Origin of the sequence: Halobacillus sp. A1 (genome assembly GCF_024189295.1) — a bacterium.
Taxonomy (GTDB): domain Bacteria; phylum Bacillota; class Bacilli; order Bacillales; family Halobacillaceae; genus Halobacillus_A.
This window is the reverse complement of the sequence record NZ_JAIZEN010000001.1, coordinates 575,968-620,970: the sequence shown is the minus strand read 5'-3', so window position 1 is coordinate 620,970 and position 45,003 is coordinate 575,968. Positions and strand designations below refer to the sequence as shown.

37 protein-coding genes, 1 pseudogene and 1 riboswitch (1 of these 39 only partly in view) are annotated in these 45,003 nt (G+C 39.4%); of the genes and pseudogenes, 19 read left to right on the top strand and 19 right to left on the bottom strand.

Going from position 1 to position 45,003, the window contains the following annotated elements; translation table 11 throughout:
* On the top strand, positions 1-266 hold a 266-nt coding region (locus LF817_RS02920; RefSeq protein ID WP_253934257.1), incomplete at its 5' end, for a hypothetical protein.
* 237 nt (positions 267-503) lie between these two features.
* Here the strand turns inward: LF817_RS02920 and LF817_RS02915 are convergent.
* The 3 genes from LF817_RS02915 to LF817_RS02905 form a co-directional block, all read right to left on the bottom strand.
* A complete protein-coding gene (locus tag LF817_RS02915) occupies positions 504-1,457 on the bottom strand; it encodes an LPXTG cell wall anchor domain-containing protein (RefSeq protein WP_253934256.1) in 954 nt (317 codons plus the stop codon).
* 199 nt (positions 1,458-1,656) lie between these two features.
* The gene (locus tag LF817_RS02910) at positions 1,657-2,040 is read right to left on the bottom strand and encodes a DUF4870 domain-containing protein (protein WP_371924986.1); all 384 of its coding nucleotides are present in this window, start codon (positions 2,038-2,040) and stop codon (positions 1,657-1,659) included.
* Positions 2,041-2,297: 257 nt separating this feature from the next.
* On the bottom strand, positions 2,298-5,357 hold the full coding sequence (locus LF817_RS02905) for an efflux RND transporter permease subunit (protein WP_253934255.1): 3,060 nt from the start codon (positions 5,355-5,357) through the stop codon (positions 2,298-2,300).
* A gap of 285 nt (positions 5,358-5,642) precedes the next feature.
* A riboswitch (PreQ1 riboswitch) is annotated at positions 5,643-5,687 on the top strand.
* A gap of 84 nt (positions 5,688-5,771) precedes the next feature.
* On the opposite strand from LF817_RS02905, the gene queC reads away from it, so the two are divergent.
* From queC to queE, 3 genes are read left to right on the top strand one after another with little or no spacing between them, the layout of a single operon-like run.
* Entirely contained in the window at positions 5,772-6,437 is a 666-nt protein-coding gene (gene queC / locus LF817_RS02900; protein ID WP_253934254.1) for a 7-cyano-7-deazaguanine synthase QueC, read from the top strand.
* Complete coding sequence (gene queD / locus LF817_RS02895; RefSeq protein ID WP_253934253.1) at positions 6,437-6,904, top strand: 6-carboxytetrahydropterin synthase QueD; 468 nt, start codon at positions 6,437-6,439, stop codon at positions 6,902-6,904. The genes queC and queD overlap by 1 nt, the downstream gene beginning before the upstream one ends.
* Entirely contained in the window at positions 6,897-7,625 is a 729-nt protein-coding gene (gene queE / locus LF817_RS02890) for a 7-carboxy-7-deazaguanine synthase QueE (RefSeq protein ID WP_253934252.1), read from the top strand. The genes queD and queE overlap by 8 nt, the downstream gene beginning before the upstream one ends.
* Before the next feature lie 26 nt (positions 7,626-7,651).
* Here the strand turns inward: queE and LF817_RS02885 are convergent, their stop codons facing one another.
* Positions 7,652-7,819 carry a YqaE/Pmp3 family membrane protein gene (locus LF817_RS02885; protein ID WP_253934251.1) on the bottom strand — a complete coding sequence of 56 codons (168 nt, stop codon included), beginning with the start codon at positions 7,817-7,819 and terminating at the stop codon, positions 7,652-7,654.
* A gap of 24 nt (positions 7,820-7,843) precedes the next feature.
* Positions 7,844-8,536, bottom strand: coding sequence for a phosphatase PAP2 family protein (locus LF817_RS20345; RefSeq protein ID WP_253934250.1), 693 nt, complete (start codon positions 8,534-8,536; stop codon positions 7,844-7,846).
* Positions 8,537-8,890: 354 nt separating this feature from the next.
* On the opposite strand from LF817_RS20345, the gene LF817_RS02875 reads away from it, so the two are divergent.
* The 9 genes from LF817_RS02875 (at position 8,891) to LF817_RS02835 (ending at position 18,562) form a co-directional block, all read left to right on the top strand.
* Positions 8,891-9,715, top strand: a complete 825-nt coding sequence (locus LF817_RS02875) for a M55 family metallopeptidase (protein WP_253934249.1) — start codon at positions 8,891-8,893, stop codon at positions 9,713-9,715.
* An 11-nt stretch (positions 9,716-9,726) separates the two neighbouring features.
* The gene (locus LF817_RS02870; protein WP_253934248.1) at positions 9,727-10,659 is read left to right on the top strand and encodes an ABC transporter permease; all 933 of its coding nucleotides are present in this window, start codon (positions 9,727-9,729) and stop codon (positions 10,657-10,659) included.
* 2 nt (positions 10,660-10,661) lie between these two features.
* Positions 10,662-11,615, top strand: a complete 954-nt coding sequence (locus tag LF817_RS02865; RefSeq protein ID WP_253934247.1) for an ABC transporter permease — start codon at positions 10,662-10,664, stop codon at positions 11,613-11,615.
* Positions 11,616-11,619: 4 nt separating this feature from the next.
* Entirely contained in the window at positions 11,620-12,618 is a 999-nt protein-coding gene (locus tag LF817_RS02860) for an ABC transporter ATP-binding protein (protein ID WP_253934246.1), read from the top strand.
* Between the two features lie 36 nt (positions 12,619-12,654).
* On the top strand, positions 12,655-14,286 hold the full coding sequence (locus LF817_RS02855; RefSeq protein WP_253934245.1) for a peptide ABC transporter substrate-binding protein: 1,632 nt from the start codon (positions 12,655-12,657) through the stop codon (positions 14,284-14,286).
* Between the two features lie 255 nt (positions 14,287-14,541).
* The gene (locus LF817_RS02850; RefSeq protein ID WP_253934244.1) at positions 14,542-15,462 is read left to right on the top strand and encodes a S66 peptidase family protein; all 921 of its coding nucleotides are present in this window, start codon (positions 14,542-14,544) and stop codon (positions 15,460-15,462) included.
* A gap of 21 nt (positions 15,463-15,483) precedes the next feature.
* On the top strand, positions 15,484-16,578 hold the full coding sequence (locus LF817_RS02845; RefSeq protein ID WP_253934243.1) for a dipeptide epimerase: 1,095 nt from the start codon (positions 15,484-15,486) through the stop codon (positions 16,576-16,578).
* Positions 16,579-16,601: 23 nt separating this feature from the next.
* A complete protein-coding gene (locus LF817_RS02840; protein ID WP_253934242.1) occupies positions 16,602-17,543 on the top strand; it encodes a C40 family peptidase in 942 nt (313 codons plus the stop codon).
* Between the two features lie 2 nt (positions 17,544-17,545).
* Complete coding sequence (locus tag LF817_RS02835) at positions 17,546-18,562, top strand: ABC transporter ATP-binding protein (protein ID WP_253934241.1); 1,017 nt, start codon at positions 17,546-17,548, stop codon at positions 18,560-18,562.
* A gap of 72 nt (positions 18,563-18,634) precedes the next feature.
* On the opposite strand, the gene LF817_RS02830 is transcribed toward LF817_RS02835, so the two are convergent.
* Entirely contained in the window at positions 18,635-19,255 is a 621-nt protein-coding gene (locus tag LF817_RS02830) for a YpjP family protein (protein WP_253934240.1), read from the bottom strand.
* Between the two features lie 109 nt (positions 19,256-19,364).
* Positions 19,365-20,126, bottom strand: a complete 762-nt coding sequence (locus LF817_RS02825) for an ion transporter (RefSeq protein WP_253934239.1) — start codon at positions 20,124-20,126, stop codon at positions 19,365-19,367.
* Between the two features lie 1,061 nt (positions 20,127-21,187).
* Here LF817_RS02825 and LF817_RS02820 point away from each other — a divergent pair.
* Positions 21,188-21,346, top strand: a pseudogene (locus tag LF817_RS02820) (peroxiredoxin); the annotation flags it as partial.
* 53 nt (positions 21,347-21,399) lie between these two features.
* Here the strand turns inward: LF817_RS02820 and LF817_RS02815 are convergent.
* From LF817_RS02815 to LF817_RS02795, 5 genes are all read right to left on the bottom strand, one after another.
* Positions 21,400-22,656, bottom strand: coding sequence for a YeeE/YedE family protein (locus tag LF817_RS02815; RefSeq protein ID WP_253934238.1), 1,257 nt, complete (start codon positions 22,654-22,656; stop codon positions 21,400-21,402).
* A 1,871-nt stretch (positions 22,657-24,527) separates the two neighbouring features.
* Positions 24,528-25,622 carry an alpha/beta hydrolase family protein gene (locus LF817_RS02810; protein WP_253934237.1) on the bottom strand — a complete coding sequence of 365 codons (1,095 nt, stop codon included), beginning with the start codon at positions 25,620-25,622 and terminating at the stop codon, positions 24,528-24,530.
* 280 nt (positions 25,623-25,902) lie between these two features.
* Positions 25,903-27,327, bottom strand: coding sequence for an L-arabinose isomerase (araA, locus tag LF817_RS02805; RefSeq protein WP_253934236.1), 1,425 nt, complete (start codon positions 27,325-27,327; stop codon positions 25,903-25,905).
* A 30-nt stretch (positions 27,328-27,357) separates the two neighbouring features.
* Positions 27,358-28,053 carry an L-ribulose-5-phosphate 4-epimerase gene (locus LF817_RS02800; RefSeq protein ID WP_253934235.1) on the bottom strand — a complete coding sequence of 232 codons (696 nt, stop codon included), beginning with the start codon at positions 28,051-28,053 and terminating at the stop codon, positions 27,358-27,360.
* A 1-nt stretch (position 28,054) separates the two neighbouring features.
* Positions 28,055-29,677 carry a xylulokinase gene (locus LF817_RS02795; protein ID WP_253934234.1) on the bottom strand — a complete coding sequence of 541 codons (1,623 nt, stop codon included), beginning with the start codon at positions 29,675-29,677 and terminating at the stop codon, positions 28,055-28,057.
* 311 nt (positions 29,678-29,988) lie between these two features.
* Here LF817_RS02795 and LF817_RS02790 point away from each other — a divergent pair, with 311 nt between their 5' ends.
* Complete coding sequence (locus LF817_RS02790; RefSeq protein ID WP_253934233.1) at positions 29,989-31,074, top strand: GntR family transcriptional regulator; 1,086 nt, start codon at positions 29,989-29,991, stop codon at positions 31,072-31,074.
* 473 nt (positions 31,075-31,547) lie between these two features.
* Here the strand turns inward: LF817_RS02790 and LF817_RS02785 are convergent, their stop codons facing one another.
* The 7 genes from LF817_RS02785 to LF817_RS02755 all read right to left on the bottom strand — a co-directional run bounded on the left by LF817_RS02785 (position 31,548) and on the right by LF817_RS02755 (position 39,354).
* The gene (locus LF817_RS02785) at positions 31,548-32,735 is read right to left on the bottom strand and encodes a Gfo/Idh/MocA family protein (protein ID WP_253934232.1); all 1,188 of its coding nucleotides are present in this window, start codon (positions 32,733-32,735) and stop codon (positions 31,548-31,550) included.
* Complete coding sequence (locus LF817_RS02780) at positions 32,689-33,834, bottom strand: Gfo/Idh/MocA family protein (protein WP_253934231.1); 1,146 nt, start codon at positions 33,832-33,834, stop codon at positions 32,689-32,691. Before LF817_RS02780 ends, LF817_RS02785 begins: the two co-directional genes overlap by 47 nt.
* 83 nt (positions 33,835-33,917) lie before the next feature.
* Positions 33,918-34,739 (bottom strand): sugar phosphate isomerase/epimerase family protein, encoded by an 822-nt coding sequence (locus tag LF817_RS02775; protein WP_253934230.1) that lies wholly within the window; start codon positions 34,737-34,739, stop codon positions 33,918-33,920.
* On the bottom strand, positions 34,736-35,920 hold the full coding sequence (locus LF817_RS02770) for a dihydrodipicolinate synthase family protein (RefSeq protein ID WP_253934229.1): 1,185 nt from the start codon (positions 35,918-35,920) through the stop codon (positions 34,736-34,738). The genes LF817_RS02775 and LF817_RS02770 overlap by 4 nt, the downstream gene beginning before the upstream one ends.
* 14 nt (positions 35,921-35,934) lie before the next feature.
* Entirely contained in the window at positions 35,935-37,086 is a 1,152-nt protein-coding gene (locus tag LF817_RS02765) for a Gfo/Idh/MocA family protein (protein WP_253934228.1), read from the bottom strand.
* 132 nt (positions 37,087-37,218) lie between these two features.
* A complete protein-coding gene (locus LF817_RS02760) occupies positions 37,219-38,034 on the bottom strand; it encodes an AraC family transcriptional regulator (RefSeq protein ID WP_253934227.1) in 816 nt (271 codons plus the stop codon).
* Positions 38,035-38,103: 69 nt separating this feature from the next.
* Entirely contained in the window at positions 38,104-39,354 is a 1,251-nt protein-coding gene (locus LF817_RS02755) for a glycerate kinase (RefSeq protein ID WP_253934226.1), read from the bottom strand.
* 382 nt (positions 39,355-39,736) lie between these two features.
* On the opposite strand from LF817_RS02755, the gene LF817_RS02750 reads away from it, so the two are divergent.
* From LF817_RS02750 to LF817_RS02735, 4 genes are all read left to right on the top strand, one after another.
* Positions 39,737-40,978 carry an ABC transporter substrate-binding protein gene (locus LF817_RS02750; RefSeq protein ID WP_253934225.1) on the top strand — a complete coding sequence of 414 codons (1,242 nt, stop codon included), beginning with the start codon at positions 39,737-39,739 and terminating at the stop codon, positions 40,976-40,978.
* Between the two features lie 63 nt (positions 40,979-41,041).
* Positions 41,042-43,522 carry a hypothetical protein gene (locus LF817_RS02745; protein WP_253934224.1) on the top strand — a complete coding sequence of 827 codons (2,481 nt, stop codon included), beginning with the start codon at positions 41,042-41,044 and terminating at the stop codon, positions 43,520-43,522.
* Positions 43,523-43,549: 27 nt separating this feature from the next.
* Positions 43,550-44,416 (top strand): carbohydrate ABC transporter permease, encoded by an 867-nt coding sequence (locus LF817_RS02740; RefSeq protein WP_253934223.1) that lies wholly within the window; start codon positions 43,550-43,552, stop codon positions 44,414-44,416.
* Positions 44,416-45,003 carry the 5' portion of a carbohydrate ABC transporter permease gene (locus LF817_RS02735; protein WP_253934222.1) on the top strand. Its footprint extends 243 nt past the window's final position, so only the first 588 of its 831 coding nucleotides appear in the window; the start codon lies at positions 44,416-44,418; its stop codon lies beyond the right edge, outside the window. Before LF817_RS02740 ends, LF817_RS02735 begins: the two co-directional genes overlap by 1 nt.

The following is a 45,003-nucleotide window of genomic DNA, read 5'->3' as shown; positions in this document are numbered from 1 at the left end:
CCGCTTATGATTCAAAGGGAAGTCCTCCTTTTGATGTTTGTATTTGGTTGTACAAATGCATCTTACGGGAGGGCTTCTTTTTATTCAAGAGGTACAAAATTAATCCCACAGGAATCTCCTGTGGGATGAGAGTGAATGGTGAGATCCCGGAAGGCGCCAGCCTGAGGAAGCTCACCGCACTCCCACGGAAAGCGAATCCATTCCTAAAACCACCTTGCACTTATCATGATGACGGAACAGCAGATACCCCACAGGAAAGCGAGTAGCTTCCCAACCACACCAGACTCTCATTACAGCCACGAACCCTGGTTATCTCGAAACTGAGTCTTAAAGTATCCTGCCAGTTTGTTTAAGAACGCTGCACTACTTAGTCTATAAAAATCAACATAGCAAATAGCAGACCAAATCATAGGTGATTGGTCTGCTATTTAATAAGTTATTTCACAAGCTCTCCACAGAAACGAAGCTGCTTAACTTTACATGAGATTCTTTTATTGAACAAATTATTGGTGCTGTGGACGACGTCTGAAGACTAGAAATCCGCCGAGCCCAGCTAAAGACAGTCCCGCCAAAATAATCATCGGCTGGTTGGTGGCTGTATCAGGAAGCTCTCCGCCTTCTTCTGACATTTCTTCTTCAGGTATTTCTTCTCCCATCATATTATCTTCTAAAGGAGTAGCTCCATTCAAAACGTCCTCAGGTACAGTAATGGTGTCCACGCCATTAAAGTTGTCAATTGTCATATCAATAGACTGAGTAGTGCTTGAGCTTTCTCCTTCCATTTCCATGTCCATATCCATGTCCATCATAAGATGTGTCATGTAGTGGGTCTCTTTGTCTATGGTCATTTCATAGCTGACTTCATTGATAGTGATTTGGTTCATCATCTCTTCCATCATGGAACCTTGTTCACCAGACATGTTAGAATCCATCATTCCCATGGATGCCTCCATTAGATCTTCTCCGTCGCCATCGAAGGTTAATAGATAGCTATCCTCTTTATCTTCTACACTCATATCCTCAGCCAATTCTTCTGCTTGAGCTACTTGATCCCCAGCCATGGCCATTCCTACCATTTCATCCATACTTTCTGAAAGTTCCTCCGGCATTTTGATCCACCCTTGCTCCGGATCTTCCTGGAAGAAACCATCCTCTGTCCAATAGGATTCCAACGTTACATCTTCCTCACCCATTCCTGAAGTAGTGGAAGTTTGATGCATCGCAAACGGATCCAGGGTGATATCCTGATCTGCTTCTGTCATAAACATAACTTCTTCTCCCGCCACCGTCATCGTTTGCTCCATTTTTGTCACGCTGGAGTAACTATCAAGCTCCAACATGGCTTCATTCGATTTTTTCAGAACTTCTGCAGGACTCGGATCTTCTGCAGAAACCTGAAGCGGTGCAGCGGCTGCGAACAAAACGGCTAAAGAGAAGGGGACTACTTTTTTGAACATCCAAACACTCCTTGACATTTTTTTGCAAGGTACAAGTAAATGACTCTACGTATTTTATGTATATCAGAGCTGATAGATTGACGTAAATGACTGCTTCTTGCCTTGCTCTTTTACTACTATCCTACTTTTTACAATATAAAACATTTTTCTTATGTTTTTATATAATTTTCCATAAAAAAAGTGCGGATGGCACCCGCACTCATACCTTATCTGACATTTTTCTTAATTGATCTTCCGCCATTTTCCCTGCTATAGGTAATTGATAACGTTCTCCTTGATAAGCTTTCACCATCAAAATAATCCATAAAACAATAGAAAGAGGAGCAAGGATCATGCTGATTAAAATACCAATAATTGGAATGAAGTTAACTATTAGACTTATAACAAAAACGGCCCCAAAGGTAATCGTGGACTGCATGGCGTGAAACCGAATCTTTTCGTTTTCCTTTTCGATGACCAAAAAAATAATTCCTGTGATGAACCCCAAAATATAAGCAAGAAGACCACCAACGTTCTCGTCTAAACCAGTGGACGATTTCTTCATTCCAGGACTTGGAGGCATTGTTTTTCTAGGTCCTTCCACCACAGTGCCCATTCCTCCTTCATTTAATTTTCAAACTATTCTGTAAATTAATTATACAAATTAAGACCTCATCCGTCAATCCTTCCTATTCTCTTTTATACTAGATATGTCAGCCTCTTACTGGAGCATTTAGAGGTTCTATTCCAGCGTTAGAGTCCTGTCAGAAACTCACTCTTCCACTCATACTGCTGCTCTCACTTTCTGAAACGATAATTTAAAGGAAGTATAAGTCCCAACTGAGACTTATACTTCTCTAATTAACTAGCAGACTCCGCTTCCTCTATTTGCCCATCATCTTTTTTCCGCCTCTTTTTTGATTTCAAAAAACGTAAATTCACATTAGAAAATAATCGGTAAACAGCAGGAATAAGCCATAACGTAATGATTGTAGCAAACAGTAAACCTGAAATAATTACAGTAGCCATAGGTGCTTGATAATTCCCTGAAGATCCGGTAGCTAGGGCTAATGGAAGCATTCCTCCTATAGTTGTTAAACTCGTCATGAAGATCGGACGAATACGGTTTTTCCCGGCCTCTACAAGTGCTTCTTCCACTCCTGCTCCCTGGTTTCTAAGCTGATTCGTCCGGTCAATGTAAAGGATGGCATTGTTAAGCACAATTCCTATAAGCATAATGACACCCATTCCTGACATGACGCTCAGTTCTCGCTGAGTAATGAAAAGCCCTAAGATGACGCCTACTATTGTCATAGGGATGACTGACATTACAATTAAAGGATGGGCTAAGTGATTAAACTGTACAGCCATCACCAAGTAAACGAGAAATATGGCAATGCCAAGGATGATCACCATTTCCTGTATGAGCTCTTGCTGCTGCTCAAGGTCCCCAGCTACGGAAACCGTATATCCTGCTGGAGATTCAAACTCATCAATTACGCTTTGAACTTCACGGTTTACTGTTCCTAAGTCTTTTTCTTCGATATCAGCTGTAACTGAAACAAATCGTTCTCCGTCCGTGTGAGAAATCTCATTTGGAGATTCCACTGCTTCAAAATCAATAAATTCAGAAAGCTGTTCTTTACCATCTACAGTCATTATTTCAAGATCGAGCACTTCTGATTTTGACGCTGTACTTTCCTCCCATTTAACAAGCAAAGGCACCTCTTCTTCATTGATATTCATTTCTCCGACAGGCATTTCCATAAATGCCTGGTCTATGGTTTGCCTTACTTGACTCTCAGTTAGTCCGGCATCTTTCATATTATCTTCTTTTAAAATGATTTGTCGTTCAATAGATGTACGTTCATTTGAGCTTGAAACTCCTACAATACCATCAATATTTTCAAGATCGTTCATAAATTTCTCAGAAGTCGTTTGAAGTATATCGAAATCTTCTCCCTCTATGTTCACTTGAACCGGAGAACCTCCCCCACCGCCTGACATTACACTGTCTACTGAGCGAATGGGTTGTTCGTTCTCCAATTCCCTTAAAGATTTTAATATATCTTCATTAATTTCTTCCTGTTCACGGGTCACTTCTTCGTCTTTTGTCATGTTGATCATCGTGTAAAACATTCCACCCATATCAATGACATAATTAGACTCTACATCCTGGATATCAGAAAGAGTATTATTCATTTCCTGGGCAATATCCTGCCTGTCATCATTTGTCAAACCTGTATCCAAATCCACCATTAGTTCAGAGTATCGATTGAACACGTCGGGCATAATAGTCATTGGCACTTTCGTTACGAGTAATAAAGAACTCGCGAACATCAAAGCAAACATGAAGAGCACCGCAAAGCTATGTCGTTTCTTCTTCACCGTCCAGGAAATTAACCTTCCATACTTTCTGAGAATAGGTCCATCTACAGAGGAAGCTTTTGTTGTGCGCACCTTTAAAAATTTCTCTGAGAGGCTTGGGATAACAGTAAAAGATATGATGACAGAACTTATCAAAGTAATCGCGACTACTACGGACAGCATGATCATGAACTGTCCTGTCTCTCCACCTAGCAGTCCAATAGGAAGAAACACCACGATGGTCGTTAACATGGAGGCAATGACTGCGGAAGCGACCTCCTTTGTGCCTTCTATAACTGCTGTTATATTAGCCAAACCAGATTCTTTCTTACGATAAATGGATTCTAATATAACGATAGCTGAATCCACCATCATACCAATACCAAGTCCTAAACCGATGAGCGTCAATATATTAAAGCTGTAATCAAGCAGCCACATCGATGTAAATGTAAGCAAGATCGAAGTAGGGATAGCCAAGCCGATAATTAAAGTTGCTCTAACATTTCGTAAAAAAAGAAGCAGAATGATAATGGCCAGAGCGCCACCTATCAGAATATTCATTGTCACTCCATCCAATGATTCTTCTACGTAGTCAGCTTGAGCCACCATTTCATTCAATTCAAATCCTTTGACAAGTCCTTCAGATCTTATATTCTCTACTTCTGCCCGGACGGCTTCAGCCATCTCAATCTGTGTAGCTTCCGACACTCGGCCTATTTCTACAAATAAGAAATCACTGGACCCGTTTTTCCATACCATTGAAGAATTATCTTTAGGTTGTAAAGAAACGTCAGCCAGTTCATTTAAGCTTATCAATTCTTCTTCTGTTTGTATTTCAATATTTTCTACGTCTTCTACATTTTCAAGCTGAGCTGGCCAACGAAGAGATGAGGGTTCGTTCTCCCCGCTCAGTTCACCAATTGTCGATTCTGTATTAGCACTTTCTATCGAACGGACGACCTGAGTAATGTCCAGTCCATGATCTGTCAGCTCCTCACGATCGAATTCTACTACCACTTCATTCTCAAGCTGGCCTGACACGGAAACGTCTCGAACTTCCGGCAGACTCTCTAACCTTGGCTCAAGAACGTCTTCAGCAAATGAACTCATTTCATCTGCCTCGCCTCCAGATACATCCATATAAAACTCGTAACCTTGAGAAGTCGAGTACTGACCTGATTCTACAGTATCAATAATCCGATTCTCTGAAGCTGTCGCATTCACTAGAGATTCAACTTCTTTATAAGCTGGATCTCCTTCCCCCTCATCAAAAGTCAATTGAAATGAGCTTCTCCCCATCGTTGTTGTGGAACTGATATCTTCTACTCCTTCAAGCCCCTCCATTTGCTGTTCTAGCGGAGTTGTAATTGACCTTTCCACTTCTATAGCCGCGGTATCGCCTGCGTAAATTTCTATGTAGGCTCCGTCCATTGTAACTTCAGGCATTAACTCCTGATCCAGCTTCAACAATGCATAACTTCCTAGTAAAATGATCAAAACCACCATTAAACCCACGAGAATTTTCCTACTCAAAATAAATCTCAAAGCATTCATCCATAACCCTCCCTAATTCAAAAAGTTTGTTTAATCAGCTATTTTTTTCGTTAACGCGATTACTATAACCATTAAGATGAACAACAATCTGGAAAAATAATACTTAAACACACTTTTATCTTACCTCCTTTTCTTGAAAATGTAAGTGCTCCCTGGACCTAACTTTTCTAAGACCACAGACTTATATATGTGAGTAAAGAACATTTTAGAAACCGGATTTTTTCAGATATTCATAAATAGTATGTTATAATATATTTTGTTCAATTTTATAAAGTCTGCCATTCAGCAGGAGAGGTTCTAGCTACACCCTCTATAAAAAACTAAGAATGGGACTGCACCTTTATAAGGTACGGTTTATTATGTTTTTTGGGTTACTGGGATTCTCTTTTTCAACTTTGAAAGGGGAATTTTTTTATGGAAAAAAATAAAGCAGTTGTCGTTTTCAGCGGAGGTCAGGACAGTACCACATGTCTCTTCTGGGCTCTTGAACATTATGATGAGGTCGAGGCTGTCACTTTTGATTATAATCAGCGTCACAATCAGGAAATACTAGTTGCAAAAGAAATTGCAGACGAATTGAAAGTTAAGCACCATGTGCTTGATATGTCACTTCTCAGTCAATTAGCACCTAACGCTTTGACACGAGAAGATATCGAAGTGAAAGAGGGAGAAGATGGCGGACTTCCTTCTACTTTCGTACCAGGAAGAAACCTTCTATTTTTATCTTTTGCCACAATTCTCGCAAAACAAGTAGGTGCTAAACACGTCATTACAGGCGTATGCGAAACCGATTTCAGCGGCTATCCAGACTGCCGTGATATTTTTATAAAATCGATGAATGTAACTTTGAATTTATCTATGGATGATCAATTTGTCGTTCATACACCGTTAATGTGGCTTGACAAAGCACAAACTTGGGAATTAGCTGATCAGTTAAACGCTTTTGAATATGTACGTGAAAAGACGCTTACATGCTATAACGGGGTGCGCGGAGATGGCTGCGGTGAATGCCCAGCTTGTACACTCCGTCGAAACGGCCTGGAAGCGTATATTGAGCAAAAAGCCGGGGTGAATTCATGATGTTCGGCTTTACAATCGTAGAAAACCTTCAAAAAATAAATGAAGACATCCAAAAACACGAACTGAAGTACCATAATAAACGTGTACTGATCAGCAAAGAGTTTACGTTCGATGCCGCCCACCACCTCCATTGTTATGAGGGGAAATGTAAAAATCTGCACGGTCATACCTATAAAGTGATTTTCGGAATCAGCGGTTATACCGATGAAATCGGACTTGTCATTGATTTTGGAGACGTAAAGCGCATTTGGAAAGATCAAATAGAGATTCACCTCGATCATCGTTATCTTAATGATACTTTGCCGCATATGAATACAACGGCAGAAAATATGGTCGTATGGATTTATGAAAAAATGCAGGAAGCTTTACTAGAAGAGCGTGATGATTATCGCGTGGAATTCGTTAAGCTTTACGAAACACCTACGAGTTATGCCGAAGTAAGACGGGAGTGGATGGAAAATGAATAAATTTCCTGTTCTCGAAATATTCGGGCCTACTATTCAAGGAGAAGGAATGGTAGTTGGTAGAAAAACGATGTTTGTCAGAACTGCCGGCTGCGACTACAGCTGCTCCTGGTGTGATTCCGCTTTTACATGGGACGGGAGCGCTAAAGAAGAAGTCCGCAGAATGACTGCTGAAGAAATCATGAATGAACTTAGTGAAGCAGGCGGTCAAAAATTTGACCACGTGACAATTTCTGGCGGGAATCCTGCTTTGTTAAAGCCCCTTCATGAATTGATTGATCTTCTTCATGAGCAGAACATTGAAATAGCACTTGAAACTCAAGGAAGCCGTTGGCAGGAGTGGTTTACAGATATCGATGATTTAACGATTTCACCTAAGCCGCCCAGTTCAAAAATGCGGACAAACTGGGAAATTCTAGACGATATTATAATAAAGCAGAAAAAAAATGGTCGTCTTGCCCATACGAGTCTCAAAGTCGTCATATTTAATGATGAAGACCTTCAATATGCGGAATACGTCCATTCGCGATATCCTGAAGTTCCTTTTTTCTTGCAGGTTGGGAATGATGATTTAGAAGAAGTGGAGCCTGAACGTCTGGCTTCTGACCTCCTTTCTAAGTATGAATGGCTGATCGATAAGGTTATGGAATCGACTGCCCTCAACCACGTAAGAGTTCTCCCACAAGTCCATGCCCTTTTGTGGGGAAATAAAAGAGGAGTATAGACAAAAAAAGCTCATTAGGCTGTGGCCTAATGAGCTTTCTGTTTGTCATAGTGGTCTTTTACAACCACTGCTGCATGTATAGCTCCTGGTACGAAAAAGATCATAGTAAGCAGTAAATTAAGCAGCGCTTTCGTGAATTGTCCCGTAAATAACACGGCAATCGGTGGTAAAAATATTGCTACAATATAAAGCATTTGTTTCCTCTCCTTTACACCTTATCAAGTTAGTTTTTTCCTGCGTCCTCTCCAAAGCATAATCTCTAAAGCCGCAATACATACAAGCAGCCACGAGAAACCTAACGCCAGTCCTCCGAGGATGTCCGTCAAATAATGGACATTCAAGAATACCCGGCTCAGTGAAACGGCTAAAATCATTAGGAATAACAAAATATTGACCAGCCACTTAACTGGTTTGCTTAAAGGACTAACAACTATCAAATAAATCATAAAACCGTAAAACACAGTAGAACCCGTTGTATGTCCACTCGGAAAGCTGTATCCTGTTCCATCATATTGATCGAGCAGCTCAGGACGGTCCCTGCCGAAAAGACTTTTTAACCCAGACGTCAAGAGGCTGATTCCAATCATACTTACCGCTAAGTAAACGGCAACCCATTTACTATAAGGAATGAAAAATAATAAACTTATGATCATGATGACAGATAATATCGTAATCACAGTAACGGATCCTGCTTCCGTTACCCAGCCCATGGCCGTGTCGATCCAAGTCCCGTCAGCATTTCCAACTATATCAACTGCTGCGGCATCAACTGCGAACTTTTCTTGTTCTAAAACCTCTTCCCCGATTTCTGTAAAACCATAAGCTCCGCCGCCTAAGATTAGAAGGCCAAACACAATGATGAAAATAGAAGTCTTTGAGAGGTCCGAAGTTCTTGTCCCTGAAAATAGCACATTCAGGCCTCCTCACCTATTCAACAAGCTAGAGCTCCTATACTTCTAGCTTAAGCTTTTGACTAAAATTCTATTCCCCAATTCTATCTTTCTAAAACGAGTACAATTAATAAAGTCGCTCTGTTACATCTCTTTACTAGCTTTTCGTCAGCTTCCTTATCTTGAAGATAGGTTTCTTCATAGAACAAATGGTGGTCCTCGGGGATCAGGAATGAATATACTCTGAAAATATTTTTTAATATTGAAAGTGTTTTCATGTAATATCATCTCAAATTTTATTGCCTTTTTTGTAAAATGTTGATAAAATTATTAGAAAATTACTAATTTTACATACAAATCAAAGGAGGACAGTAGATGAAGCTTTACATATCGGTCGATATGGAGGGGATTACGGGATTGCCTGACGCCTCTTATGTCGACTCTTCTAAACATAATTACGCGCGAGGACGAAAGTTGATGACCGATGAAGTCAACTATGTCATCGAATCAGCCATCTCTAATCAAGCAAGTGAAATACTTGTAAATGATAGTCATTCAAAAATGAACAATTTGCTCGTTGAGGATCTTTATCCTGACGCTCAGCTAATTACGGGGGATGTTAAACCATTTTCGATGATGCAGGGACTTGACTCCTCCTGGGACGGGGCAATTTTTCTCGGTTATCATGCCCGGGCCGCTCAGCCCGGGGTTATGTCTCATTCGATGACCTTCGGCGTACGGAACTTTTACATAGATGATGTGGCGGTTGGAGAGCTGGGTTTGAATGCTTATCTCGCTGGTTACTACGAAGTTCCTATTCTAATGGTAGCAGGAGATGACCGAGTGGCCGATGAGGCTGAACAACTCATTCCAAACATAGTGACTGCGGTAGTGAAAGAATCAATTTCCAGATCCGCTGTTAAGACCTTAACGCCAAAAAAAGCCGGCGTACTTTTACAAAGCAAAACTGAGAAAGCAATACATAACCTGAGCAGTGCCAAGCCTTTGACGCCTCCCGCTTCCCCAACTCTACGGATAGAGTTTGCTAACTACGGACAAGCCGAGTGGGCAAGCCTCATGCCTGGAACTGTACTAGAACCAAACTCGACGACCGTAGCTTTCAAAGCTAAAGATATTTTAGAAGCGTACCAAGCAATGCTTGTCATGACTGAACTTGCGATGCGCACCACATTCAACTAGGGGGAGAACGAATGGCAAAATACATACTAAAGCGTTTCGCTTTAATGGTGGTCACTGTTTTAATTATCGCCACTCTTACTTTTTTTCTCATGAACTTACTGCCTGGTTCACCTTTGAATGAAGAGCGCTCGACAAACGAAGCTGTTCAGCAGAACTTAGAAGCTCACTTCAATCTCGACGAACCGCTGATTGTCCAATACGTTCTTTATCTTAAATCTATTGCGACATTTGATTTTGGTCCTTCCATTAAACAACCGACGGAAACAGTGAATTCCTTATTGAGCAGAGGTTTTCCTATTTCAGCAGAGTTAGGTATTTGGACGATACTGACGGCTGTCATCTCGGGTATTGCCTTAGGCGTATTCGCTGCCCTTAAACATAACGGTCTGATCGACTATATCGCCATGACCGTCGCTGTCCTTGGGATATCAGTTCCTAACTTCGTCCTTGCTACTCTGCTGATTCAAGAGCTTGCCGTAAATCTAGACATTTTTCCTGCGGCTACATGGAGCTCTCCTGCTCATATGGTTCTTCCCATTCTTGCACTTGCGACGGGTCCTATGGCAATCATTGCTCGTCTCACCCGTTCAAGCATGCTGGAAACGTTGACCCAGGATTACATTAAAACCGCTCGTGCAAAAGGGTTGTCGCCGGTTAAAGTAATCATCAAGCATGCACTGAGGAATGCTCTGATGCCGGTTGTAACAATTTTAGGAACGCTGATGGCAGGTATTCTCACAGGCACATTCGTCATCGAAAAAATCTTTGCCATCCCTGGAATGGGTAAGTATTTCGTGGAGAGCATTAATCAGCGTGATTACCCAGTAATCATGGGAACGACCGTATTTTACAGTGTATTTCTTGTTTTTATGTTATTTCTCGTGGACATCGCTTACGGGCTGCTGGATCCTAGAATCAAATTACACGATGAAGGAGGTGGATGACCATGCTTCCTGCCGCTCGAGAAAAAGAGACTCACCACCACGAGGTTCCTGATGAATGGTTTAAACCGAAAGAAAAAGATGAACAACAGGCTGAACTTGTAGTTCGCCCCTCTCTCTCTTACTGGCAAGATGCCTGGAGAAGGTTGAAGAAGAACAAATTAGCCATGTCCGGCTTTTTCTTTCTGGTGTTCCTAGGAATAATGGCCATATTCGGCCCGGTTTTATCTCCACATTCTGTATCTGAGCAAGTACTTTCTAATCAAAACCAGTCTCCTTCAATGACTCACTGGTTCGGCACTGACGATCTTGGACGAGATGTTTTCACTCGGACTTGGTATGGAGCCCGCATTTCCTTATTCGTCGGATTGATGGCAGCCTTCATAGACTTCTTTATCGGTATTACATACGGAGGAATATCGGGTTATAAAGGCGGCCGCACTGATAATGTCATGATGCGGATCATCGAAATCTTATACGGACTACCCTACTTACTAGTCGTCATTTTACTTTTAGTCGTATTGGGGCCGAGCCTGCTTACAATCATTATTGCCTTAACAGTAACTGGCTGGGTAGGAATGGCACGAATAGTGAGAGGTCAGGTGCTTCAAATCAAACATAATGAATTCGTACTTGCTTCTCAATCTTTCGGAGCCAAAACAAAGAGAATCATTCGTAAAAACTTGCTTCCTAATACGATGGGACCCATCATTGTCCAGATGACACTTACTGTGCCGACTGCCATCTTCGCTGAAGCCTTTCTCAGCTTTCTAGGACTTGGCATACAATCCCCGTTCGCAAGCTGGGGAGTGATGGCAAACGATGCTTTAGGGACCATATTATCAGGACATTGGTGGCGTTTATTCTTCCCTGCATTTTTCATATCAGCTACTATGTTTGCTTTCAATGTGTTAGGCGATGGACTTCAAGACGCACTAGACCCTAAATTAAGGAGATAATTGAATGGATAAAATTCTCGACATAAAAGACCTCCACATATCCTTTGTTACTTACGGTGGAGAGGTGCAAGCTGTCCGCGGAGTGAATTTGGAATTGTATAGAGGGGAAACGCTCGCCATCGTGGGTGAATCAGGTTGTGGAAAAAGCGTAACAGCTAACAGTATCATGAAGCTCATCCCTTCACCCCCAGGCAAGATTAAACAAGGATCCATCCACTTTAAAGGAAAAGATATGACGAAGCTTTCCAATAAAGAGGTCAGGAAAATCCGAGGTGTTGATATATCAATGATTTTTCAGGACCCGATGACTGCCTTGAACCCTACCCTCACGATCGGTGATCAGTTGACTGAGGGAATAAAGCAGCATCGCAAAATTTCCGCAAAGCAAGCGAATCATCATGCGATCGACATGCTGAATCTCGTCGGCATTCCTAATCCTGATGAGAGGATGAAGCAGTACCCTCACCAATTCAGCGGAGGAATGAGACAGCGAATCGTCATTGCTATGGCTCTGATTTGCGAGCCGGAGTTATTGATCGCAGATGAACCGACTACAGCACTCGATGTCACGATTCAAGCACAAATTTTGCAATTGTTCCAGAAAATCCAGCGTGAAACCGGCGTGTCCATTATCCTTATCACTCATGATTTAGGTATCGTAGCTAAGGTGGCGAATAGAATAGCCGTCATGTATGCAGGAAAAGTCATTGAAACAGGTACGCGCCAGGAAATATTTTACCATCCTAATCACCCCTATACTCAAGGGCTGCTGAATTCAGTCCCCCGCCTCGATCAAAAAGGCGAAAAGCTTATACCTATCGATGGTACTCCTCCAGATTTATTTGCTCCTCCAGATGGGTGCCCATTTACAGCCAGATGTCCAAATGCAATGGAAGTGTGTTCCCGTATTTATCCCTTTCAAACAGAGTTGAGTCAAACCCACGCGGTTGACTGCTGGCTCCAGGATGAAAGGGCTAAAAAATATATAGCTTCATCTTTATAAAGATTTCTTCAATACATAATGGAAGGGGTAAAAGAAATGAAAAAGTGGTTAACCGTATTACTAGGAATTTTGTTAGTCGTTGTTCTTGCAGCTTGTACAGCAGATGAAAATGCCGGTGAAGAAGGAGGAGGTGAAGATGGAGAGGAATCGACCAGTGAAGATTCATCCGTCCTTCGCATGAATAATGGAGCAGAGCCAACCTCACTGGATCCTCCCATCGGTTTTGATGCTGCTTCCTGGAACGTGTTGAACAACTTGATGGAAGGCATGACCCGATTAAGTCAGGAGCATGAGCCTGAAGAAGCTACTGCAGAAAACATCGAAGTTTCTGAAGATGGAACGGAATATACGTTCACCATAAGAGAGGATGCCAAGTGGTCGAACGGAGACGATGTTTCAGCTGAAGATTTTGAATTTGCTTGGAAAAGGCTTCTGGATCCTGAAACAGCTTCCGCCGCTGCCTTCCTCGGTTATTTCATTGAAGGTGGAGAAGAATTCAACAACGGAGAGGGATCAGCTGATGATGTCATGGTTGAGGCTGTAGACGATAAAGAATTGCACGTCACCCTTACTGCTCCGACAAACTACTTTTTGAACATCATATCAAACCCTGCCTTCTTCCCTATCAATAAAGAGGTTGCGGAAGAAGATGAAGAATGGTTCACAGAAGCTGAGAGCTTCGTAGGAAACGGTCCGTTCTCTCTTACAGAGTGGGAACATGATAACGAAATGGTGTTAGAAAAAAATGAGGAATACTGGGATGCAGAGACCGTACAATTAGAAGAAGTGCATTTTGCTATGGTCGATGATTCAAACACAGAGTATCAATTATATGATAGCGGAGACCTTGATAACTCTGAAATCCCTTCAGATTCAGCAGAAGAGTTGCTGGAAAGTGATGAAGTGACCATCGAAGATCAAGCAGGCACCCAGTTCTATCGCTTTAATGTGGAAGAAGAACCGTTCCAAAATGAAAAAATCCGTAAAGCGTTCGCATTAGCTATCAACCAAGAAGATATCGTAAACTATGTAACAAAAATGGGTGAAGAGCCTGCAAGAGGATTTGTTTCACCAGGTTTCAATGATGCGAACGGCAATGACTTCCGAGAAGAAAGCGGTGACCTCGTTCAATACGACGCTGAAGAAGCAAAACAACTGCTGGAGGAAGGTAAGGAAGAAGAAGGATACGATGAACTTCCAGAAGTTACTCTATCCTACAACACGGATGATACCAACAAAAGTATCGCTGAGTCCATGCAAGAAATGTACAGTCAAAACTTAGGGGTAGATGTTAGTTTAGAAAATACGGAGTGGAATGTTTTCCTCGAAGATCAAAAAGCGCTTGAGCACCAATTCTCCCGCAGCTCTTTTCTGGCTGATTATGCTGACCCGATCAACTTTTTAGAGAGCTTCACGACTGACTCTTCTATGAACCGTACAGGTTGGTCTAATAAAGAATACGACAATTTAATCGCTCAAGCTAAAGAAGAAACAGATGAAGAACAGCGTTTCCAGCACATGTACGAAGCTGAACAAATCTTATTCGAAGAAATGCCGATCTTCCCAATTCATTTCTACAATCAAGTGTTCTTACAAAAAGACAATGTGGATGGTATCGTCCGACATCCCGTCGGCTATCTAGAACTGAAGTGGGCTACGAAAGAATAAACATTTAGAGAAGAGAACCCATACAAATGTATGGGTTCCCCTTCTTTTTTATAAGCTGCCTGTAGTTATGGTAGTTGGCGGTCCATCTGCTTTCGATAGAAGGGCAGGTAATACCTTTGGCTTTCCAGGGGCGTTCGCCGAAACTTATCTTGCTTTGCCAAGTAACGGAAGTTCGAATTCTATCATACCATTACATAACTCTCTAAATACCAGTATCTAAGCTTACCATTGCTTATAAGAAAGGAAGTACAAAACATGATATATCCTAACCGGTTACAACCAGGGCAGACTGTTGGAGTAATAGCACCCGCAAGTCCTCCAGATTTAAATCACTTACAGCGAGCGATTCCCTTTTTAAATGAACTGGGGTTACATGTGAAGGTAGCTCCCCATGTTTCCTGTACTTATGGATATTTAGCAGGTACTGATGAACAGCGGTTAAACGATTTACATATGATGTTTGCAGATCGCGATGTGGATGCGATTATTTGCGCTGGCGGAGGCTATGGAACAGGAAGAATCGCTGACTCTATAGATTACAAGTTAATCAAAAAGCACCCGAAAATTTTCTGGGGATATAGTGATCTAACATACTTACATACAGCGATCCGACAAAATTCAGGGCTTGTCACCTTTCACGGTCCTATGCTTAGTTCTGATATAGGAAAAGATGATTTCGACGACTTTTCAAAGTCCATGTTTCATCAACTTTTCCAGCCTGTAACCTTAAACTACACACAGGACATATCACCGCTTCACGTCATTTCAGAAGGTGAAGCAGAAGGTAGATTGGTTGGCGGAAACCTTTCGCTGCTCGTCAATTCCATAGGATCTGATTATGAATTGAACACGAAAAATAAATTACTGTTTATAGAAGATATCGGAGAAGAACCTTACCGCATTGACTCTTTCTTAAGTCAGCTTCAGTTATCAGGGAAACTTGAAGATGCTGCAGGGATCGTTATCGGAGATTTCAAAGATTCGCAGCCCAAAAAACGGAATGAGTCTTTGAGCCTGGAGCAAGTCCTCCATCATTACCTGGCACATTTAGAAAAACCCGTTGTTTCGGGCTTCAAAATCGGCCACTGCCTCCCTCATTTCGCCATCCCTTTAGGGACGAAAGCCAGATTATCCAGTTTCTCAAAAACGTTGGTGATTCAGCCAGGAGTTTCGTAAGTCAGGAAAGGATGAACGACTATGATGATTCAATCGATTGATACATACCCTGTCACCGTCCCATTACACACCCCTTTTAAAACAGCCCTCAGAACGGTCACCGTTGCTGAGTCTCTATACGTCAAAGTGACTTGTACAGATGGAACTGTTGGATGGGGAGAAGCTCCTCCTACTCATGTCATCACTGGGGAAAGTGCCGAGAGCATCAAATATATGGTGGAAAGTATTTTAAAACCCGCTATTTTGGGGAAGACACTATTTGAAAGAGAAAAATTGTTTGAAAGTCTTCATCGTTCAGCAGTCGGAAATACTAGTGCAAAAGCAGCTGTTGACATGGCTTTATACGATTGTTTATCTCAAAAAAGCACCCTCCCCCTCTTTCAATTTTTAGGGGGTTACCGCAATGAGCTGGAAACCGATTATACAGTCAGTGTAAATGATCCTGAGCAAATGGCTATTGACGCTGAGCAATACATCAAGAACGGTTTCAATGTTTTGAAGATTAAGGTAGGAAAAGATGACATCGAAAAAGACATTCAGCGAATTACTGCCATACGAGAGAAAATAGGACCTGCTCCTACGATCCGCCTGGATGCCAATCAGGGGTGGACAGCTAAAGAAGCTGTTCATGCTATTCGGAAAATGGAACAGATGGAATTGAATATTGAACTCGTTGAGCAGCCGGTCGCAGCTTATGACATCGATGCCTTAAAACAAGTTACTGATCATACGTCTACACCAATTATGGCTGATGAAAGTGTTTTTACTCCACAAGACGCAAAGAAAGTGTTAGAGACTAAGAGCGCAGACCTGATCAATATCAAGCTGATGAAGGCGGGCGGTATTCATCAAGCTTTGAAAATTAATCAGCTTGCAGAAGCATACGGAATACCATGCATGGTAGGAAGTATGATAGAAACAAAGCTTGGAATAACTGCGGCCGCTCATTTTGCAGCCAGTCAAAAAAATATTACGAGATTTGACTTCGACGCGCCTCTCATGCTTTCGAAAGACCCGTTACATGGAGGCGTTCAATATAATGGACGTAATATGACTTTTGGTAGTGAACCGGGCTTAGGGATTATAGGGATTGATATAGAACATATGCTTTCGTAACATTAAGAAGGAGGAAATCAATCATGACTCAAGCAGAAGCAACAAGAACAACATGGGTAGTCCAGGTTCCGGTCGCTACCGTATGGACTTCACATGAAGCTCCACGTTCTATTGATTTGCCGGGCATTTCTAACCCCACAAAAATTAAAGATTGGCTCGACAGTCTAACATACGAATCAAGTTTAGCTTTAAGCGATAATAATTTAATACAATCCCAGCTTCTTTACGGCGAAGAGGTAATTGTAGATTACGTTGAAGGAAAATGGGCAAGCGTCGTCATCCCTACTCAACCGTCCAAAAAGGATGACCGCGGTTATCCTGGATACGTTCCAATTAATCAGCTGAAGGAAGTTCCTGAGCATCAATGGATTGGTCAGGGGGTCGCGGTTGTTAATAAAAACACGACTCTTTTATTAGACGACCAAGGCGAGCCGATGTTTGATATCAGCTATTTAACGTCGCTACCCGCCCTCGCAGAGGAGGGCCAATTCATCAAAGTACGGACTCCTCATGGTACTGGATATGTGTTAGAACTAGATGTTTCACTTTATCCCTCTAAAGAACATATCCCAAAAGGCGACGGAGCCGCTATTCTAAAAGAAGGTGAGAAGTTCGTCGATTTACCCTACTTTTGGGGCGGAATGAGTTCTTACGGCTACGACTGTTCAGGATTTGCCTACAATATGCATAAAGCGAACGGCTATGAAATACCACGCGATGCCACAGACCAGGCACTATCAGGTATAGAAGTAAATCTAGAAGAAATTGAGCCAGGTGATTTATTGTTTTTTGCCCATGATGAAGGTCAAGGCAGCATACATCACGTAGGTATTTACTATGGAGATGGAAAAATGATTCATTCCCCTAAAACCGGAAAAACCATTGAAATCATCAAATTGAATGGAACCATTTACGGCCGCGAGCTATGCAGTGCAAGACGCTACTGGAGAGATACGGAGGAATAGTGATGAAAGAAGAAAAAACTCTGCAAGTCCGTAACTTGAAAAAGCATTTTAATCTAGGAAAAGGCAAAACGTTAAAAGCAGTAGACGGAGTTAGTTTTGACATCTACAAAGGCGAAACTTTCGGACTCGTGGGAGAATCAGGGTGCGGTAAATCTACGACAGGTCGAACGATTATGAACTTGTACAACAGGACTGAGGGCCAGGTCCTCTTCAATGATAAAGATGTCCATCACCTTTCAGAAAAGGAAGACTTTCAGTTAAAAAGACAGCTGCAAATGATTTTTCAGGATCCATATGCTTCTTTGAATCCAAGATCCACTGTTGCAGATATTATCTCTGAACCTATGGTTGTCCACAAACTCTACAAATCAGAAAAAGAACGTATGGCTAGAGTGTATGAACTTCTTGAAGAAGTCGGCCTGAACCGCGATCACGCCAACCGCTACCCCCACGAATTCAGCGGTGGCCAGCGGCAGCGTATCGGTATCGCAAGGGCACTTGCACTTGATCCAGATTTGATTATCGCCGATGAACCTATTTCCGCTCTGGACGTCTCCGTACAAGCCCAGGTGGTCAATCTATTAGAAAGGCTTCAGGAAGAAAAGGGTCTGACCTATCTATTCATTGCCCATGACCTATCTATGGTCCAGCATATTTCCGATCGTATTGGAGTCATGTATTTAGGGCATATGGTCGAACTGACCAGCAGTGAAGAGCTCTATGATAAACCGCTCCACCCTTACACTCAGGCTCTTTTATCAGCGATCCCGATTCCTGATCCGGATATTGAGGACAGTCGTGAGCAGGTTATCATCGAAGGAGAAATCCCAAGTCCGATCGACCCGCCGAGCGGATGCGTGTTCAGGACTCGCTGTCCAATGGCTATGAAAGCCTGTTCGGAAATCACACCTGTATGGCAGGAAGTCGATCATAATCACTTTGTAGCCTGCCATTTGTATAATGACGAAATTGAGGATAGGACGCCGATTAAAGAACAGCCTGATTTACTTACGAAATAAATAAAAATCCCCCGCTCCGTCATTTTGACAAAACCGGGGGATTTTATTATGAGTAAAGCAAGTTTTATAAAACTATGACATCCACTTAGGAGGTGTGTTTTTATCCCAGTAAATTTCTCCAATGCTATGATGTTCTTCAAAGCTGTCCTTATTCAGATGATAATGAAAATTGAACCAATACCCTTCTCCAGGCCGGATATCTCGCCTCACATCAAAACGAGCAATTTCTTCTTTCGTACGGCCGTCCAATACTGTAAAGATCTTTTCTCCATATCCCGGAGTCAGTTCCTCTGTTACTTCATAATAGGGAACATCCTCCTCCCCCGCCTCGGTGATAATCTCCTCTATAACTTCTTCCATCTTAGGCAGGATGTCCCTTTCAAAATCAGCTTCCACTTTATCTATGATTTTTGGCCCCATTTTTGTAACCATTTGACCCTTCGCCTGTTCTGTTATCGTATGTACATAATATTCAGTAGAGAGAACAGGTTCTTCGAAAGGGGAAATCTCATCATCAACGACGTTTGTTTTGGGAGCTTCTTCGTTTTCTAAATTCTCGTGATCCGCATGATCTTTAGAAGCGACTTCTTTATTTTCAGCCGTTTCTATCTCTGCATAAGCAGGTGGTATATAAATGCCCAGTGTCATAATTGTAATTAAGACAACAAATGCTTTTCTTATCCACAGATTCATAGACTTGGACTCCTTCTTCAATACTCTACTTAAATTCTATCATTTTGTGGCGAGAAGTCCATATCATCGCAAAAATAAAAAGCGGGAGTTACCCCGCTTTTTATCTCTTTTATTCATTTTCCTTTTTGATCATTCGTTTCAATTCATTCAGCTCATTCATTATTTTTCTTGTATCTTCACTCTCCTGCTCTGAATGCTCGGAAAGCTTCTGAGCATTGTTTACAATTTCACCGACAATCAAGTTTAGAATTATAAACGTCGAAACGATAATAAATGAAACAAAATAGAACCATGACCAGACAACTTCAGCAAAAATCGGACGAAATACTCCGCTCGCCCAGCTTTCCAGCGTAAATACTTGGAATAAAGTCAACGCACTTAAACCAATATTCCCGAAATATTCTGGAGTAATTTCACCAAAGAAGCTCGTCCCGATAACAGCATACACGTAAAACACGATCCCCATAAGGATGGTAACCGATCCAATCGCAGGAATCGCCATGAATAATGCGGCTGTTAGCCTTCGTAAAGAAGGTACGACCGAGATTGTCCTAAGTACTCGAAGCACTCGAAGAATCCTTAAGACGCCAACCAAATGGGTGTTATACAATACTATACTTCCAAATACAATTACAAAATCAAATACGTTCCAGCCATCTTTAAAAAATTGCTTTCGATAAACGATTAATTTCAGAACAATTTCAACCGTAAAAATTGCCAGGATCAGTAAATCCAATCCAATGAATAAAGATTCGTAACGTTCATATATTGACGCGTCTGTTCCAAATCCGATTTGCACAGCGTTTATTAAAATAACCGCGAGAATAAATCTCGTAAATAACGGGTGTTCTACAAACTTCTTCAACTTCATTTCTTAACCCTACTTTCTATCCACAACTATTCAATAACTTCTCAATTTTTCTAACATTTTAATTCTACTATTAACATCTATAATATATTCATAGTTACTTTAATAAAGACCCAACCCATATATTAATAGATAGAGGGGTGTAAAGAAAGGTAAACCCCTTAAAATTAGAAGCATTCTTTGTAAAATTAAAAATTTCCAGCAACTTTTAACCTTCAAAATGGAAGATAAGCATAATGTATACCGCAACAGAACGTTTCCCTGTTTCTTCATCAGTTTGCAATCCCCGTTTTACTAGTCCAATCTCATACGCTGAAAAAACACCTTTCAAATCAGTTATGTAAGCGCAATCTTTTTTATGAATTTGCTCGCACTAACTCAAAAATAATGGTATAATAAACATGTAAAGAAATAACAAACCGCTAAACAACTTAGGTGGCTCAACCATCGCGAGTTCGTTTCCAAACGAACAATGACATTTTTGACCGATAGAAGGGAACACAACTCCTGTGTATAGGATGAGAATTGCCCGGATCTTAAGGTCGCGTGTCGGAATAAGGGTTATATAACCGCCCTGATACGAAGAGTCGACCAATTCCTGTAAGACAATGACCCCTGAAATGGAAATCAACACTTTCTTTGCAGAGGTAGTCAAGATTTAAAGGTCGCTCTAGCATTACTTTCTTCTTTTCATAAGTAATTTATAGAAAAGAGGAGCAGCAACACAAATTTGACTTAACCACATTAAGCGGAAACGAATTCTTAGACAGAATTGTCCTTCTGCGAGTTAATCAAATCAAGACAATGTAGAATCCAGGATGATTCTTACATGGTTGAGTCACCTAAGTTGTTTATTCTCACATCATTCAGTGGTGTGAGTTTTTTTATGACTAATTTTATAAGTGAAGTCTCTGTTGAAAATTGAAATTGTTATATAGCTCACATTTATTTATTACGAAACTAGGGTAAGGTAAGAAATATAATTAAAAGGAGTGTTTGCTCGTGACAAGTTTCAAGTTAAGTCAGCAAGTACCAAATTTTACCTTACCGACTGTGTCCGGACACCTTATGAAGATCACGGTACTCACAGTGACCCCGCTTACTTTTTGACAGATGGACAAGGAAAGTTACTATATCAACAAAGACAAACAAGCCCATTCGGCCGCCCTCATCCCAAAGAACTTAGAAAAATCATTCAATACATTAAGAAGAATCTGAAATAAACAAACACCGCCATGTGAACGATTCACATGGCGGTGTCTCTTCTTTTTATTAGCTAGCAAAAAGAATCTTTTGATTTCGGAACAGATAAACCAAACAACGGTCTTAAATATAAAGCTAGAAATGTCCCGGCTAATGCTAAAGCTCCCCAAATGTAACCATGAAGGCTAAAGGATGCAATCCCGCTAAAGTATGCGCCTATATTACACCCGAAAGCAAGTCGGGCTCCATACCCCATCAGCAAACCTCCAATAACGGAAGCCGCAACATTTTTCCCATTCAATTTTGAAAATTTGAATAGGCCGCCTGCTGCTGAAGCCAGGAACGCACCTAATATAACGCCTAAGTTCAATACTGTGGTAGAGTCTGCAAAAATGGACGCCTCCAAAACGGCAGCGTTCTCTCCCTGCCAGTACCCCCAGCTAGCCACATCAAACCCAAAGAATTGAGCTGCTTTAGACCCCCATAGGGCAAATGCTGATGTGACGCCCCACGGAGACCCTCGGGTCATTAAAGTTAATGCATTCAAAACAGCCAATGCAATCGCAGCCGCAAACAAAGGCCATGAACCCCGAAAGATTCTTTTCCATCCATTTGTTGTTGGTACAGGTGCCATTTTCGGCGCTTTTTTCTTCTTTTCTACAACCAAGGTAATCCAGGCAATTAAACCGAACAAACCAATGGACAGCAGCCAAGCCCCGCCATAGCCCAGACCTGTAGACGTCGCGAGAGACACAGGTTCAAATGCAGGCAGATCTTCCGTCCAGAATGGCAGGTGAGCTGCCCCTATAGTCGAGCCAATAATAAAGAATAATAGCGTAACAAGCATAACAGAGCGACCGCCTCCGACGGCATAAAGCGTACCAGAAGCGCATCCTCCACCAAGCTGCATCCCGACACCAAACATAAATGACCCTACTAGAAGACTTACTCCAATTGCCGAAACATTCCCTCCCGGTTCTTCTCCAAAGAAAGAATACCCAAATGCTAATATCGGAGCAAATAAAGTCACAGCTACGGCTAACATTACCATGTGAGAACGTATAGCTTGTCCATTCCCCACTGACATCATCCTGCGAAATGCGGAAGTAAAACCAAAGCGAGCATGAAATAGTGTATAACCAAGCAACAAACCAATCACAAGTAGTAATGACTGCACTACATTTTGGGTTACCATAAGGTAAATCATTAAAATGGCACCAACGATGAGACCACCGATAATCAGCGGCATCTGTGGGCTATTTAAAGCAGCATCTTCACGCTTTACTGGATCCTTTCCTTCATCTATAGGTTCAACTCTAATAGTTTCCATATAAACACCCTTTTCCTTATAAAAATAGTCGGATTTATAATCATAGAATAACTAGGATTGATATTGATGTCAAAGAAATTGTTTAATAGATCTGCCTAACCTCTAAAATTGGATTCTTATGTGGATGGGGGAGAAAACGGCCGCAGTATTTTATAAATTCACTGAATCTTTTTTTAAAACGAATTGCGTGTCGTAATTTTGTCAGGCAGTCTAAACGAACCTCATCTACAATATCTCCTAATAAAGAGCGGTTCTGGCGAATATTCATCAACTTAAAATTTTTACGTTCGCCTTATAGCGAATTTGCCTTACACGCTATGTGGTTACATTGATTTCTTTCGCTATTTCACTCAGTATCTCTATTTCACAATCAACCCCGTATATCTTATTCAGCACAAGCTTATCCCTTTCTAAAAGAACATATTGCATAGTATTGTACACTTTTATAAACCGTTTGTAATCCTCAGAATTACGATCCTTAAGTAACTCTTAAAATGGGGATCGATCATAGAGACGCAGCTCGGGAGTATTTGTACCACTTCTTACCATACTCTCATAATATTCAGCATCACTTTTGGTAACCTTGGACAAATCAACCATACTTATGTCCTCCTCCTTAAGTGTTATCATGCTTTGTGAGCTTAGCATAAGGATTAAATAAAATTTCATAAAAAAACCCTGCTCTGCAGGGTTTTTTCTTTGTTTAGTGGAGCATAGCGGGCTCGAACCGCTGACCTCTACACTGCCAGTCATGAGTCCTGAGTATTATTGAACATGATTTGTACTAGATATTCCTGATGTTATTGGATTTATGGAATTTTGCTTAGGATTAAATATGATATAAATAAATAGTTGTTGACGAGTTTGGTCAACAATTCGTCAACAAGGATTTGAATTTTTTGATGTAATATCAGTACTAGATATACAAAGTTATTTTTAAAATGTAGATTTAATGAAAAGCTCCACCAAATCAGCGTTCTTTTTAGTTTCTTCTAAGTCCCTCAATTAATTAACTGTAATTATTTAAAATGTTTTCTACACCTCTCAAGCGGTCCTTACTAACACTACCATAATATTCTGTATGCTTTTTCACAGCAAGCAACATCTTTTCAAGGTAATTGTCACCAAATTCCATTCCAATTATTTTCATAAAGTATTTAGTTGCCTTCGTATTAATTGTTCTCGTGTATCTTTCTCCATTCATCATGCAATAAAAGGCTTGAATGTAATCGTTCGCAGAACCCTGATTCATAACAAAGTATTTATAAACCGAGTTTGTTGCTTCTATTTGGTCAATTTGATGATAATATCTTTTTCATAGATGTAACATCCTTCAATCTTTTGTTCGTCAATTCTCATTAATATCCCTCTTTAAATAAATTTAATATCAACCACTTACATTTATATTATGTGTTTATTTATCACATTGTAAGCTTGACAATTTATCTTTTTCTTTAACAATAAATTTGCCAATATCGCCAATACCACTTTCTAAATGCTGTATGTACTTTGTTTCTATATAGATAGGCTCATTACTCTCCCCTTACTTTTACTTTTTTACATATTATAACATTATTATGAAAATACCTTTATCAATGCCCCCTAAACACTTATGGGAAATAGTATGTCAATCAATCGCCAGCTAGCATGTATATTTATCAGCGTAATATCTCCACTTCTGACTTCATCATGAAACTCTTTCCCAACCAGAGTTTTACTAAAATTCTCAATATTGTTTCCTACTTTACTAAATATAACTCTCTAAGACCGTCTGCATAAATAATCGAACTTTAAAACACAGAGTGAAGATTTTATTACTCTTTTTAATAAATAACAACTCACAGGTGAAGGACACCTGTGAGTCAGAAGTTTTATGATTCTGTTTCTACACGATCTAACCAATCAATGATTTGCGAGGAAATCTCGTTGTTGTTCTTATCGATCATCAATAAGTGGGAGTTTCCGTTAATCCCTTCTTCTGTCAATTCTATCACTTCGCCTGTACCACCATTTTCATTAATCATGTCAACGGTCGTTTGGACCGCTTCCAGACGACTTACCTGATTACGTGATTCAAGGTAATCCCCGTAGACGCCAAGGTATGGAATTTCTGCAAATGTGTCCTCTATTTCCTGCTCGTCTGTTGGAGAGCCCACCGGTTCAATAGCAACAAGCCCCTTAACTAAATCGGGACGTTGACGCGCTACCTCATAGCCAATTTCGCCTCCCATAGAATGAACCATTAATATAGCAGGTCCTTTGTCTTCTAGTAAAGAGATCATATTATCTACTTCTTGCTGATTAACCTGGGAAGTGCCTCCTCCACCAGCACCTTCACCCTTGCCTCCACGGGCGCTTTCACTGTCGTCGGTTGAATCTGAGCCACCTCCAGTGCTTATTTGCATGGGAATACTCGCATAGAATTGTTCAAAAGAGTCTGCCGGAAATTGCCCGTCTGGATAAGGTTCATCCGGAGCGGAACCTAATCCCCAGCGCTCCCAGATCGACTGAGAATCCCATTTAGACATAGAGGCGCTTGCCTCTGATTCTGAGAGACCTGCACTAGCAAGGTCTGAGGTATCTACGGTATAAACAGGATAGCCGGCTTGCGAAAAATCATAGGCCCAGCCATTACGATGATCTGGAGTGCTCTCGTAAATGTTGGCCCCGAGTCCCAAACCGGGAACCATGACCACGGGCGTATTGTTCGATTCATGAGGAATAAAAGAATGGATCAAAGACTGATTATCCTGGGAATCTCCTACATAGAAATCATCCATCTCTTCAAGCGTGACGCTATCTTCACCCCCAGTGCCAGCATCAGAAGAACCACTCGTATTAGTGGAACTGCTTTCCTCTGTAGTTTGGTTTTCTTCTTTCTCCTCATTTTCATTGCTTGTATTGGTACAAGCACCTAGTACGAGAATGGCAGTCATAAATGCGAAGGTGAGTGATATTTTCTTCATAAAGATCGAAAACTCCTATTCTATTTAGTATTTATTGGAACTGTGCCAACAAACTTAGTATAAATATAGGATGTGGGCGAAATTCAGAGAAAGTATGTGAAAAATGTGTAATTTCGTTGTAATAATCACTCATTCAAATATACTTAGTAGCAGTCATGCCGGAAACTAGGACCGAATGTCTCTTGTTTTGAGTTTTTCAGTTCCTTTACAACCATTTTAAATATCGTTTCCAAATACTCCCTTTCAATTAAATATAAATGACCTTATTGGGAGGAGGCATTTACTTAATAACTACGTATTCTAGGCCCACCAGTTTTGCATAGGACACTATTTGATCTGTTGTTAGGTTAAGTGAGACAACTGTATGGTGACCGCCTCCATTTTCTACCCAGGCTTTTACGCCATCGTGAAAATTTGGTTTTACCTCCCAGAGCATACGCGCTACTGGTAATTTTGGAGCTGGAACAGTTGGTTCAGATGCAGCAACTTCGTTAATCAAAAGCTTGTAATGAGTACCAAAGTCAGCCATTGAAACAACTACACCTTCTCCAGCCTTACCGTCAAATACTAAACGAGCTGGATCTTCTCGATTACCAATGCCTAATGGAGAAACGATAATTTTTGGTTTGTTACTTGCTAAAGTTGGATCTACTTCAAGCATATGTGATTGAAGAATTGCTTCTTGACCAGTAGCCAATTCATAGATGTAATCTTCCATAAAGCCAGTTGATTGGTTATGGCTCATCACTTTGAGTAAGCGATCCAGTGCTGCGGTCTTCCAATCCCCTTCAGCAGCAAAACCATATCCATGAGCCATCAAACGTTGAACGGCAAGTCCGGGAAGCTGTTTCAAGCCATATAAATCTTCAAAGTTAGTAGTGAAAGCATTGTAACCACCCTCCTCTAGGAAACGCTTAATGGCAATTTCATAGCTTGCTTGTACTTTTACGCTGTATTCCCATTCTTCTTTACTGTATGTACCATAATCAAATGCATACAGCTTTGTATATTCTTCAAATAGAGCATTAACTTCTTCGTCATTAACAGCGTTCACATAGTGAACAAGGTCACCAATTCCAAAATAATCTACGGTCCATCCAAACTGAATTTGTGCTTCTACTTTATCCCCTTCGGTCACTCCAACGTGACGCATATTGTCACCGAATCGAGCGACTTTGATTTCAAAACTCTCCATATAAGCTACCGCTACGTTCATCCAATCTGCAATTTGCTTTTGGACTTCAGCACGTCCCCAATAACCGACAACAACTTTATTTTTTTTGTTCAAACGGGCATTGATAAAACCATACTCACGGTCCCCATGAGCAGATTGGTTAAGGTTCATGAAATCCATATCAATCGATTCCCATGGAATACTTTCGTTGAATTGTGTGGCTAAATGGAGTAATGGTTTTTGTAATAATTTTGTGCCGCGAATCCACATTTTCGCAGGCGAAAATGTGTGCATCCAAGTAATAACACCGGCAACCTCATCCCGATAGTTGACTTCTTTCATAATCCTTGTGATTTTATCGGTGTTAACAGCTAAATCCTGCAACACAACCGGGTACGGTAGAACACCGCTTTCATTTAATGCATCAGTAATTGTTTTCGCATGGTTTTTAACTTCTGCTAACGTTTCTTCTCCATAAAGGTGTTGTGATCCTACAACAAACCAAAACTCTTTGTTTTCTATAGCTGACATAACATACCTCTTCTCTGCATTTAATTTGTATTACTGTTGCCCATAATAGGCTTTTGCCCCATGTTTTCTTAAGTAATGTTTATCTAAAATACGCTGTGGTAATTCTTTAGCAAAATGATTTAATTCGCGCGCAAATAAATTTATTTTTGAAACTTCCTCTAGTACCACACTATTTATTACCGCTGATGTTACATCTTTTCCCCATGTAAACGGAGCATGTCCATGAAGTAAGACACCAGGAACAGCTAAAATATCTAACCCTCTGTCTTCGAATGTTTCAATGATTACTTTGCCAGTTTCAGCTTCATAGCCACGATCGATCTCCTCTTGTGTTAAGAAACGAGCACATGGGACGGAACCATAGAATGTATCTGCATGAGTGGTTCCCATTGCTGGTATATCAAGACCTGCTTGAGCCCAGATTGTTGCCCAGGTTGAGTGAGTGTGAGTGATACCACCGATTGCTGGGTAATGCTTATATAGTACTGCATGAGTTGGTGTATCTGATGAAGGCTTTAATTCTCCTTCCACCACCTTACCTTCTAAATCAACGACCACCATATCACTAACCTTCATAGTTTCATAACCCACGCCACTTGGTTTAATTACAAAGAGACCGCTCTCACGATCTATCGCACTTGCATTTCCCCATGTATATTTCACAAGTCCTTGCTTTAGCAATTCTAGGTTTGCTTGGAACACTTCTTCTTTTAGTTGTTCTAACATATCAATCCCTCCCGTTCTTAATTAAATTGTCTATTGCGGCCCTTTCAATCACTAATCCTTCCTTGTATCGTTCGATGAATGTTTCAAATCCTTTTACATCCAATCGATCTGGGCGCATTTCTTGTACTTCAACTCCAGAAAAGACTTTTTTATCAAGAAAATCTTCTAAACTTTCTTTGGGATTTTTGTTCCTCAAGTAAGAAGCCAGAATAGCAATTCCCCAAGCACCGCCTTCGCCAGCTGTTGCCGTAACCGAAACTGGAACATTCATGGCAGCTGCCACAATTTTTTGTCCGACAATAGGAGTTTTAAATAAGCCACCGTGACCTATAATTCTATCAATTGCCACATTTTCTTCCTTTGTCAAAATATCCATTCCAATTCTTAAAGCACCAAAAGCAGTAAAAAGATGGATCCGCATAAAGTTTGCTAAGTTAAAATTACTCTCAGGAGAACGAACAAATAATGGTCGGCCTTCTTCTAATCCTGTGATATTTTCACCTGAGAAATATCCGTAGCTAAGTAATCCACCACCATCAGGGTCAGCTTCCAAAGCTTTATTTAACATCACAGTGAATAACTCATCCACACCAACCTTTCGTCCCATCGCTTCATAAAATTCTTGGAACAATCCGATCCATGCATTGAGGTCACTTGAACAGTTGTTGGCATGAACCATTCCAACTGGAATACCGCTTGGTGTGGTTACCAGATCGATTTCCGGAGAAACGATTGAAAGTTCCTTCTCCAACACAATCATGGCAAAAACTGAAGTTCCTACTGAGACGTTCCCAGTGCGTTTCCTCACACTGTTTGTAGCAACCATTCCTGTTCCAGCATCCCCTTCTGGTGGACAGAGCGGAATTCCTGGTTGCAAATTTTCTGATTTATCTAGGATTTTCGCTCCCACTTCAGTTAGTGAACCTGCTTGTTCACCTGATAGATAAACTGTAGGAAGAATATCTTTCAATTTCCACGGATATCCTCGAGTAGCAATTAGTTCATCAAACTGCTTAACCATCGATTCATTGTAATCTTGATTTGATTCACTAATCGGAAACATGCCGGAGGCATCTCCAATTCCAATTGCTTTATTACCAGTCAGTAACCAGTGAATAAATCCAGCTAATGTAGTGATATAATCAATGTGTGGTAAATGTTTCTCTTCTTCTAATATCGCTTGATAAAGATGGGCGATACTCCAACGTTCCGGAATATTGAATTGAAATTGATCAGTTAATTTGTTAGCAGCAACACTAGTGGTTGAATTTCGCCACGTTCGAAATGGAACAAGTAAATTACCTTTGTTGTCAAAAGCCATATAGCCGTGCATCATGGCAGAAATTCCAATAGAACCTATACTCTGAATTGCAATTCCATAATTGCGTTCAACGTTTTGCTTCATATCTCTATAAGCAGCACTAAGCCCAGTAGTAATTTCTTCTAAATGGTACGTCCAAAATCCGTTTTCCAAACGATTTTCCCATTCAAAACTTCCAGATGCTATGGTTTCAAAACGATTATCAATCAATACGGTTTTAATACGCGTGGAGCCAAGTTCAATCCCCAGGGACGTTTCCCCATTAATAATCTTTTGTCTAATGTTAACTGTATTATTTTTCAAATTAATCCCCTCTCTGATAGCGGTTTCATATCTGAAATAAAAACGTTTTACTTTTCACATACCTTTTTACAACTCTAGTATATTTTTTGTACGTACAAATGTCAATTATTAAATTATATGTACTTACAAAAATCAGAGGTAGACTCCTAAGTAACTTATATTTTGCAGGCCAAAATGAAAAATTAGTTGGATGTTGAGTTGTTTGCAAATAGGAGGAATGATTTAAATCTATATGTAAACATGGTAGAATATGTACGCATAAATGTTTAAAAATGAAAAAAATTGCGAACAACTAAGAAAGAAGGGAAAAAATGAAACCAAAATATCAAGTGCTTATTGATGATATTAAAAGTAAAATTCTTTCAGGAGTGTACAGCGTAGGAGAGCGAATCCCTACGGAATCCGCCCTTCAGAAAATATACAATGTTAGTAGACAAACAGTTCGAAAAGCTATTTTAGAGCTATCAAATGAGGGCTTCTTAAGAAGTGAAAAGGGATCAGGAACTTATGTAAGTAATCAATATCAATCAAAATCCGTGAAGAAACCCCATAATAAAACAATAGGTGTAATCACCACTTATATTTCTGATTACATTTTCCCCTCTATCATTCGTGGTATTGAAGGCAGACTGAACGAGGAAAATTATTCATTACTGTTAGCCAGTACGAATAATGATGTTGAACAAGAAAAAAAAGCTCTAGAGATGATGTTGTCATTCGGTGTGGATGGCTTGATTATTGAACCAACAAAAAGCAATCTATACAATCCTAATATTGCTTATTACCTTTCGTTCAAGGAGCAGGAAATTCCATTCATTATGATAAATGCTTATTATGAAGAATTAGATGTTCCTTTTCTTTGCCTTGATGACGTACAGTCTAGCTATATCGCAACAAAAGAACTAGTTTCTAAAGGGCACACGCAAATCGGGATTATTTCAAAAAGTGATGATTTACAAGGAAAGTATCGAATGAAGGGATATATAAAAGCACTTGGAGAAGCAAAATTACAGTTTCACCCTGAGAAAGTACTTTCTTTTGATACAGAAACTAAGCTAGATTTATACATCAACTTAAAGAAGTTCCTACTCGATAAAAGAGACGAATTAACTGCAATGGTTTGCTACAACGATGAAGTTGGGTTAGAAGTAGTTAATGCATGTAGACAACTTGGAATTCCGGTCCCTGATGAGTTGTCAATAATCGGCCAGGACAACTCTTATATTGCCAGAAACGCTAATATTAAATTAACCACACTTACACACCCGCAAGAACAAATGGGTAGGGATGCAGCGAATTGGGTTATTAAGAAACTCCAGGGAAACAAGGATTTACAGAACGAAATCTATTATCAACCATTATTAATAGAAGGCGTCACTGTAAAAGAGTTAACATAATTACACTTTCGTTTATATATTGCATGTATTGTATAACACCATAATGGTTGAATCTATTACCTCAAAGAGACGCACAAATCCTTTTAGAAGCCCTGATTCTCATTTGAATTCACCTTCAAAAGTAAAATACTTTCGCAAGGGCGCTATCCTTTATTGGAAAGGTACAGAACTTGCAATGGTATATAAATAAAGTACCTTTTTACTAAACAAAAGCCTCGTATTCAGTTGTCCCGAGGCCTTTTGAGTTTATAAATTTTTGATAAAGTATAAATCTTTAATCTTATGTTTCCAATATTAAAGAAAACAATCTTATTAAAATAATAATGAGTGAGTAAATTTCCCTTCGGAGTTAATGATTCATCAATACTTTCTTAACTTCTGATATTGTATAGAAGTGCATGGCCTCAATTAATGATGTTTAGGGAAATTTAACTTAATAACCTTTTTGTTACAAATGTCTGTGACTGCAACTTTTAATATGGATAACTCTCACTTGAAATTTCAATTATATTTCCGCAATTTGTCCATATACTATCTGTTTCTTTAGGAAGTATACGTTTTTTGTAACAATTCATTAGGGTATCCTCTAAGCCTATGATACTTGTAATCGTTGTTTCTGGATCCTTTTGGATATAGGGGTAAGAGACAGTAGGTATTTCGGGCACGGCTTCATGCATACTTTTTATGGCTAGCATATGAGAGTAAGAGGCTTCTATTCCACAACGAATATTTGTCTCTCCTTTTAATGCTTTTTGTATACAAATGTCTAATTTTCGCATATGTTCAGATTCTGGATCACCGTAATCCTTCTCTCTTCCATTGTGCCATATTGCTTTCATTTTACTATCTACCTTATAATGAATAGTTGCCTCTTCAAATTCTAATTCAAATTCTGGCCCATATTCTTTATTGAGAGCATGTGAAGCAAAATACATCAATTCAACAGATTGATCTGTTTTTGCTCTTAAGGCACAGGTATCAAATGTTTCAATAGGATTAGCCCGATATAATTCTATATCTAACGAATGTAGCTTTGCACTTTGTTCTTCTGTCTCTCCCAATACATATAACAAATGATGAAAGAAATGGGAAGCTGCATTGTTTGCAATGCTATCAAAAATTGCTTCACCATTTGGGCCATAAAGCTTTCCTGCCCAGTTACAACGGTTATAATAAGCCTCATTCCTCGGCCATAACACGATGGTGCGTCCGCGTAAAGGTTTTCCAAATAAACCTCGATTAATATCATTTTTCAAATCGTTTACGCTATCAGTGAATGACCAATTAAAACCAACGGCCAAAAATCGTCCAGTCTGGTCTCTTACTTTGCGCATTTGCTCTGCTTCTTGCCAAGAACCACTCATAGGCTTTTCACATAAAACATGACTGCCATTTTTCATAGCTTTTATAGCCTGGGGAGCGTGTAAATGAATAGGAGTCGAAATAATCGCCAAGTCAGCATTAGCAACCTCGTAAAATTCTTCGAGAGAAGAAAAAATAGGTATTCCCATTTCAATAATTGTTTTAAAATAACTGCTATGTTCTGGATAGATATCGACGACACCTTTTACCCATGAAAGCCTGTTTTGTTCCATGAGTGCCTTAACATACAATTCACCATAACCTGCTATTCCGACTATGAGGATTCCGCATTTTTCCATATATTGCATCCCCCTTCCTTTGATATGAAAATGCTTGTTCCTGAGCTCTTAAACAAATCTCAGCGGCTTTAAAAACATGTTTTTGCGGCATGGCATATGATGTATTTTTTAATACATCGTTTGCCAGACGATAAAAGTAAGGATAACCCAGTTTACCTTTTACATTGTATCTTCTTTCACCTCCATGATTTACTAAATATAACTGTTCCCCTTCATCGTCTTTAGTTATATCTACAAATTTTCTTAATTCAATATAACCATCTGTGCCTAATATTATGGTACGGCCATCCCCCCAATTGCTTAAACCATCCGGAGTAAACCAGTCAACCCGAAAGTAATGAACAGCTCCATTATCTGCAACTAAATGAGCATCACCATAATCTTCAAATTCAGGATACTTTGGATGAGCCATATTTATAGCTGTACTTCCTATCACTTTCGCATCATTGGCATCTGCAAACCAGAGAAATTGCTCTATTTGATGGCTACCAATATCACAAATGATACCCCCATAATTTTCTTTTCTAAAAAACCAATCTGGACGTTTTTCAATGTTCAGCCTGTGAGGACCCAATCCAAGCACTTGAACCACATCACCGATTGCACCTTTTTGAATCAGTTGTTCTGCAAATCCTGCACATTCTACTTGAAGCCGTTCGCTGTAAAACACTGCCCAAAGAAGTCCAGTTTCCTTTACTTTTTGTTCTGCCGCTCTCAATTGTTCTGTTGTCGTAAACGGCGCTTTTGCTGAGAAATAATGTTTACCCGTGTCCATGGTTTGGAGGCCTACTTCGCAACGTTGTGAAGGAATAGCAGCACTAGCTACCATTTGTACCGTTTCATCTTCTAGAATTTGAGAAAAAGATTGAGCAGCACTGACTTCTGGAAACGTTTGTTGAAAGTCTTTAATTTTTTCACTATCCTCATCCCAAACCCATCGAATTTTTGCACCCGCTTCTTTTAATCCATTACACATATTATAGATATGTCCATGCTCTAATCCAACAACCGCAATAAAAAGCTTATTCTCTTCCACCGGAGGTTCTTGATGGTATGTCGGTTGAAAATCAGTGTGGTGAGTAGGCTCTGCTTTATCCATTATCAATGACTCCTTTCCTTCAATTTTTAGTGCTTTGAGCATAGAAATAAAACGGAGCAACTATTGCTCCGTTTTATTAATAGTTAAACGCAAGCTGCAAAGCGTTCTTTTATCATTTGCAGGTTTTCATCTCCAGGCATATTCCATATATCTTGATTGATTATTTCCACTTCTATTGCTCCTTGATACCCCTCTTCTTCCACGGCTTGTCTAATACGTGGGATATCAATCACGCCATCCCCCATCATTGAACGCCCCTTAAAGATATCAGGGAGTGGTACTTTCCAATCGGAAACATGAAAGCCTAAAATATTCCCGCTAGCACGTGTTATCTCCTCATAAAGAAAAGGATCCCACCATACATGAAACACATCAACTATGACACCGACTTGTCGGGAACCTAACATCCTTTGCATTTTATTTGCTTCACCAAGAGTAGTAATCACTGATCGGTCTGCTGCATACATAGGGTGCAAAGGCTCAATACCTAACTTTACTTGATGCTGTTCTGCAAAGGGGATTAGCGATTCTATTCCTTCCTGAACCCATTTACGACTTTCCTGTAAATCTTTATTTGGGGAGGGTCCGCATACAAGAACAAGTACTTCTGTCCCAAGTTCAGCAGCTTCTTCAATTGCTCGTTTATTATCTTCAATACGAGTTTCACGCTCAGAAGCATTAACTGCCGGAAACATTCCACCTCGACAAATGCTAGAAACACTGAGACCTGATGCTTTGATCATATTCTTACTTTCTTTTAAACCAATTTCTGATATTTTATGCCTCCAGACAGAAATTGAAGGAATATCGTGACGTACACAGCCCTCTATTGCTTCTCTCAATGACCAGTTTTCTGTCGTGATTTGATTTAAACTCAATCTCTTTATGTCTACATTTCCACTCATTTTACCGCCTCCCGTGGTCGGAAACCAGCTAATTCTAATACAGGTTTCATTCTTTCAATCGCACGTTCAGGATCTGTTAAAACTCCCGCTTGATCAGCAAGCTCGAACAATTCAGTTAGATGCAATATAGAACGAGAGCTCTCAGCTCCGGCAATCATACGGAAGTGAGGTTGATGTCCGTTTAAATAGGCTAAAAATACTACTCCTGTTTTGTAAGCGTACGTAGGCTTTTGAAAAATATGACGGGCGAGTGGTACTGTCTGATCTAGTTTTTCTCTGAATTGATGAATATTACCTTCATCTAAGTCAAGCAAGGCAGAAGCAGCCACCGGAGCTATGGCATCAAAAATCCCTAAAAGAGCATGACTATAACCTAATTCATCACCTTCAATTAAAGAAGGATAATTAAAGTCGTCCCCAGTGTACATCCTCACGCCAGCTGGCAAACGTCTTCGCATTTCAATTTCTCTTTCCATATCCAATAGTGAGATTTTGATACCCTCAATTTTGTCAGCATGAGTATACATTATGCGAAGGCAAACCTTCATCGCTTCATCTATGTTATGGTGGCCCCAATATCCTCCCAAATTTGGGTCGAACATATCCCCTAGCCAATGAAGAATCACTGGCTGTGACACCTGACTTAAAATCTTTCCGTAAACGTATTCATAATCTTCGGGTGTCGTAGCACATGATGCAAGAGCACGGCTGGCCATTAAAATGACTTTGCTCCCAGCCCCTTCTACGAAGGAAACCTGTTCTTCATATGCATTTACTACATCTTCTACAGTAACGTTTGGGCTTGGTTCAAGATGATCCGTCCCTGCACCGCTAGCAATATCTCCGCCAACGCTCTTGGCTTCCGTTACGGAGCGGATAATTAACTCTTTTGCTTGTTCCCAATCCAATCCCATTCCCCGTTGTGCTGTATCCATCGCTTCAGCAACCGACATGCCAAGTGACCAGAGATAATGACGGTATTGCATGGTTTGTTCCCAATTTATAGCAGGTTTATTGGCAGGTCCTACACTTTTAAAAGGATCGGCTACCACATGGACAGCTGAATAAGCAACACGTGACTTGAAGTTACTTTTCGATGGTGAAGGTAATGGTTCTGTTTGAGATAACTTATATTTGTAGGTGCTACCATCTTTTTTCGGCAAATATATAATATTACTCATACTCATAACCTCCTTCACACATTTAAATTTGGGACATCAAGCCAGCGGCGTTCCTTGGATGACTGTAAACCTAATTCGGCCAGTTGGGTTCCTTTAGCTCCTTCAAGCAAATCCCATGGGAAAACTTCATCATGATGAACATGCTTTAAAAACATTTCCCATTGAATTTTAAAGGCATTTTCGAATAGTTGATTGTCTGGTACTTCTACCCATTGGTCTTGGAAGTCAATAATATTTTCAATGTCCGGATTCCAAACTGGTTTAGGGGTATTCACACGATGTTGGGTTTTACACCCTCGAAGTCCAGCTACAGCGCTGCCCTCTGTCCCATCCACTTGAATAGTCAAAAGGTCATCCCGATCAACACGAACCGCCCAAGATGAATTCACACTGGCAATGATACCGTTGTTAAGTTCAAAGATAGCGTAGGAGGCATCGTCAGCTGTAGCATTATAAGTACTTCCTTCTTCATCCACGCGGCTGTTTATGTGTGTAGCCGTAACAGCTGATAATGATTGGATTGAACCGAATAAGTGATCAAGAACATAACGCCAGTGAGGGAACATGTCTACAACAATTCCTCCGCCTTGTTCCTCTTTATAATTCCAAGATGGACGTTGACCTTCTTGCCAGTCTCCTTCAAATACCCAATAACCGAATTCCATTCGTACTGACAGGATGTCGCCAAAGAAACCTGCATCAATTAATCTTTTTAATTTCATAACACCTGGCAGAAACAATTTATCCTGGACTACCCCGTTTTTAACACCAGCTTCTTTTGCTAACTTGGCTAACCTTAAAGAACTTTCTAATGAAGTGGCTGTTGGCTTTTCACAATAAATATGCTTATTTGCTTCAATAGCCTGTTTTATAGCTTCTTCTCGAAGGGAGGTAGTTTGCGAATCAAAGTAAATCGTATTGTTCTCATCCGCGAGAGCTTCTCCCAGGTTTGTCGTCCAGCGCTGAATGGAATGTTCTTCAGCAAGTTTCCTTAACTTTTCTTCATTCCGGCCCACAAGGATAGGATCTGGCATAATGTAATCTCCATTACCAAGAGAGACCCCTCCTTGATTACGTATTGCAACTATAGAACGAATTAAATGTTGCCTAGTTCCCATGCGCCCTGTGACGCCGTTCATAATAATTCCAATATTATGTGTACTCATATAATCACCCCTCTATTAAAGTAAGTCCAGATTAAACGCTATTGAAAACGTTGTCTTATTAAATGAGGAAATGAATTATCAATTTCGGAAATGATTTTATAATTATCTATTCAAGGAAGTTTGTTTAGCGATTCATATACTTTGATGAGTAGTACGATACATATTTGGGGGGACACCAATATTTTTCTTGAATAATCGATAAAAAGTGGAGAGTGACTCGAAACCCACTTCAAAGCAAATCGATACAATATCTTTTTCTGTTTCAAGCAAAAGTTGTTTTACTAAACCGAGTCGAACTTCCGTTAAATATTGTATAGGTGTGCTACCATAATATTCATTAAAAATACTTTGCATATAACGTGTACTCATTCCCATTCTCGTTGCTATATCTTCTGCATTCTTGATATCAAAATACCGGGTATCAATATAGTATCGTATTTGTTCAGCACGTAGGGAATTCGTATCCATTTGAGAGTTATTCTTATGGGAACGTCCAATTGTAAAAAGTAATTCTACCATATAAACTTTTAATGCTAATATCCAAAAATTATCACCATGAGACTGTTCATACAGCATTTTCCGAAGGAGTTGGCGAAGTTCACTACTGTCAAATGTATTCAACTTATAAACGTAAGCTTCCTTGAATACAAAAGGAATCAATTGTTGCTGGACATCACCACTTAATGCAGTGGAGTCAAATTCAAGCACTAAAATTGTCATTTTAGATTGGACAACTATTGAGTGTTCAGTAAGGGGAGGAATTATAATAAAACTGTCTCGCACTATTTCATGATCAAAATTTTTTAACTTGCAACTCCCCTTACCTTCCAGTATGTACAAAATCTGGTGGGTTTTATGAAAGTGTGACTTGACTACATCTCTCTCGTTATGTTTACTTTCATATAAAGAAATAATGCCAGCATGTTTACTAATAACTCCTTCATACATTTTATTCACTCCTCTACTTAATTTATAGCATACTCAATAGATCCCCGTTGAAAAGAAGCAACTCCATACTCAGTCACTTAAGAAACTCTTTAGAGTGGTAAGACGTGCTACCTGGCAGGCAGTATGATACAAATTATCCGGGGCGTGGGTTATACATTCATGTAAAGACATTGGGGCGGGAATAATGGAAAAACATCCTACAAATAGTTGATTCAATTTTTCCATACTACCTTCTTGACTTCCCGAAATCAAAATAGTAGGTTTCTCATATTGTTGCGCTAATTTAGCAATATACCCTGGAGCTTTGCCGTACAATGTTTGCTCATCACTCTTTCCTTCCCCAGTGACAACTACATCAGCTATCTGTATGGATTCAGTCAAGCCGATAGAATCCGCTATGAGTTTTGCTCCCGAATGTATCTCCCCTCCAATAGATAAGAAAGCAAAACCCAGCCCCCCAGCAGCCCCTGCACCTTTGTGCTTACGAATGGATTTTCCACACGCTTTTTCCACAAGACGACCATAATATTCTAAAGCTTGATCATAACTATTAACTTGTGAAACTGTTGCTCCTTTTTGGGGGCCATATATTATACTAGCCCCTGTAGATCCGGTTAAAGGATTATCCACATCCGAAGCCACACGGATAGTAACCTTCTTAAGCCTCTTATCTAGTTTTGAAAAGTCGAGGGATTCTATCTCCAAAACCCCCTCTCCATAAATACCCACTTCCTCTCCTTTACGGTCAAGTGCTCTCATACCAAGAGCTTGAAGCATCCCAAGTCCTCCATCATTGGTGGAACTACCACCAATGGCAATAATGAGCTCGGTTTTCCCACGATTCAGGGCATGTTTGATGGCTTCCCCAATCCCATAGGTGGTTGTTTTATCAGGGTTTCTCTTTTCTTCCGGAACCATAGGTAAACCTGCAATATTAGCACTTTCTATCACTGCAGTATGTTCTCCAGTCTCTACATACCAACTACTTGAAGCTTCTCCTAATGGTCCTTTGCAATTAAAATGAATTTTTCCACTGTTGCCAGCGTTTAAGATGGCCTCAAGCGTCCCTTCTCCACCATCAGCCATTGGCTTCTGAATGGTTTCTACATCCGAGCTTACAGAATGGAACGCGCTCGCTATGATTTTAGCAGCTTGAGTAGAATGAATACTTCCTTTAAAGGAATCTGGCGCTATTACAATCTTCAATATGAAACCTCCTGACCTATTCTTTTTGTTTAAACGAAAATGTAGCACATTAATAAGTCTTATACAACCATATTTTTTCAGAAAATTATAAATATTATTTTGTTCGTTTCTCAAAAAATAAAACTTTCGTAGTAAGGTTTATGTTTGAAATAAATTGATTTACTCTGGTTGATATTGACTAAATATTTGTAAAACTATTTTTACAATGAAGTAGGTTAGATAGTATAATTTCTTTTATTGCAATTAATTATTAAAAGAATGGAAATAGGTCAATGCTCATTTATGTATAAAAGTTGTGGTAAAGGTTCTCATATCCTTCTCTTCCTTGATAAATTTTTTAGTTTATTCAATCCACCATAACTATTTCCGAATATGAGAATATCATTCCGAAACTAATAAGACTATTTTCAGAAAAAAATATATATTTATCCCAAGAAAGCGCTTTACTTATTTTTACGAATGAACTTTCAAAATTAATTTAGGAAGGGGAATTTAAATGAGAAAAATTAGTCTGGCTGTCATTATTTTGTTACTGATGTTAGTTGCTACAGCTTGCGGTAATCAGAGTGAGGGTAGTAAAGAGGAAATAGAATTTTTAGTATCAGGTGATAATGTCGAAGGGAATGCCATTTCAACTATGGCAAAAAAGTATAGCGATGAAAATGACGTAACTATTAAAGTAGTAGAAGTGCCATATGCAGATATGTCTACGAGGATATCCAATATGGTCCGTGATGATAACCCTCCAGAACTTGTAAGAACAACAAGCCTTTCTCCTTTATGGAAGGATAGCTTGATGGACCTATCTGAGATTAATAAAAGCTTGGACATTGATGAAAACCTACCTATCAAAGTTGATGACGAAACAAAAGCTCTTCCATTAGATTTAACAGCTGTTGGATTGTTCGTTAATAAAGATTTATTTGAAGAAGCCGGAGTTTCCTTTCCAACCAATGAAGAAGATACCTGGACTTGGGATACATTCGTTGATTCGGTTAATGAAGTAGTGGAAAAAACTAACGCAAGATATGGTTTTGTAATGGATGGATCAGAACATCGACTCCAATCAATGTTATACCAATTCGGGAGTAACGGGTTTGTTCCTAATGACGAGGGAGGATATACGACCAACGAAGAAACTAAGGAAGGATTAGAATACTTTGTTGATATCAATGATAACACGACAATGCCCAAATCAGTTTGGACGTCTGGAGAAGATGCTACTGCAATGTTCAAAAGCGGGAGAGTAGCGGCATACATGTCTGGAAGTTGGCAGTTAAAAGACTTTTCAGAGAACATCAAAGATTTTGAGTGGAAGTCAGTTTACATGCCTTATGAAGAAACTAGGGCCACCAATTTAGGAGGAAATTTCACATTAGGTTTTGAAGGCACAGGAAACGAAGAAGAAACTAAGAAATTTATAGAGTGGCTATATCAAAAGGAGAATTACGAAGAATTGGCTAAATTAGGTGGTTATCTTCCAGTTGTTAATGACACTGATATTCAATACGATGTGGCGCAAGAAAGTTATGAGCTTTACCAAAATGAAATCAAAGCTTCTCCTCCAGTGTCTGCTTATATGAAAACTGAGATGAATGGAAAGCAATTAACTGCTGAAGGTAACGCCCAAAATGTTTTAAAAGAACAAGTAATATCAGTTTTAAACGGTGATCAGACTATAGATGAGGCATTAGAAGAAACTACTGCTACTTACACAGAAGTGTATGGAGAAAAATAAATATTTATCCCGAATCTACCAGAGGTTCGGGATAAAATTTTAAATATGAAAAGAGGTCTTAAAATGGTCAATAAATATAATTTTCAGATCAATCAAAATCAATCCATAAATAGGTGGGTCTATTCGGAACCTGACTTGACCCCATTCTCATCAACTCCAGATACTTTTAATGAACCGGTAAATTTAACAGAGGAGTATGTACAAGTAGAATACCCAGTTAGAAAGCAATTTTTACAGTATAGAGAAGAACTTGAATATCCAGAAGATCATAGCATGTTTAATCGTATATATTTCCCGTTCGAAAATCCTCGCGTAGAATTTTCAACTTTTATTTCTACACCGCATACCATGGCTACCTTTGCTAAGACGTTTGTAGAAGCAACAAGCAAAGAAACAGTTCATCCATTCATCTTAACTACCTGTGGCGGAGTGAAAATATGGGTGAACGGTGAACCGCAAGTGAACTTTTCACCTTTTACCAGAAACATACCAACGTCTCGTGAAGTTGAATTACACCTTCAAAAAGGTACTAATGAAATCGTGGTAGGCTTTGATGATCTTGCAGAGAGAGATGTTAACTATTATTTTCAGCTTAAATACATGGGAGACTACCCTTTTGAGGGTTATATATCTATCAATCAACCAGTAGAAACTGTTAAGCGTGCGGAAGCATATTTAGATAGTTTATATTTCACGAAAGACACTTTTGCAAGTGAGGACATTAAACTTGCTTCTACAAGAAACCCTGAGATATTTGAGAAGTTGTATGTCAAAGTAAATGCTGCTGATATGGCAAACCCAGTATTTAAAAGCCACGAAGGCCAAACTAATCACTTAAAAATCAACCTAAACTCCAAGCACATTAACGAGATTAATTTTGGCAAGACTACAAATTTTAACACAGAAGGGCTTACTTCTTTTGATGTTGGTTTATGTATTGGCAACGGAGCGTATATCTTTAGAAAATTAGTGGTTTCTCTATATGATCAAGATAACTTTCCACAAATTAAAAGTTTAAATTTAAAAAACAGAAAACAGGAAGCTATAAATTATTTTGCCACATTAGAAAAAAATGATTTAAATACTGGCATCGCAAGACTGGTAAGTAAAGGAGAATTTGACCAAAAAACAAAAACAGCTATATATAGTTGTTTTGATGAAATTTCTCAAAAGAAAGATTGTGCCGACTTTCGATTAGCTCCCTTACTAGCTATTGCTATATCAAGAAAAGACTATTTCCCTAAGGACTCCTTAGAAGAAATCGAAAAAATTGCACTGAATTTTAGATATTGGATTGATGAACCAGGAAATGATGTAATGTGGTACTTTAGTGAAAATCATGCTTTTTTATTTCATGTGTCCCAATATCTTGCAGGTTATATGGTACCCGATAAAACATTTAAAGTAAGTGGTAAAACAGGGGAAGAGCAATATGAATTAGGAAAAAAAAGATTGTTGGAATGGTTTGATATATTTTTCAAATATGGATTTGCTGAATGGAATTCAACAACCTATTTACCTATTGATTTGATAGGATTTTATAGTTTATATGAAGCTGCTCCAGATAATGAAATAAAGGATCTAGCTAAACGTGCTTTAGATTTCACTTTCAGGATAATCGCTATTAATCTCCACGGAAAAACAATGGCTTCCACATATGGAAGAGTGTATGAGCATGACTTAAAAGCTATGGAGACTAGTGAAATTGCAAACACCACTTATATTTTATGGGGAGAAGGATATTTAAACCATTCTCTACGTTCCACTGTTTGGTTTTGCTTATCAACTTATAATCCTCCTGAACTTGAACATTTGGTCAAATTACCAAGTAACAAAGCTCTTTTAGCGGAATATGTACAAGGGATAAAACAAGTTTATTCTTATAATTATAAAACTAAAGATTATTCCCTTTCAAGTGCTATAAATTTCAGTGCTTATGAAAAGGGACATCAACAGCATGTCATGAATGTTTCGGTAGGAGAGGATAATACAACATTATGGATCAACCATCCAGGGGAATATGTGTTTAGTGGAGAAAATAGACCAAGTTTCTGGGCGGGAAATGGACGTTGTCCCTCTTTACATCAATTCAAAAATGTAATGACAATAAAGTACAAACTTCTCAAGGATGATTTAGATTTTGTTCATGCTTACCTACCCTTTTGGAAGTTAGATCAAATTCATAAAGTAGGCAACTGGATTTTTCTAAGAGAAGGTGAAGGTTACATCGGGATGTATTTCAATAACGGATACGAAATAAAAAATGAAAAAGCTATTGCTCATAGAGAATTAAGATCATATGGAAAAAATCAATTTATTCTGGTTAGGTGTTCTTCTAAACAAGAAATAGAATCATTTGATAAGTTCATAGAACTTATGCAATCTTCTTCAATAAATAATAAGAAACATGAAGAGTTCTCATATGTGGACTTTGAACATGGTCCCATAGAAGTGAATAGGACAGATAATTTAATAGTTAACGGTGAAAAAATAGAATATAAAGCAGGTTATGAAATAAAAACAGATTTTTTCACTATTAACTAGTGGAACATCAGGGAAGGAGATGGAAAATTGGTTAAAGATAAGAATAAAATTTGGGCATTAACATTTGTAATAACTAATATTATATTATTTCTGATTTTCTTTATGTCCCCAGCGTTAATAGGGATTTATTATTCTTTGACAGACTATAGTGGTATTAGCGCAAATTTTATTGGCTTGGAGAATTATATTGAATTGTTTCAAGATTCTAGTTTTTACGGTGCATTATTTAGAACTTTAGTTTATGCAGGTATAGGTGTTCCCTTTACTTATTGTGTTTCTCTAGCAGTATCACTTTTACTTACGAGTAATCAAACTAAAGGGAAAAGTTTTGCAAAAATTGCTTTTTTCTTCCCATGGTTAATATCACCAATAGTAGCTGGGGTCATCTGGAGATGGATGTTTGGTGAAAGTTTTGGATTGGTGAATTACGTCATTCAAAATTTAGGTTTTGAGCCTATCCCATGGTCTTCAAGTGGTGTGACAGCATTTATTGTGTTGTTTTTTGCAACGGTGTGGATTGGTACAGCATTCAACATGTTGTTATTTATATCAGCCTTAGTAAACATCCCCAAAACCTTTTATGATGCAGCAAGAATAGATGGGGCAAACTCTGTCCAAAAGTTTTGGCATATCACCTTACCAGCTTTAAGACCAACTTCTTTTATGGTTATATTGTTGTCTGTTTTTAATTTAATGAAAGAACTCCCCTTGATACAAGCATTGACAGATGGAGGGCCAGGTTCAGATACAACGATGTTAGTGCAATATATATATGAAACCGGTTTTAATAAACTAGACATTGGGTATGCTAGTGCCGCTTCAATGGTGCTCTTCGTGTTGCTAATGACTTTTGCACTAATACAATTACGCTATGAAAAGAGGTGGAGAGTTTAATGTTCAAATTTAGTGATCGAGTTTCCTCGACATTTTTGACTAGTCTTATGTATTTGATGGTTTTAATATTTATTTTCCCTATCGTTTGGTTATTGTTAAGTTCATTTAAGCCTGGTAGTGAGTTATTTACTTATCCGTTAAAGTTTCTTCCGGAAAACCCAACTTTAGATAATTATGAATATGCATGGACCACAATGAACTTCGTCCGATATTTTATCAACACTACAATAGTTACGGTGGTTACAACCATTTTAACCATACTGGCTAGTGCTTCGTGTGGGTTTGCATTAGCAAAATATAAATACAAATGGTTAAGTGTATTTTTTGTGTGTATACTTGCTACAACGATGCTTCCAACTGAAGTAATAATGGGGCCAACATTTACAATTATTCAGTCATTGGGATTATACGATAGTTTGACAGGATTGATTATTCCTTCTATCAGTACAGCAACTGGAATTTTTATGTTCAGACAATTTTTCATCACTGTCCCTGATGATTTGATAGAATCTGCTCGAATAGACGGAGCTAGCGAAGGAAAGATTTTTTTCAGACTTATGTTACCTATTTCAAAACCAATAATCGTA

Coding starts and splice junctions, on each gene's coding strand:
- LF817_RS02915 (WP_253934256.1), bottom strand. CDS start 1,457: ATGTTCAAAAAAGTAGTCCCCTTCTCTTTAGCCGTTTTGTTCGCAGCC.
- LF817_RS02905 (WP_253934255.1), bottom strand. CDS start 5,357: ATGAATGCTTTGAGATTTATTTTGAGTAGGAAAATTCTCGTGGGTTTA.
- queC (WP_253934254.1), top strand. CDS start 5,772: ATGGAAAAAAATAAAGCAGTTGTCGTTTTCAGCGGAGGTCAGGACAGT.
- queD (WP_253934253.1), top strand. CDS start 6,437: ATGTTCGGCTTTACAATCGTAGAAAACCTTCAAAAAATAAATGAAGAC.
- queE (WP_253934252.1), top strand. CDS start 6,897: ATGAATAAATTTCCTGTTCTCGAAATATTCGGGCCTACTATTCAAGGA.
- LF817_RS02885 (WP_253934251.1), bottom strand. CDS start 7,819: ATGCTTTATATTGTAGCAATATTTTTACCACCGATTGCCGTGTTATTT.
- LF817_RS02875 (WP_253934249.1), top strand. CDS start 8,891: ATGAAGCTTTACATATCGGTCGATATGGAGGGGATTACGGGATTGCCT.
- LF817_RS02870 (WP_253934248.1), top strand. CDS start 9,727: ATGGCAAAATACATACTAAAGCGTTTCGCTTTAATGGTGGTCACTGTT.
- LF817_RS02865 (WP_253934247.1), top strand. CDS start 10,662: ATGCTTCCTGCCGCTCGAGAAAAAGAGACTCACCACCACGAGGTTCCT.
- LF817_RS02860 (WP_253934246.1), top strand. CDS start 11,620: ATGGATAAAATTCTCGACATAAAAGACCTCCACATATCCTTTGTTACT.
- LF817_RS02855 (WP_253934245.1), top strand. CDS start 12,655: ATGAAAAAGTGGTTAACCGTATTACTAGGAATTTTGTTAGTCGTTGTT.
- LF817_RS02850 (WP_253934244.1), top strand. CDS start 14,542: ATGATATATCCTAACCGGTTACAACCAGGGCAGACTGTTGGAGTAATA.
- LF817_RS02845 (WP_253934243.1), top strand. CDS start 15,484: ATGATGATTCAATCGATTGATACATACCCTGTCACCGTCCCATTACAC.
- LF817_RS02840 (WP_253934242.1), top strand. CDS start 16,602: ATGACTCAAGCAGAAGCAACAAGAACAACATGGGTAGTCCAGGTTCCG.
- LF817_RS02835 (WP_253934241.1), top strand. CDS start 17,546: ATGAAAGAAGAAAAAACTCTGCAAGTCCGTAACTTGAAAAAGCATTTT.
- LF817_RS02830 (WP_253934240.1), bottom strand. CDS start 19,255: ATGAATCTGTGGATAAGAAAAGCATTTGTTGTCTTAATTACAATTATG.
- LF817_RS02825 (WP_253934239.1), bottom strand. CDS start 20,126: ATGAAGTTGAAGAAGTTTGTAGAACACCCGTTATTTACGAGATTTATT.
- LF817_RS02815 (WP_253934238.1), bottom strand. CDS start 22,656: ATGGAAACTATTAGAGTTGAACCTATAGATGAAGGAAAGGATCCAGTA.
- LF817_RS02810 (WP_253934237.1), bottom strand. CDS start 25,622: ATGAAGAAAATATCACTCACCTTCGCATTTATGACTGCCATTCTCGTA.
- araA (WP_253934236.1), bottom strand. CDS start 27,327: ATGTCAGCTATAGAAAACAAAGAGTTTTGGTTTGTTGTAGGATCACAA.
- LF817_RS02800 (WP_253934235.1), bottom strand. CDS start 28,053: ATGTTAGAACAACTAAAAGAAGAAGTGTTCCAAGCAAACCTAGAATTG.
- LF817_RS02790 (WP_253934233.1), top strand. CDS start 29,989: ATGAAACCAAAATATCAAGTGCTTATTGATGATATTAAAAGTAAAATT.
- LF817_RS02785 (WP_253934232.1), bottom strand. CDS start 32,735: ATGGAAAAATGCGGAATCCTCATAGTCGGAATAGCAGGTTATGGTGAA.
- LF817_RS02780 (WP_253934231.1), bottom strand. CDS start 33,834: ATGGATAAAGCAGAGCCTACTCACCACACTGATTTTCAACCGACATAC.
- LF817_RS02775 (WP_253934230.1), bottom strand. CDS start 34,739: ATGAGTGGAAATGTAGACATAAAGAGATTGAGTTTAAATCAAATCACG.
- LF817_RS02770 (WP_253934229.1), bottom strand. CDS start 35,920: ATGAGTAATATTATATATTTGCCGAAAAAAGATGGTAGCACCTACAAA.
- LF817_RS02765 (WP_253934228.1), bottom strand. CDS start 37,086: ATGAGTACACATAATATTGGAATTATTATGAACGGCGTCACAGGGCGC.
- LF817_RS02760 (WP_253934227.1), bottom strand. CDS start 38,034: ATGTATGAAGGAGTTATTAGTAAACATGCTGGCATTATTTCTTTATAT.
- LF817_RS02750 (WP_253934225.1), top strand. CDS start 39,737: ATGAGAAAAATTAGTCTGGCTGTCATTATTTTGTTACTGATGTTAGTT.
- LF817_RS02745 (WP_253934224.1), top strand. CDS start 41,042: ATGGTCAATAAATATAATTTTCAGATCAATCAAAATCAATCCATAAAT.